General features: G+C 71.1%; 57 protein-coding genes and 1 riboswitch (1 of these 58 only partly in view). Of the genes, 20 read left to right on the top strand and 37 right to left on the bottom strand.

Annotated elements, in window-relative coordinates; translation table 11 throughout:
* A protein-coding gene (locus ACIBX3_RS45885) for a hemolysin III family protein (protein ID WP_397126965.1) crosses the window boundary here: on the bottom strand, window positions 1-252 show its start. Its footprint begins 396 nt before the window's first position; 252 of the gene's 648 nt are visible here — the first part of the coding sequence; it begins with the start codon at window positions 250-252; its stop codon lies off the left edge, out of view.
* Window positions 253-272: 20 nt separating this feature from the next.
* Window positions 273-1862, bottom strand: coding sequence for a penicillin-binding transpeptidase domain-containing protein (locus ACIBX3_RS45880; RefSeq protein ID WP_397126963.1), 1590 nt, complete (start codon window positions 1860-1862; stop codon window positions 273-275).
* 25 nt (window positions 1863-1887) lie between these two features.
* Here ACIBX3_RS45880 and ACIBX3_RS45875 point away from each other — a divergent pair, with 25 nt between their 5' ends.
* Window positions 1888-2733: a spermidine synthase gene (locus tag ACIBX3_RS45875; RefSeq protein ID WP_397126962.1), complete on the top strand. Its 846-nt coding sequence runs from the start codon at window positions 1888-1890 to the stop codon at window positions 2731-2733.
* Here the strand turns inward: ACIBX3_RS45875 and ACIBX3_RS45870 are convergent.
* Window positions 2730-3407, bottom strand: coding sequence for a response regulator (locus ACIBX3_RS45870; RefSeq protein WP_397126961.1), 678 nt, complete (start codon window positions 3405-3407; stop codon window positions 2730-2732). The genes ACIBX3_RS45875 and ACIBX3_RS45870 overlap by 4 nt on opposite strands.
* Entirely contained in the window at window positions 3400-5127 is a 1728-nt protein-coding gene (locus ACIBX3_RS45865; RefSeq protein ID WP_397126959.1) for a histidine kinase, read from the bottom strand. The genes ACIBX3_RS45870 and ACIBX3_RS45865 overlap by 8 nt, the downstream gene beginning before the upstream one ends.
* Before the next feature lie 161 nt (window positions 5128-5288).
* On the opposite strand from ACIBX3_RS45865, the gene ACIBX3_RS45860 reads away from it, so the two are divergent.
* Both ACIBX3_RS45860 and ACIBX3_RS45855 read left to right on the top strand, forming a co-directional pair.
* Window positions 5289-6638 (top strand): serine hydrolase, encoded by a 1350-nt coding sequence (locus tag ACIBX3_RS45860; protein WP_397126958.1) that lies wholly within the window; start codon window positions 5289-5291, stop codon window positions 6636-6638.
* A gap of 205 nt (window positions 6639-6843) precedes the next feature.
* Complete coding sequence (locus ACIBX3_RS45855; RefSeq protein WP_397126957.1) at window positions 6844-8166, top strand: ATP-binding protein; 1323 nt, start codon at window positions 6844-6846, stop codon at window positions 8164-8166.
* Between the two features lie 32 nt (window positions 8167-8198).
* Here the strand turns inward: ACIBX3_RS45855 and ACIBX3_RS45850 are convergent, their stop codons facing one another.
* From ACIBX3_RS45850 to ACIBX3_RS45810, 9 genes are all read right to left on the bottom strand, one after another.
* A complete protein-coding gene (locus ACIBX3_RS45850; RefSeq protein ID WP_397126956.1) occupies window positions 8199-8528 on the bottom strand; it encodes a nuclear transport factor 2 family protein in 330 nt (109 codons plus the stop codon).
* Window positions 8525-9622, bottom strand: a complete 1098-nt coding sequence (locus tag ACIBX3_RS45845; RefSeq protein WP_397126955.1) for a low temperature requirement protein A — start codon at window positions 9620-9622, stop codon at window positions 8525-8527. The genes ACIBX3_RS45850 and ACIBX3_RS45845 overlap by 4 nt, the downstream gene beginning before the upstream one ends.
* A 53-nt stretch (window positions 9623-9675) precedes the next feature.
* Entirely contained in the window at window positions 9676-10254 is a 579-nt protein-coding gene (locus tag ACIBX3_RS45840; RefSeq protein ID WP_397126954.1) for a hypothetical protein, read from the bottom strand.
* A 101-nt stretch (window positions 10255-10355) separates the two neighbouring features.
* A complete protein-coding gene (locus ACIBX3_RS45835; protein WP_397126953.1) occupies window positions 10356-10631 on the bottom strand; it encodes a 4a-hydroxytetrahydrobiopterin dehydratase in 276 nt (91 codons plus the stop codon).
* 9 nt (window positions 10632-10640) lie between these two features.
* Window positions 10641-11495: a carbohydrate ABC transporter permease gene (locus ACIBX3_RS45830; protein ID WP_397126952.1), complete on the bottom strand. Its 855-nt coding sequence runs from the start codon at window positions 11493-11495 to the stop codon at window positions 10641-10643.
* A 2-nt stretch (window positions 11496-11497) separates the two neighbouring features.
* Window positions 11498-12412 carry a carbohydrate ABC transporter permease gene (locus ACIBX3_RS45825; RefSeq protein ID WP_397126951.1) on the bottom strand — a complete coding sequence of 305 codons (915 nt, stop codon included), beginning with the start codon at window positions 12410-12412 and terminating at the stop codon, window positions 11498-11500.
* Window positions 12413-12415: 3 nt separating this feature from the next.
* Complete coding sequence (gene ngcE / locus ACIBX3_RS45820) at window positions 12416-13855, bottom strand: N-acetylglucosamine/diacetylchitobiose ABC transporter substrate-binding protein (RefSeq protein WP_397126950.1); 1440 nt, start codon at window positions 13853-13855, stop codon at window positions 12416-12418.
* A gap of 361 nt (window positions 13856-14216) precedes the next feature.
* Window positions 14217-15431, bottom strand: a complete 1215-nt coding sequence (locus tag ACIBX3_RS45815) for an aminotransferase class III-fold pyridoxal phosphate-dependent enzyme (RefSeq protein WP_397126949.1) — start codon at window positions 15429-15431, stop codon at window positions 14217-14219.
* Window positions 15431-16345 (bottom strand): carbohydrate kinase family protein, encoded by a 915-nt coding sequence (locus ACIBX3_RS45810; RefSeq protein ID WP_397126948.1) that lies wholly within the window; start codon window positions 16343-16345, stop codon window positions 15431-15433. The genes ACIBX3_RS45815 and ACIBX3_RS45810 overlap by 1 nt, the downstream gene beginning before the upstream one ends.
* 46 nt (window positions 16346-16391) lie before the next feature.
* Between ACIBX3_RS45810 and ACIBX3_RS45805 the strand changes: the two genes are divergently transcribed.
* Both ACIBX3_RS45805 and ACIBX3_RS45800 read left to right on the top strand, forming a co-directional pair.
* A complete protein-coding gene (locus ACIBX3_RS45805; RefSeq protein ID WP_397126947.1) occupies window positions 16392-16976 on the top strand; it encodes a TetR/AcrR family transcriptional regulator in 585 nt (194 codons plus the stop codon).
* A gap of 40 nt (window positions 16977-17016) precedes the next feature.
* Window positions 17017-17652, top strand: a complete 636-nt coding sequence (locus tag ACIBX3_RS45800) for a class II aldolase/adducin family protein (RefSeq protein WP_397126946.1) — start codon at window positions 17017-17019, stop codon at window positions 17650-17652.
* On the opposite strand, the gene ACIBX3_RS45795 is transcribed toward ACIBX3_RS45800, so the two are convergent.
* Window positions 17621-19201 (bottom strand): DUF885 domain-containing protein, encoded by a 1581-nt coding sequence (locus tag ACIBX3_RS45795; protein WP_397126945.1) that lies wholly within the window; start codon window positions 19199-19201, stop codon window positions 17621-17623. The two genes, ACIBX3_RS45800 and ACIBX3_RS45795, sit on opposite strands and share 32 nt — an antisense overlap.
* Window positions 19202-19223: 22 nt before the next feature.
* Between ACIBX3_RS45795 and ACIBX3_RS45790 the strand changes: the two genes are divergently transcribed.
* A complete protein-coding gene (locus ACIBX3_RS45790; RefSeq protein WP_397126944.1) occupies window positions 19224-20432 on the top strand; it encodes a DUF4032 domain-containing protein in 1209 nt (402 codons plus the stop codon).
* On the opposite strand, the gene ACIBX3_RS45785 is transcribed toward ACIBX3_RS45790, so the two are convergent.
* Window positions 20426-21031, bottom strand: coding sequence for an NAD(P)-dependent oxidoreductase (locus ACIBX3_RS45785; RefSeq protein WP_397126943.1), 606 nt, complete (start codon window positions 21029-21031; stop codon window positions 20426-20428). The genes ACIBX3_RS45790 and ACIBX3_RS45785 overlap by 7 nt on opposite strands.
* 54 nt (window positions 21032-21085) lie before the next feature.
* Here ACIBX3_RS45785 and ACIBX3_RS45780 point away from each other — a divergent pair, with 54 nt between their 5' ends.
* From ACIBX3_RS45780 to ACIBX3_RS45760, 5 genes are all read left to right on the top strand, one after another.
* Complete coding sequence (locus ACIBX3_RS45780) at window positions 21086-21436, top strand: winged helix-turn-helix transcriptional regulator (RefSeq protein ID WP_397126942.1); 351 nt, start codon at window positions 21086-21088, stop codon at window positions 21434-21436.
* A 137-nt stretch (window positions 21437-21573) separates the two neighbouring features.
* Window positions 21574-21948 carry a roadblock/LC7 domain-containing protein gene (locus tag ACIBX3_RS45775; protein ID WP_397126941.1) on the top strand — a complete coding sequence of 125 codons (375 nt, stop codon included), beginning with the start codon at window positions 21574-21576 and terminating at the stop codon, window positions 21946-21948.
* A gap of 4 nt (window positions 21949-21952) precedes the next feature.
* Window positions 21953-22762, top strand: a complete 810-nt coding sequence (locus tag ACIBX3_RS45770; RefSeq protein ID WP_397126940.1) for a hypothetical protein — start codon at window positions 21953-21955, stop codon at window positions 22760-22762.
* 29 nt (window positions 22763-22791) lie between these two features.
* The gene (locus tag ACIBX3_RS45765) at window positions 22792-23166 is read left to right on the top strand and encodes a roadblock/LC7 domain-containing protein (protein ID WP_397126939.1); all 375 of its coding nucleotides are present in this window, start codon (window positions 22792-22794) and stop codon (window positions 23164-23166) included.
* 26 nt (window positions 23167-23192) lie between these two features.
* Window positions 23193-23564, top strand: a complete 372-nt coding sequence (locus tag ACIBX3_RS45760) for a hypothetical protein (protein WP_397126938.1) — start codon at window positions 23193-23195, stop codon at window positions 23562-23564.
* A gap of 35 nt (window positions 23565-23599) precedes the next feature.
* Here ACIBX3_RS45760 and ACIBX3_RS45755 read toward each other — a convergent pair whose 3' ends face one another.
* From ACIBX3_RS45755 to ACIBX3_RS45745, 3 genes are all read right to left on the bottom strand, one after another.
* Window positions 23600-24445, bottom strand: a complete 846-nt coding sequence (locus ACIBX3_RS45755; protein WP_397126937.1) for an alpha/beta fold hydrolase — start codon at window positions 24443-24445, stop codon at window positions 23600-23602.
* Window positions 24446-24482: 37 nt separating this feature from the next.
* Window positions 24483-25271, bottom strand: a complete 789-nt coding sequence (locus ACIBX3_RS45750; protein WP_397126936.1) for a hypothetical protein — start codon at window positions 25269-25271, stop codon at window positions 24483-24485.
* A 185-nt stretch (window positions 25272-25456) separates the two neighbouring features.
* Window positions 25457-25591: riboswitch (cyclic di-AMP (ydaO/yuaA leader) on the bottom strand.
* 125 nt (window positions 25592-25716) lie between these two features.
* Entirely contained in the window at window positions 25717-25920 is a 204-nt protein-coding gene (locus ACIBX3_RS45745) for a DUF5302 domain-containing protein (RefSeq protein WP_397126935.1), read from the bottom strand.
* Window positions 25921-26119: 199 nt separating this feature from the next.
* Between ACIBX3_RS45745 and ACIBX3_RS45740 the strand changes: the two genes are divergently transcribed.
* The gene (locus ACIBX3_RS45740; protein WP_397126934.1) at window positions 26120-27085 is read left to right on the top strand and encodes a rod shape-determining protein; all 966 of its coding nucleotides are present in this window, start codon (window positions 26120-26122) and stop codon (window positions 27083-27085) included.
* A 79-nt stretch (window positions 27086-27164) separates the two neighbouring features.
* Window positions 27165-27599, top strand: coding sequence for a hypothetical protein (locus ACIBX3_RS45735; protein WP_397126933.1), 435 nt, complete (start codon window positions 27165-27167; stop codon window positions 27597-27599).
* 29 nt (window positions 27600-27628) lie between these two features.
* Here ACIBX3_RS45735 and ACIBX3_RS45730 read toward each other — a convergent pair whose 3' ends face one another.
* From ACIBX3_RS45730 to ACIBX3_RS45715, 4 genes are read right to left on the bottom strand one after another with little or no spacing between them, the layout of a single operon-like run.
* The gene (locus tag ACIBX3_RS45730; RefSeq protein ID WP_397126931.1) at window positions 27629-28846 is read right to left on the bottom strand and encodes an ABC transporter permease; all 1218 of its coding nucleotides are present in this window, start codon (window positions 28844-28846) and stop codon (window positions 27629-27631) included.
* A complete protein-coding gene (locus ACIBX3_RS45725) occupies window positions 28846-29556 on the bottom strand; it encodes an ABC transporter ATP-binding protein (RefSeq protein WP_397126930.1) in 711 nt (236 codons plus the stop codon). The genes ACIBX3_RS45730 and ACIBX3_RS45725 overlap by 1 nt, the downstream gene beginning before the upstream one ends.
* A complete protein-coding gene (locus ACIBX3_RS45720; RefSeq protein WP_397126929.1) occupies window positions 29553-30698 on the bottom strand; it encodes an efflux RND transporter periplasmic adaptor subunit in 1146 nt (381 codons plus the stop codon). Before ACIBX3_RS45720 ends, ACIBX3_RS45725 begins: the two co-directional genes overlap by 4 nt.
* A gap of 8 nt (window positions 30699-30706) precedes the next feature.
* A complete protein-coding gene (locus ACIBX3_RS45715; RefSeq protein ID WP_397126928.1) occupies window positions 30707-31225 on the bottom strand; it encodes a hypothetical protein in 519 nt (172 codons plus the stop codon).
* A gap of 152 nt (window positions 31226-31377) precedes the next feature.
* Between ACIBX3_RS45715 and ACIBX3_RS45710 the strand changes: the two genes are divergently transcribed.
* Both ACIBX3_RS45710 and ACIBX3_RS45705 read left to right on the top strand, forming a co-directional pair.
* A complete protein-coding gene (locus tag ACIBX3_RS45710) occupies window positions 31378-32034 on the top strand; it encodes a response regulator transcription factor (protein ID WP_397127106.1) in 657 nt (218 codons plus the stop codon).
* A complete protein-coding gene (locus ACIBX3_RS45705; protein ID WP_397126927.1) occupies window positions 32031-33245 on the top strand; it encodes a sensor histidine kinase in 1215 nt (404 codons plus the stop codon). The genes ACIBX3_RS45710 and ACIBX3_RS45705 overlap by 4 nt, the downstream gene beginning before the upstream one ends.
* A 23-nt stretch (window positions 33246-33268) precedes the next feature.
* Here ACIBX3_RS45705 and ACIBX3_RS45700 read toward each other — a convergent pair whose 3' ends face one another.
* Genes ACIBX3_RS45700 through ACIBX3_RS45690 form a run of 3 tightly spaced genes read right to left on the bottom strand, consistent with a single transcriptional unit; the run spans window position 33269 to window position 34571 of the window.
* Window positions 33269-33760: a hypothetical protein gene (locus tag ACIBX3_RS45700; protein ID WP_397126926.1), complete on the bottom strand. Its 492-nt coding sequence runs from the start codon at window positions 33758-33760 to the stop codon at window positions 33269-33271.
* On the bottom strand, window positions 33757-34065 hold the full coding sequence (locus ACIBX3_RS45695) for a hypothetical protein (RefSeq protein WP_397126925.1): 309 nt from the start codon (window positions 34063-34065) through the stop codon (window positions 33757-33759). Before ACIBX3_RS45695 ends, ACIBX3_RS45700 begins: the two co-directional genes overlap by 4 nt.
* A complete protein-coding gene (locus ACIBX3_RS45690) occupies window positions 34056-34571 on the bottom strand; it encodes an MFS transporter (protein ID WP_397126924.1) in 516 nt (171 codons plus the stop codon). The genes ACIBX3_RS45695 and ACIBX3_RS45690 overlap by 10 nt, the downstream gene beginning before the upstream one ends.
* 243 nt (window positions 34572-34814) lie before the next feature.
* Between ACIBX3_RS45690 and ACIBX3_RS45685 the strand changes: the two genes are divergently transcribed.
* Both ACIBX3_RS45685 and ACIBX3_RS45680 read left to right on the top strand, forming a co-directional pair.
* Window positions 34815-36443, top strand: a complete 1629-nt coding sequence (locus ACIBX3_RS45685) for a protein kinase (protein ID WP_397126923.1) — start codon at window positions 34815-34817, stop codon at window positions 36441-36443.
* Window positions 36443-37969 (top strand): protein kinase, encoded by a 1527-nt coding sequence (locus ACIBX3_RS45680; RefSeq protein ID WP_397126922.1) that lies wholly within the window; start codon window positions 36443-36445, stop codon window positions 37967-37969. Before ACIBX3_RS45685 ends, ACIBX3_RS45680 begins: the two co-directional genes overlap by 1 nt.
* Before the next feature lie 25 nt (window positions 37970-37994).
* Here ACIBX3_RS45680 and ACIBX3_RS45675 read toward each other — a convergent pair whose 3' ends face one another.
* The 11 genes from ACIBX3_RS45675 to ACIBX3_RS45625 all read right to left on the bottom strand — a co-directional run bounded on the left by ACIBX3_RS45675 (window position 37995) and on the right by ACIBX3_RS45625 (window position 50087).
* Window positions 37995-38507: a hypothetical protein gene (locus tag ACIBX3_RS45675; RefSeq protein ID WP_397126921.1), complete on the bottom strand. Its 513-nt coding sequence runs from the start codon at window positions 38505-38507 to the stop codon at window positions 37995-37997.
* 90 nt (window positions 38508-38597) lie between these two features.
* The gene (locus ACIBX3_RS45670) at window positions 38598-39368 is read right to left on the bottom strand and encodes an SDR family NAD(P)-dependent oxidoreductase (RefSeq protein WP_397126920.1); all 771 of its coding nucleotides are present in this window, start codon (window positions 39366-39368) and stop codon (window positions 38598-38600) included.
* Window positions 39365-40315, bottom strand: a complete 951-nt coding sequence (locus ACIBX3_RS45665; protein ID WP_397126919.1) for a hypothetical protein — start codon at window positions 40313-40315, stop codon at window positions 39365-39367. Before ACIBX3_RS45665 ends, ACIBX3_RS45670 begins: the two co-directional genes overlap by 4 nt.
* Window positions 40312-42735 (bottom strand): AAA family ATPase, encoded by a 2424-nt coding sequence (locus tag ACIBX3_RS45660; protein ID WP_397126917.1) that lies wholly within the window; start codon window positions 42733-42735, stop codon window positions 40312-40314. Before ACIBX3_RS45660 ends, ACIBX3_RS45665 begins: the two co-directional genes overlap by 4 nt.
* Window positions 42735-43874, bottom strand: coding sequence for an exonuclease SbcCD subunit D (locus ACIBX3_RS45655; RefSeq protein ID WP_397126916.1), 1140 nt, complete (start codon window positions 43872-43874; stop codon window positions 42735-42737). Before ACIBX3_RS45655 ends, ACIBX3_RS45660 begins: the two co-directional genes overlap by 1 nt.
* Window positions 43875-43888: 14 nt before the next feature.
* Window positions 43889-45643: an ATP-binding protein gene (locus ACIBX3_RS45650; RefSeq protein ID WP_397126915.1), complete on the bottom strand. Its 1755-nt coding sequence runs from the start codon at window positions 45641-45643 to the stop codon at window positions 43889-43891.
* A 77-nt stretch (window positions 45644-45720) separates the two neighbouring features.
* Complete coding sequence (locus tag ACIBX3_RS45645) at window positions 45721-46683, bottom strand: hypothetical protein (protein ID WP_397126914.1); 963 nt, start codon at window positions 46681-46683, stop codon at window positions 45721-45723.
* Between the two features lie 5 nt (window positions 46684-46688).
* Window positions 46689-47819: an ROK family transcriptional regulator gene (locus ACIBX3_RS45640; protein ID WP_397126913.1), complete on the bottom strand. Its 1131-nt coding sequence runs from the start codon at window positions 47817-47819 to the stop codon at window positions 46689-46691.
* Between the two features lie 74 nt (window positions 47820-47893).
* Window positions 47894-48733: an SDR family oxidoreductase gene (locus ACIBX3_RS45635; protein WP_397126912.1), complete on the bottom strand. Its 840-nt coding sequence runs from the start codon at window positions 48731-48733 to the stop codon at window positions 47894-47896.
* A gap of 30 nt (window positions 48734-48763) precedes the next feature.
* Window positions 48764-49426, bottom strand: coding sequence for a response regulator (locus ACIBX3_RS45630; protein ID WP_397126911.1), 663 nt, complete (start codon window positions 49424-49426; stop codon window positions 48764-48766).
* Between the two features lie 22 nt (window positions 49427-49448).
* Complete coding sequence (locus tag ACIBX3_RS45625) at window positions 49449-50087, bottom strand: sensor histidine kinase (protein ID WP_397127105.1); 639 nt, start codon at window positions 50085-50087, stop codon at window positions 49449-49451.
* Between the two features lie 12 nt (window positions 50088-50099).
* Here ACIBX3_RS45625 and ACIBX3_RS45620 point away from each other — a divergent pair, with 12 nt between their 5' ends.
* The 3 genes from ACIBX3_RS45620 (at window position 50100) to ACIBX3_RS45610 (ending at window position 53486) form a co-directional block, all read left to right on the top strand.
* Entirely contained in the window at window positions 50100-50669 is a 570-nt protein-coding gene (locus ACIBX3_RS45620; RefSeq protein ID WP_397126910.1) for an ABC transporter permease, read from the top strand.
* A gap of 37 nt (window positions 50670-50706) precedes the next feature.
* On the top strand, window positions 50707-52299 hold the full coding sequence (locus ACIBX3_RS45615; protein WP_397126909.1) for an SMI1/KNR4 family protein: 1593 nt from the start codon (window positions 50707-50709) through the stop codon (window positions 52297-52299).
* Between the two features lie 65 nt (window positions 52300-52364).
* Entirely contained in the window at window positions 52365-53486 is a 1122-nt protein-coding gene (locus ACIBX3_RS45610) for a phosphotransferase family protein (RefSeq protein ID WP_397126908.1), read from the top strand.
* A 143-nt stretch (window positions 53487-53629) separates the two neighbouring features.
* On the opposite strand, the gene ACIBX3_RS45605 is transcribed toward ACIBX3_RS45610, so the two are convergent.
* Window positions 53630-55117, bottom strand: coding sequence for an AAA family ATPase (locus ACIBX3_RS45605; protein WP_397126907.1), 1488 nt, complete (start codon window positions 55115-55117; stop codon window positions 53630-53632).
* Window positions 55118-55290 lie beyond the last annotated feature (173 nt).

The following is a 55290-nucleotide window of genomic DNA, read 5'->3' as shown; positions in this document are numbered from 1 at the left end:
GATGATCAAGTAGATGTTGGCGTGATCGCACCGGCGCAGGAGCTCCGCCAGCCGCGGGCCGAGCGTGCCGCGGTGATAGGTGGCCGAAATGCCGAACAACAGAGCCGACGTGATCGCGTAAACGGTGGAGGCCAGCCGGGCCTGCAACGTCGGGCCGAGTGCCACGAGCACGAACCCCGCGATCAACGCCACGGGCAGTGCTCCAGTGTGCAGCCAGCCTCGCAGCCTGGGCTTGACGGTAATGGTCGTCATAAAACCTACGGTACCGTAGGTTACAGCCCATTGAGGAAGCGGGCGGCGATCGGAACGGCGGTCCCCCGCCCCGATCCCCCATGCCGCACGAACACGCAAAAGGCCAGGTCGTCGCGGTATCCGATGAACCACGCGTGCGGCTGCCCCCCGTCCCTCACCTCCGCCGTGCCGGTCGTGGCCGCCACTCCCTCCGGCAGCCCCTCGTCGCTCACCTCCGCCGTGCCGGTCTTGCCCGCCACTCCCTCCGGCAGCCCCGCCTCCGCGGCCGTGCCGTGGTCGACCACGGCAGTCATCATGTCCCTGAGCGCCGCCACGATCCCCTCGTCCATCGGCACGTCCTTGGGGGGCTCCCCCTCGACGCGGCGTACCTGCTTCTCCGAGAGCAGCCTCGGCGAGCGCCAGGTGCCGCTCTGCACGGCGGCGGCGATGGCGGCCATGCACAGCGGGCTGGTGACGACCTCGCCCTGACCGATCGCGTCGGCCCCGAACATGTTCATGTCGTCGGTCTCCGGCACGGTGCCGCAGTTGCCGCCGATGCCCGTCATGATCGGCCGGCCGAACCCCCACTCCGCCGCCGTCTCCGCCAGGTCCTTCGAGCTCAGCCTGGTGGTGGTCTGCTCGACGAACGTCGTGTTGCAGGAATGGGCGAACGCGTCGGTGAAGGTGATGAGGCCGCGATCCACCTCGCCGTCGTTGTCGAAGGGCCGGAAGCCCGGGATGGTGTACGTGCCGGGGCATCCGACCTCGGCGGACGGCTCGAGGCCGCTCTTGAGCAACGCCGCCGCCGTGATCGTCTTGAAGACCGAGCCCGGCGGGAAGACGTCCCGCACGGCGCTGTAGTTCTCCTCCAGGCGGTCGGCCAGCCCCAGGATCTCACCGGTGCTCGGCCGGATCACGACGATCGTGGAGTCCTCGACGCCGTCCAGCGCCCGGGCCGCCGCCGCCTGGACCGGGCGTGACAGCGTGATGCGCTCGACGTTCGCCTCGGGCTGCTTGGTCAGCAGCGGCCGGTCCGGCTGCCCCGGCACCTTCAGCACCAGCTCCCAGCCGTGGTTGGCCTCCGCGAACTCGGGCTTGAGCGGGTCGAGGTACGCCTCCGCGTAGCTGTCGTTGGGGATCTTTGCGCCCTCGGTGGTCACGAACTCCGCCGCCGTGATGTCCACCTCACCGAGCTCCAGCCGGCCGCCGTCCTTGAGCAGCGGATGCAGCGTCTCGGGCGCCCACAACACCTTCCAGGCCCGGTCCCGTACGGCCAGCCGCAACGTGCTGTCGAACGGCCACGCCCCGAACTCGGCGAGCTGCCGGACCCCCGCGAACGGCACCTCGGCGGCCCCGTCACCCAGGCTCTTCATCGGCCCCGGGGTCAGCTGGATGGATCGGACGTGCAACTCCTCCGACAGCGCGCGATGCCGGGCGACGAAGTCGGCGGGCGGCTGGTACGCCAGCCGCTCCATGGTCGTGATGTTCCCCTTGCGCCAGGCCTCGAAGTACGCGGCCGCGGTCTGCGACGCGCTCCCCTTGACCCGGTTCGACGCCAGCACCGCGAACGCCGACGCCCCGACTACCGCGACTACCGCGATAGCGAGCACGATCAGCCTTCGTCGTCGCATACGGTTTCTCCCAGGAGGGATCAGCGTGACACGTGGACAGCGGGAACCGATGCCTGGCCTGTACTCGGTGACGTTCGGCGAGGTCGAACTTCTCCGGGACCTGGACAGGCAGGACGGCTGGGTGCTGTCCAAGGATGGCGTACCTCAGTCTTATGTGGATCTGAAAGACCCCACATTTCTGGAATTCGAGTACGTCCGTCTCATGGCGGACGTTATCGACCTTCTGGACGAGGGCCCGCTCAGTTGCGTGCACGTGGGCGGCGGCGCCTGCACCATCCCCCGCTACGTCGCCGCCACCCGCCCCGGCTCCAGGCACATAGTGATCGAGCCCGACGGCCTGCTGGTCAACCTGGTACGCGAGCAACTGGACCTGCGCTCGGTGCCCCGGCTGAAGGTCATCGTCGAGGGCGGTCGCGAGGGCACGGCCAAGGTATGGGACGCCACCGCGGACCTGATCGTGCTGGACGCGTTCACCGGGGCCACGATGCCGGTGGAGCTGGCGACGGCCGAGTACATGGGCGACATCGCCAGAGTGCTGCGCCCGGACGGCACCTTGTTGATCAACATGGCGGACGGCAAGGGCCTGGCCTTCGCCAAGCGCCTGCTGGCCACGGCCACCGGCGCGTTCCGGCATGTCGCGCTGCTGGCCGAGCCGGGGGTCATGCGGGGGCGCCGCTTCGGGAACCTGATCGTGGCGGCGTCGCGGACGGACCTGCCGGTGGACCTGCTCACCCGGCGGGCGGCCGGCGGGTTGACGCAGGCGAGATGCGTGCACGGGGAGGCGCTGAAGAACTTCATCGCGGGAGCGCCGCCGATCAAGGACGGCGACCCGGTATTAGCCCCGGTCCCCCCGCCCGCCGTCTTCGGCTAGGACGGGTCCGGGCCCAGGTAGGCGAGGACCGCCGCCACCCGCCGGTGTACGTCGCCGCTGTTCTCCAGGCCCAGTTTGGAGAAGATCGAGTTGACGTTCTTCTCCACCGAGGAGATCGACAGGTGCAGGGCACGGGCGATGGCCGAGTTCGAGCGGCCGTGCGCCATCTCCCGCAGCACGTCACGCTCTCGCGCGGTCAGTTCCTCCCGCTGCCCCCGTACATCCCGCCGGGCCAGCAGCCCCTCCACCACCTTGGGGTCGATGACCGACCCGCCCGTGGCGACGGCCCGGATCGCGCCCAGCAACTCGTCCAGATCCCCCACCCGGTCCTTCAGCAGGTACGCGAACCCCTCCGTCCCGTGCTTGAACAACTCGAACGCGTACAGCGCGTCCGAGAACTGCGACAACACCACGACCCCGATCCCGGGATGCGCGGCCCGGATGCGGTGGGCCGCGTCGATGCCCTCGAAGCCGGCCCGCCACTCCCCTCCCGGCATGCGGATGTCGGTGATCACGACGTCGGGGCCGAGCCGGCGTGCGGCGTCCATGAGCTCGTCGGCGGTGCCCACCGCGCCGGCGACCGTCACCTCGCCCGACATCTCGAGGAGCCGCCGGGTGCCCTCGCGTACGAGGTAGTGGTCGTCGGCCACCACCGTGCGGATCCGCTCAGCCATCGACCGGCACCCATGCGTTCATCCGAGTCCCCTTTCCCGGCTCGCTGTCAAGGTCCAGGCCGCCGCCGAGGGCGTCCAGCCGGTCGGCCAGGGTCGCGAGGCCCCGGCGGGCGGCGGTGCGCGGGTCGAAGCCCTTGCCGTCGTCGGCGACCGCGGCGCGCAGGCGGCCGTCCGCGTGCGACAGGCGTACGTCGATGGTCGTGGCGCCCGCGTGCTTGAGCGCGTTGGCCACGGCCTCACTCACCGTGAAGTACATCGCGCCCTCGATCTCGTCGGCGAAGCGCCGCGAACGCAGTTCGGGGGCCGACGTGACGGTCGTGCGCACGGGGAGCCTGGAGCAGCGTCCCTCGACAGCCTCGACCAGCCCGCCCTGGCTGAGGACGGCCGGGTGGATGCCGGCCGCCAGCTCGCGCAGATCGGCGAGCGTCTGGCGGGCCTGCTCACGCAGGTCGGCGAGCATGCCGGGACCGCCGCCCATGGCGCGGGCCAGCTCCAGCCCCGCGATGAGCGCGACGAGTTGTTGCTGCACGCCGTCGTGGATGTTGCGTTCGATGCGCCGGCGCTCGGCCTCCTGGGCGTTGACCAGGCGGGTGACCAGGCCTGCGCTCTGGATGGCCAGGCCGGCGGGCACGGCCAGCGCCTCCAGGAGCCGCCGGTCCTCTCGGGTCAGCCGGCCCGCCTGCCGTGGCCCGCACTCGATGCGGCCGAGCCCGCCGCGTACCGGCACCGTCAGCGCGGCCGGGCCCTCCTCGCTGCCGGCCACCACCCGGGTCCCGTCCGCGAGCGTCACGGCCGCCCACCTGGTCTCCAGCCCGGTACGCACCGCCGCGGCCAGCCGCCCGAGCTGCTCCACCGGCTCGGGCGTGTCGCCGAGCGCCGCGCCGAGGCCGGTCAGCACCTCGTCGACCGTCGGCCGCATGTCGAACACCAGGAGCAGGCGCGAACCGCGGACGCCGATCCTGAGGTCGAGCAGCCGGTGCCGGACGATCGCCACGCCGATGGCGGCGGGCAGCGCCCCGAGGGTGGTCAGGATCCCGAGCACGCCGGCCGCCCCGGCGCCGAACACCCCGAGCAGCACGAACCCGGCCAGGCTGGCGGCCGTGCCGCCGACCATCCAGGCATACTGTCCGCGCTCTTCCGGCCGGCTGCGCCGCCAGCGCGTCACGAGCCCGCAGAACACGACCACCGCCATGATCCACGTCGTGAACTGCCCCGCCGCGCCGGCAAATGCCCCGACGAGCCCGGCGCCCGACGTCGGCACACTCCGTGTGTCGTACGGCGTGGCGTCGTACAGCGTCGTCCCGATGGCGTGCACGCCGATCGCGACACCGGAGATCCACGCGATGGGCCGCCAGCGGCGCGACGGCAGCCGCCCGTCCGGGAACAACAAAGGGATGAAGATCCAGGTCATGCCGTAGAACACGGCGTACGCGGAGGTGAGCGCGGTCACCAGCAGATCAGGCCGCGCACCGCGGGCGGACAACCCCACGCCGAACGCGCCGAGCCCGAGGCCCAGAGCGCTGATCAGGAGCAGCCGGCCGAAAGGGACGTCCGGCCGCCTGGCGGCCATCAGCCAGCCGAGCCCGGCCAGGAGCACGCCGAAGACGATGAACACCCACTCCGTCACCGGGGCGGGCAGGCCGCTCGCCATGAGAGTGCCGGCCACGACGCCTCCGGCCGCGATCACCGCCGGCACCGCGGCCTTCAGCCTGGAACTCATAGGCCTCCATCGTCGAGGCGGGCCAGGACGACGTCTATGAGGTTAGCCGCATATTTCCGGCGGCCATCCGCACCGCCGGAACGGCGGCCCGCTTGGTGGTCCCCCGCGCCCGAGCTCCGATTGCCTGGGGAAGGCACACCCATCGTCAAAGGAGCCCTGCCATGAACACCCCGTCGAAGCCTGCCCGCCTCCTGGCCGCGGCCGCGGTGGCGGCGACGTTGACGGCCTGCGTGGGCCAGCCGCTTCCCGCCCAGGCCACGTCCACCCCGGCCACCGCCACCGTCACCGCCGCCCCCGTGATCCCCGGCACGCCGGCGGGCCGGCAACTGCGCTGGCTGCTCGACGCGGCCACCCGCCCGCCGATCGCCGAGAGCGAGCTGGCCGGGCACTTCTCCGCCGCCTTCCTCAAGAACATCCCGGCCGCCCAGCTCAACCAGGTCCTCGCGGTCTACAAGGGCATGCGGCTGGAGCAGGTCGTGGAGTCCAGGGACACGGCGCTGCTCGCCCGGGTCGTGGCGGGCGGCGCCCCGTACGAGGTCGTCCTCGCGGTGGACGGCGCGGGGCTGATCGACGGCCTGCAGTTCCGCGTGCCCGCTCCCAAGAGCTGGGCCGAGCTGGACGAGCGGCTGAAGAAGGTCGCGCCGCAGACCGGCTTCCTGGCGGCCGAGCTGACCAAGGGCGGCGCCTGCCGTCCCGTGCACGCCGTCGCCCGCGACACGGCGCGGCCGCTCGGTTCGATGGTCAAGTTGTACGTGCTGGGCGCGGTGGCCGAGCGTATCCGGAGCGGCGCCTTCGGCTGGGACACCCAGCTCACGATCACACCCGAGCTCAAGAGCCTGCCGAGCGGCGAGCTTCAGAACCGGCCTGACCACAGCAAGGTGTCCGTGCTGGAGGCCGCCCGGCTGATGATCTCCATCAGCGACAACACCGCCACGGACCTGCTGATCCACAAGGTGGGCCGCAAGGCGGTCGAGCGGACCATGCGGGCGTGGGGCGCTCCTGACAAGCGCAACGTGCCCCTGCTCACGACGCGGGAGCTGTTCGTGCTCAAGGGCGCCGACCATCCGCGCCACGCCAAGCGCTATCTGTCGCTGGGGACGGCGGAGCGGCGGGCGTACCTGGACAAGGTGGTCGCCAAGGTGCCGCTGTCCGCTGTCAAGCCGTGGAACGCGCCGCGCGAGCTGGACACCATCGAGTATTTCGGCTCTCCCGCCGACATCTGCCAGGCCTACTCCCGGCTGGCCCGGATCGGGGATCGGCGGGTCGGCGAGGTGTTGTCGATCACCGACGCCGGGCTGGGGCTGAACCGGAGCCAGTGGCCGGCGGTGTGGTTCAAGGGCGGCTCGGAGACAGGCCTGTCCGACCTGAGCTTCCTGGCCCGTACGTCGGAGGGCAAGGCGTATGTCGTGACCGTGATGGCGGTCGATCCGGGTGCGCCGTTGGGCGGGCAGGTCGTCATGGAACAGCTCGCCCTGGTGCGGGGCGCGTTCGCGCTGGCCAAGGATTCCTGAATCCCGGCATCTTTTAGGAGCACAGTTATTAGGATTGTGCTCCTAAGGAGGAGTCCCAATGGCTATTCCCAAGCCCGCCAGTATGTTCGATCGCACCTGGGAGTGGGCAGCGCTCACCAGGTTCGTCTCTGACGAGACGCCGGGGGCGAGCCTCGGGATCGTATCCGGTCGACGGCGCCAAGGAAAGACATTCCTTCTCGAGGCCGTGTGCAAAGCCACCAGCGGCTTCTACTTCGCGGCCATCGAGGCGGTCCCACGCCAGGAGTCACTCCGGCAACTCGGTGAAGCGCTGGGGCGGCATATCGGATCGCCCGGATCAATCCGCTTCGCGAACTGGGACGAAGCCATAGACGCGTTGCTCGCACTGGGCAAGGACCGTCCGCTACCCGTTGTCCTCGACGAGTTCCCTTATCTGGCACAGGCGGCGCCAGAGCTGCCGTCGGTGATTCAGAGAGCGATGTCCCCGCTCCGCGAGGAACGCACCGAGTCCAGATCACGGATCATGCTCTGCGGCTCGTCCATCTCGTTCATGGGAGGCCTCCTCACCGGAACGGCTCCGCTGCGCGGCCGGGCGTCTATGGAGCTCATCGTGCCGACCTTCAACTTCCGCGCTGCCAGGGAGTTCTGGGAGTTGGACGATCTGCGGCTCGCCGCACTCGTCTACCTGATCCTGGGCGGCACTCCCGCCTACAAATCCGAATTCCTGCGCGGCGTCGCACCGGCCAGCCTGGAGGACTTCGACGATTGGGTGATCGACCATGTGCTCCACCCGGCGAGCCCTCTCTTCAGGGAGGTCAGGTTCCTGCTGGCAGAGGATCCGACGCTCAGGGACACCGGCCTCTATCACACAGTGCTCGCCGCGGTCGCCGAGGGAAACTGCACCCGAGGGTCCATAGCCAGCAGGATCGAGCGCAAGGCGACTGACATCTCTCACCATCTGACCGTCCTCGCCGACGCGGGCCTCCTCACAGTCGAACCGGATGCGTTCCGGCAGAACCGCTCCACCTACCGGATCATCGAGCCACTGGTCCGCTTTTACCACTCGATCATCAGACCGAGGTTCGCCCAGCTCGAACAAGCACGGCCGGACCGGACCGAGCGCATCTGGAAGGTCGCTCAGCCGCGCTTCCGCAGCGCCGTGGCGGGGCCGGTCTTCGAGCACATGTGCCGGTCCTGGACACGAAACATGGCGGCCGAGGAAACCGTGGGCGGCATGGCCGAACAGGTGCTGTCCGGCGTCGTCCATGAACCTTCCTCCCGGACCAGCCACGAGGTCGACCTTGTCGCGATGGAGGACGACGGGAGCCTCCTGGCCATCGGCGAGGTCAAATGGGGCGACACGCTCGGGATGGCGCACCTCGAACGGATGGAGAAGATCGCTACCATCCTGACGGCCCGTGGGCAGGAGCCCAAGGTCATCGTGCTCTTCAGCGCCACCGGTTTCATGCCCGCCCTCGAGGACGCCGCCGCCAAGAGCGGTGGCCGGGTTCAGTTGGTGGGCCTCGAACGGCTCTATGAGGGTGAGTGATCCACTCGGCCGGGTGCCGGCGGCGTCCGCGATCAGGTGATCGGGAGGGCGGCGGCCGTCTGGCGCCAGATCTTGCCGTCCCTGACGACGAGGGTGCCGTACGTGGTGACGCGGTTGCCGCCGATCGTCATCCGGGCGTTGTAGAAGATCACGTCCTCGGTCACCTGGAGCGAGACGATCTCGTCCACCTGGGGCTTCGCCGAGAGATATCCGGTGAAGAGGTCCCTGATCTCGGCGGCGCCCCGCGCGACGCGGTCGAAGCGGATCACCGTGGCGTCGTCGTGGTATTGGGCCAGCAGGGCCTCCAGGTCGCCGTCGGCGATGGCGGCCAGCTGGCGGTCGAACACGTCCTGGGTGGTCATGCGGCACCTTCCGGTCGCGGGCGGAGCAGGTCGTACGCCACCTGAGCGGCCGCGTACACGAGGATGAGAGGCAGCGCCGCCGCGGTGGGCAGCGCGGACGTGGCGAGGGTGAGGGCGGCGGCGCCCAGGCGGATGGCGCCGGCGCGGCGGTCGAGCGAGCACAGGTGCTGCAGGCCGAGCACGGCGAGCACCAGGGCGGCGGGCACTCCGATGGACCAGCTCGTGCCGGCCGGGTGGGCGATCGCGTGCTCGATCCCGATCCCGAACGCCACCAGCCCGAGCGACAGCGGCAGGTGGGAGTAGACCCAGACCTGCCCGGCCACGGCGGTGCGGAGGACGACGGACTCGTCGATGTGGCCGAAGTACAGCCACCAGAAGCCCATCGCGATGGCCACCCCGGCCAGGGCGATGGCCAGCGTGCCCGGCGTGACGTCGTGGCCCTTGAGCCCGGTGACGACCGCGGCCACGACCTCGCCGAGCACGATCACCACGAACAGGCCGAAGCGCTCCGGCAGGTGCTCGCTCTGCGGCGGCAGCTTGCCCTGGTGCCGCCGCGCCAGCAGGGGCGTGGCCAGGTCGATCACCATCGCGACGGCCCAGAACGCGTATCGCAGAGGCGGGTCGACGGCGAGCGAGGCCAGCCAGAGGAGCGCGGCCGCGGTGAAGCCGGCGGCGTAGCGGACGGCCAGCGGCCGGGCCTCGGGGACATGGCGGCCGACGCGGACGTAGGCCAGGACGAGGAGCACCCTGGCCACGGCATACGCGATCGCGAAAAGCCCGGACCGCTCGGCGAAATCGCTCACGCTCGCAGCCATGGTCGCGACCGCCAGGATCTGGGGCAGCGCGAGAAGCCGGTGGCTGACGTCGTCGGTGTCGAACCTGTTGGCGTAGAAGACGTATCCGGCCCACGCCCACCAGATCGGCACGAACAACCCGACGAAGAGCAGGATGTCGCCTCCGGCGAGCACGGCGGCCAGCTCCGCGACCGCCACGACGAAGACGAGGTCGTAGAGTAGCTCCAGCCAGGTGGCGCGGCGGTGCGCGTCCTCGAAGAGCCTTAATCGGGGTGGCTGCCACTGACGGCTGCTGCTCACGGGTTCTCGTACCTCCACTATGTAATTGTGTAATTATGCCCTCCCGGCCGGGTTCAGCGTAGCGTGAGGCAGGCGACACGATCTCCCGCCTGGCCGACCTGCGGGCCGCTGGTGACAGTGCCCTTGGAGTGGATCACGAGCGAGCCGGGCAGACGGGCGGGGTCCAGCGTCCAGCCGTGGCGGGCGGCCGCGCGGCCCGCGCCCTCGCCGTCGGTGGCGAAGTCGAGCCAGATCTCACTGGTCGGATTGATCTTGCCCTGTTCGTGCTGGTAGTGCGGGCCCGAGTCCTCGGGCTTCCTGCCGCACGGCCTGGTGTGGATGTGGGCACCGTAGCGGCGGTTGGGGAGGAGGCCCTCGGCGACGAGGGACGTGCGGGTCATGCCCGCGCCGGACTCGATGGTGACGCTGGCCTGGGATCCCGCGGGGGCCAGTTTGCGGTTGTAGGCGATGGAGCCGATGTCGCCCCGGGCGAACTGGCCGGAGGCGGACAGTGTGATCCGGCCCTCCGGCGACGCGGAGCGCGGGGCGGGGGCCTGCTGGAGCGGGGCGGGCGGGCCCGCGCAGGCGGCGGCGCCCGAGACGGCGGTGCCGGAGACGGCGAGCATGACGAGAAGGTACACGGGCACGCGCATGAGAACTCCCCATAGTCCGAGCCCGGCTGCAGGCGGGCGGCGAGAGAGCCCCACTCTAACGAGTGATCGGACGGATACGCAGAGTATTCGGGGGATGTCGGTCAAGCGCCGTGCTTCGCGGCGATGTCGTCGATGATGGCGGCCAGCCGGAAGTCGAGGTCGGTGAGACCGCCCTTGTCGTGCGTGGTGAGCGCCAGGTGCAGCGAGCGCCAGCGAATGTCGATGTCCGGGTGGTGGTTGAGCTCCTCGGCCTCGACCGCGATCTCGTCCACGATGCGGATGGCGGTGGGGAAGTCGGGCGCGGTGACCGTGCGGCGGATCTCGTCGCCCTCGCGCCGCCATTCGGGCAGGTCCTTGAGCTTGTTCTCGACGTCCATGGGCCCACGTTACTTGAGCGCGCCCGAGCTGAGCCCGGACTGGATCTGCCGCTGGAAGATGATGTAAACGATCATTACGGGGAGGATGGTCATGCTCAGGGCGGCGAACAGCCCAGGCCAGTCCGCCTCGTATCCCGCCAGCGTGGAGATCTTGGCGATGCCCTGGGTGATGACCCATTTGTCCGGGTCGCCGGCCAGGAGGACGAGGGGCAGCAGATACTGGTTCCACTGGCCGAGCACGTTGAAGATGGTGATGCTGATCAGGCCGGGCTTGGCCATGGGGACCATGATCTGGAAGAACGTGCGGGTGTGCGAGGCGCCGTCTATCAGCGCCGCCTCCGCGACGGCGTCCGGAAGCGTACGGAAGAACGCCGCCAGGAAGAACACCGTGAACGGCAGCGAATAGGCGATGTAGACGAGGACGAGGCCGACGTGCGAGTTCAGCAGGCCGAACTGCTTGACGACGAAGAAGAGCGGCCCGAGGGCGAGGAAGACGGGAAACGCCAGACCGGCCACGAAGTAGTAATAGAGCAGCTTGTTGCCGACGAATTGGTAGCGGGCCAGCACGTACGCCGCCATCGACCCGAACACCATCGTCCCCGCTGTGCCGAAGAACACGACGACGACCGTGTTGAACATGTACTGCCCGATGTGCGCCTTGTCCCAGGCCCGGCCCCACGCGTCGAACCGCACCGCGCCCGGCAGCTGCAGCGGGTCGCCGAAGATCTCGGTGTTGGTCTTGAACGACGCCAGGAACGTCCACAACAACGGCAGGACGATCAGCAGCGCCCAGATCGCCAGCGCCACGTGGGAGAGCCCGCTGAGCACCCCGAACCGCGGCCTGCCCGTGTCACGTGCGGCCATGTCTACAGCTCAACTCTCTCTCGCCTGGTCGTACGCAGGGTCAGCACGGCGAACGTCACGGTCAGGAAGAACAGCGCCACGCCCATCGCGGAGGCGTAGCCGACCTTGTTGTAGGCGAAGGCCGTCTTGTAGACGGTGACCGGGAGGATGGTCGTGGCGCCGTCGGGCTCGCCCTTGTCGCCCGCCAGCACCTGGATCAGGGCGAACCCGTCGAAGGCCGCGATGCCGAGGTAGATCCACCCGACCTGGACGGTGTCGCGCAGCAGCGGCAGCGTGATCGAGAAGAACAGCCGCACGCGCCCGGCGCCGTCAAGGGCCGCCGCCTCGAAATAGTCCTTGGGGATGGCCGCCATTCCGGCGGAGAAGAGCACGACGTAGAACCCGACCGCCTGCCAGACCATCACCGCCATGATCGACCAGAGCGCCAGCCCCGGCTCGGTGAGCCAGCCCACGGGCTCGGCTCCGAACCGGGAGAGCACGCCGTTGAGCACGCCGTCCGCGTCGGGCCGGTAGACCGCCTGGAACAGCACTCCGACCACGGCCACGGCGAGGACCTGGGGGAAGAAGAACACCACCCGGTAGAACGTCGACCCCCAGACGCCCCGCATGCCCGAGCCGCGCGTGCCCCCGCCCAGATTCAGCAGGAAGGACAGGAACAGCGCGATCACGATGGTCACGATCGGCAGCACGAGCAGGAGGAGCCCGTGATTGCGCAGGGCCCGCCAGAAGGTCTCGTCCGCGAACAACCGGCCGAAATTGTCCAGCCCCACGTAACGCACGACCGAGGAATAGCCGTTCCAGCTCGTCAGTGAGAGCTGGAACGCCTGGATGTAGGGGCTGATGACGAAAACCGAATACAAGGCGACGGGGACGACGAGAAACCCGGCGACGAACCCGTACCTGCGCAACCTGACCATTGACTACTGGCTCCGCGTCTGCTTGGTGACGGAGTCGTCCTTCTTGATGGCGTCGGCCTTCTTCTGCATGTTGGCGCAGAACTTCTCGGGCGTGATCCGCCCGGCCATGACCACGTTGATCTGCTCGGTGCCGTAGTCGAAGAGCTCTTTGTACCAGCCCTCGAAACGGGCGTCGGTGATGATGTTCTGGCCGGCCGCGTCCTGCGCCTTGGCCGCGCTCTTCAGGCCGGCGGGCAGGTCCACGCCCTCGGCGGCGCCGTTCACCACTGTGATGTTCTTGGTCTTCTCGGTGAAGCCGCGCGCGCCTTCCGTGGAGAGCATGAGGCGCAGGTATTCGAGCCCGCCCTGCGGGTTCTTCCCCTTGGCGGCGACGACGAAGTTCTCGCCGACGCCGACCTGGATGGCGCCGTACGGCATCTTGTCGGCCGCGGTGACGTCGGGGATGGGGGCGATGGCGTATTCGAAGTCCAGCGGCTTGTCCTTCTCCATCTCGTTCTCGATCCAGGACCCGACGGGGTAGAACAGCACCTTGTTCTGCAGGTGCTTGATCTGGGTCTGCGTGTGGTCGAGGCCGAAGAACGCCTTGTCGCCGTACTTGGCCTGGACGTCCACCCACGCCGCGACCGCCTGCTTCATGGCGTCGGAGTTCCAGGCGTTGTCGACCAGGTTGTCGATGTCGATGATGGTCTGGTTGCCGCCGATCTTGGCGGCGGTGTAGAGCACGTTCCAGAGCTGGTAGTACGGGCCCTTCTGGCCGGGGTACGCGAACAGCAGGACGCCGTCCTTCTTCGCCGTCTCCCCCAGGGCCGTGAACTCGGCCCACGTCTTCGGGACCGCCCATCCCCTGGACTCGAACAGCTTCGCGTTGTACCAGAGCGCGCGGTGGGACACGGTGTAGTTCAGCACCAGGTCCTTGCCATCGATCTTGGCGTTGTCGAACACGGCCGGCGTGAGCGTGTCGCGAACCTTCTTGCCGGGCTCGTCCGCCGACGGCGCGTCGAACAGCGGGGTCAGGTCCGCCAGGTGGCCCTCGGCCGCCAGCGCGACGAGGTCCATCGCCTCGGGGCCCGAGTTGTTGAGCACGTCGGGGGCGTCGCCGCCGACGAAGCGGGGGCGGAGCTGGGTGCCGATCTGCTGGGTGGCGGTGTGCTTGATCGTCACACCCGGGAACGCCTTCTTGTACAGCTCCTCGTGCAGGTCCTTGGCGTACGCGTCGCCGTATCCGCCGCTGAAGATGACCACTTCGAGCGGCTTCTTGGCGTCGACGCCGAACGGGTTCTTCGAATCGGCGGAGAGGGTGACGGAAGGGGCAGGCGTGGGCTCGCCGCCCGTTCCCGCGGTGGCGCAGGCACTCAGCAGGCCCGCGCCGGGGCCGGCGACGAAAGCGGTCAGGCCGATGCGGCGAAGCAGCTGGCGCCGCGTGATCTCGCCCGGGTGGGTCATGGGGGCTCCTGAATTAGGAAAGTTTCCTAAATGTTTGCCCGAAGATATGGATACCCCCCGACCTGCGTCAAGAGGTCTCCATCGAGACGTGACCTGGCCGTGACCGCTTACAGAGAATGCCGACAATTCAGTGGACGCGCTTGTGAAGGGGCAAGGACGTCCAGGTGGGAGGGCGGTACGGCACCGGCGAGTGGGGCGACGGGCATCGGCGGGCGTGGCCGGCGGATGTCCTCAGCGCGCCGCGCCGGCGAGAAGGCGTGCGGCGGGTGGCCGGGTGGTGCCGCCCCGCCCGGGCGCGCGGTGCCGCGCGGGCAGCGGGGCGGGGCGGGGGCGGACTGTGGGGCGGGGCGGGGATAGCTGGTCAGGCGAAGTGGGTGCGGGTTTCGGCGAAGGCCTGGTCCGTGCCCTCCAGCGCCTTGGCGACGTCCTCCTCGGTGTGAGCCGCCGACATGAACCAGTTGTGCCAAGGGTGCAGGTACACCCCGTGGCGCAGGCAGGCGTCGCTCCAGTACATGGCCACGGACAGGTCGGCGTCCCCGTCGAAGCTGAGCCACGGGATCGTCACCGGTCCCGTCTGGTTCACCACGAAGCCGTGGGCCTTGGCCTGCTCGTACAGCCCTTCGCGCAGCCGCGTGCCGGCCCTTTCCATGGCGAGGATGCCGTCCGTGTCGCGCAGCGTCTCGATCGTGGCCTTCGCCGCGGCCATCGCGACCGCCGAGAACCAGAACGAGCCCGTCGAGTACAGCGTCTGGGCCGGCCCTCGAAGCGCGTCGGTGCCGGTCACGGCGGCGATCGGATAGCCGTTGGCCATGGCCTTGGACCAGGCCGTCAGGTCCGGGCGGACCCCGTACGGCTCCCAGGACCCCCGAAGATCGATCCGGAAGCCGGCCCGCACGTCGTCGATCACCAGCGCCGCCCCGAGACGGTCGGCCAGGGCCCGGGCGCCGCGGGCGAAGGCGGGCTCGACCAGCTCCTGGTCCTCGAACGCGTCATGCTTGAACGGCGTCACGATGATCGCCGCCACGTCCCCCTCCACGGTGGCCGCCGCCGCCTCCAGCGACTCCAGGGAGTTGTACGCGAACTCGACCAGGTCGGCCCGCTCGTTCGGCGTCGTTCCGGCGAGGGACGGCGTGCACCAGGGGTCGGCCCCGTGGTAGGCCCCGTGCGCCATCAGCACCTTCGTGCGCCCGGTCGCGGCCCTGGCGACCATGAGCGCCTGCGTGGTGGCGTCGGTGCCGTTCTTGGAGAACATCGCCCAGTCGGCACTGGGGACGGTGTCCACGATCAACTCGGCCAGCTCGACCATGATCGGTCCCGGGCCGTTGAGGCAGTCGCCGAGCGCGGCCTGGCGGGCGGCGGCCTCCTCCACGCGCGGGTGCTTGTGTCCCAGCACGACGGGGCCCCAGCTGCACATGAAGTCGATGTACTCGCGGCCGTTCACGTCCCACTGCCGGCAGCCTTCGCCGCGTTCGAAGAACTGCGGGTAGCCGGGGGCGAAGAGGGCGGCGTTGAGGTGCCCGTACATGCCGCCGGGGATCACCTTCGCGGCCCGCAGGCGGAGTTCGGAGTCGTTCATCAGAGCATCCCCAGGGTGGAGTCGAGGTCGGTGAGGCCGGCGTCGGAGCCGAGGCCGGTGGCGACGCGGGCGGCCGCGGCGGTGCCCCAGCGGGCGGAGGTCAGGACGTCCTGACCGTGGAGGAGGCCGGTCAGGAACCCGGCGCAGTACGCGTCGCCGCAGCCGGTGGTGTCCACGACGTCGGTCTTGAGAGCGGGTACGGGTGAGGATCCCTCCGGCGTGACGACGAGGCTGCCTTCCTCGCCCAGCGTCACGAGGACGCCGCGCGGGCCGTCGGCCAGGAGGGTCGCGGCCGCGGTCTCGGCGTCGGCGGCGCCGGTCATGAGCAGGGCCTGGGACTCGTTCGGCAGGACGTAGTCCACGTGCGGGAGGAAGGCCCGGGCCATTCCCAGTAAGTCGGGCATCTCGGAGAGGAGGTCCATGGTCACAAGAGTCCCGGCCGCCCGTACCTCGTCCAGGAGGGCGAAGAAGGCCGGGTCGCCGAGCCCGAAGGTGACGTCCATGCCGCCCAGGTGGATCGCCCGCGCGCCGCGCAGCACGCCGGCGTCCAGGTCGGCGTAAGTGACGGAGAGGTTCGCGCCGGGGACGTGGAAGCTGGGCCGCCCGCCGTCGGGCCTGATGGGCAGGATCGAGGCGGCGGTCTGCTCCCCCGGCCTGCGCGCCAGGCGCGAGGTGTCCACCCCTCGCTTGGCCAGCACCATCAGCAGGAAGTCGCCGAGCTCATCGTCACCGATGGCGCCCATCGTGACCACGTCATTGCCCAGCTTGACCAGGTCCACCGCCGTCCCCGCGGCGGCGCCGGCGGCGGTGAGGCGGACCTGGTCGACCAGCACGGTGTCCTGGCCCTCGGGGATGTGATCGATGGGCCTGGCGAGAATGTCGACGATATGGACGCCGACGGTGACAACGGTCATAGTTTATATAGACAGACGTCCGAATAAAAAGTCAATGGAGGATTCGATGCCGAAGATCGTCGATCACGACGAGCGCAGGCGCGAGGTGCTGTCGGCGGCCCGCCGGGTGATCGTGAGGGACGGCATCGACGCCGCGACGACCCGGGCCATCGCCAAGGAGGCCGGCTACTCCAACGGGGTGCTCGCCCACTACTTCACCGACAAGGACGAGATCCTGCTGTCCGCGCTGCGCCAGTCCCATCAGCGCATCCGGGACCGGCTGACCCGCAAGGTGGAAGGCGTGCCGGGGCTGGCGGCCCTGCGCGAGCTGCTGCTGGACAACCTGCCGCTGGACGCCGAGCGCACCCAGGAGACGCGGCTCGAGGTCAGCTTCTGGAGCCGGAGCCTGGCCTCGGAGCGGCTGGCCGAAGTGCAGCGGGCGGAGGCGGCCGAGCTGCGCTCCGCCGTACGCGACCTGCTGGGCCAGGCCCGCGCGGCCGGCGAGCTGCGTACCGACGACAGCCTCGACGACCTGACCGAGCACCTGCTCGCCCTGGTCGACGGCCTCAGCCTGCACCTGCTGCTCTACCCCGGCCGGCTGACCCGCGTCGACCTGGAACGGCTCATGTTGCAGGCCTTGGACCGGCTCTGACCGTTGCTGTAATTCGGACGACCGACTACATTGGCGGCGTATGAGCCTCCGCGAGCAGCTGTGCGAGTACGGCCGGCGGGCCGTCGAGCTCGGCCTGGTCATCGGCACCTCGGGCAACCTGAGCGTACGCCAGGGCGACCTGGTGGCGGTCACCCCGTCGGGGGCGGCGCTCGACAAGCTCACCCCGGAGATGTGCCCGATCGTGGACGTCGACGGTTACCTGGTCGAAGGGGAGCTGCAGCCGTCCAGCGAAACCCCCATGCACCTGGCCGTCTATGAGACCACCGGCGCGCAGGCCGTCGTGCACACGCACTCGGTGTTCGGGACCGTCGTGGCCACCACGATGACCGAGCTGCCGCCGGTGCACTACAACGCGCTGCTGCTCGGCGGCGTGGTCAAGGTCGCCGAGTACGCCACGTACGGCACCCCGGAGCTGGCCGCCAACGTGCGCGCGGCGCTTGAGGGCAAGCAGGCCGCCCTGATGGCCAACCACGGCGGGGTGACCATCGGGGCGACCCTGGAGCAGGCGTTCGAGGCCACGCGGCTGCTGGAGTGGCTCTGCGAGGTGTACGTGCGCGGGCTCGGCGTCGGCAAGCCCGCCATCCTGACGGAGGAGCAGCTCGCCGCCGTGGTCGAGCGCTCGCTCAACCCGCCGCGGTTCCCTCGCAGACCCTAGCCGCCAGCCCCAGAGGCAGGCCGCCGGAGCCCGCGATCCGGTCGTGGAACCCCTTCAGCGGCCCTTGGAACGACCCGCGGATGCGGTCGATCTCGATGGCGCCGGTGAGGTAGGACGGCGCCTGCGTGGGCCAGGCGCAGTAGCGGTTGACCTCGCCCTGCGCGGTGCCGGGCGACAACGACGCCTTCGTGGCCATGAAGGTCTCGGCCTCCTCGATGGACATGTCCTCGCAGTGCAGGGCCGTGTCCACGATGATCCTGGCGGCGCGGAAGATCCGGCAGTCCAGGTGGGCCAGCTCGGTGGCCGGGGTGTCGAAGTAACCCTGCTCGTGCAGGAGCTTCTCGACGTACAGGGCCCAGCCCTCGGTGAAGTACGCCGTGCGGAAGACCTTCCTGACCGTGCGGGGGTTGCCCGCCATGTACGACAGGTGCCAGTGGTGCCCCGGGTACGCCTCGTGGACGGCGATCGACGGCATCTGGGCCCGCGAGTTCGTCCGGAGCCGCTGGCGCACCTGCTCCGGCGTGAAGTCGTCCGGCGTGTACGGCACGAAGAAGACGCCGGTCCGCGAGCTGCTCAGCGGCGGCGGCGACAGGTAGTGGGCGACGGACAGGACCGGCCGGGTGTACTCGGCGGACGGCAGCACATGGCACTCCTCGCCGTCGGCGAACGTCACCAGGTCACGTTCCTTGACGAAGTCCCTGGCCCGCTGGGTCTCCGCGTCGTACTCGGCCCGCATGTCCGCCAAGGTCGGCGGATGGTCGTCCATGAGGGACTCCATCGCCGCCCGCCAGTCCTGGGAGCCGTTGACCCGGGTCGCGACCTCGCGCATCCTGGCGTCCAGCTCGGCCCAGGCCGCCTGGCCCTTCTCGTGCAGCTCGGCGGCGCCGTACCCGAGGAGCTCGCGCTCGCGCAACAGCGTGGAGTAGAGCTTCTCCCCCATCCGCCAGGTGCCGCCGCACTGGAAGCCCTCCAGGAACGTGACGAGCTCGTCGAACGCCTGGGCGGCCGGCTCGGCGGCGGCGGCCAGCTTCGCGCGCAGGTCGGGATCCTCCACCATGCCGGGGATCGTGCGGGTCAGGAAGTTGCGGCCGGTGCGGGCCTGGCCGAGCCCGCGCTGGACGAGCAGCGGCGCGGCCAGGTCGGGGTCCAGGTTCGCCCGGCAGGCCGCCAGCACGCCGGGCACCTCGGCCAGCCGGGAGACGGCGGCCGACACCAGCTCGGGCTCCGGCTTGAGCCGCCGCTGGAACGGTGTGTACATCGAGCCGAAGATCGCCGAGAGGTAGACGGCCGGGTCGCGGCGCCAGTCGGGCCAGGACGCCAGGGCCAGCGAGCCCCTCAGCTGGGAGCGGACAAGATCTCTGTCGATCGCGTCGTCCAGCGACGGGGCCTCGGCCGCCGAGAGGCGTTCGAGCCAGCGGGCCTCGTCCCGCTCGCGGGCGGCCCAGGCGGAGGCGCTGAAATCGCCGAGTGTGTGGTCGTAGCCGTCGGCCCCCAGGAAGCTGGCGACGACGGGACGGTCGGAAAAGTACCACCTGAGAAACTCGTCCACCGATGCACCATATCCTGAGCAAATGCCCCTGCAGATCACTGGCGCGCTCGGCGACCCCGACCTTATTCGCCTCCCCTGGGACGTCCCTCTAGCAGACTGGCCGCAGCACCATCTGGTCGATCTCCCGCGCGGCATCTCGCGGCACGTGGTGCGCTTCGCCCGGCTCTCCGGCAAGGTGTACGCGATCAAGGAGATCAGCGAGCGCTACGCCAAGCGCGAATACGGGCTGCTGTGGGACCTGGCCCGGCTGGACGCGCCGTCGGTGGAGCCCGTGGCGTACGTCACCGGCCGCGACGAGGGCCTGGACGCGGCGCTGATCACCCGTCACCTGCAGTTCTCGCTGCCCTACCGTGCGGTCATGTCGGGCACGCTGCGCCCCGACACGCTGACCCGCCTGCTGGACGCGCTCGCCGTGCTGCTGGTGCGGCTGCACCTGAACGGCTTCTACTGGGGCGACTGCTCGCTGTCCAACACGTTGTTCCGCAGGGACGCGGGGGCGTTCGCGGCCTACCTGGTGGACGCCGAGACCGGCGAGATGCATCCGATGATCAGCGAGGGCCAGCGGGCGGCCGACATCGACGCGGCCCACACCAACATCTTCGGCGAGATGCTGGACCTGGAGGCCGGCGGGCTGCTGCACCCGTCCATCGACCCCATGGACACCGCCGAGGACGTCGTCGCCCGCTACCACCGCCTGTGGGACGAGATCAACCAGAGTGAGATCATCGAAGAGGTCGACTGGCACCGCGTGGAGCAGCGCATCAGACGGCTCAACCTGCTGGGCTTCGACGTGGCCGAGATGATGGTGCGTCGCAAGGTCGGCACGGGCCGGCTCATCGTGCGGCCCAAGGTCGTGGACGCCGGGCACCACCAGCGGCGGCTGCTCCGGCTGACCGGGCTCGACGTCGAGGAGAACCAGGCGCGGCGGCTGCTCAACGACCTCGACGGGTTCCGGGTGGCCAAGGGGCTGCGGCACGAGGACGAGGCCATCGTGGCGCACCGGTGGCTGGCGGAGGTCTTCCAGCCGACGGTCGAGGCCATTCCCGTGGCGCTGCGCGGGAAACTGGAGCCCGCGCAGCTGTTCCACGAGATCCTCGACCACCGCTGGTACCTGTCGGAGCAGGCCGGCGCCGACGTCGGGCTTGAGGCGGCCGTGAAGTCGTACGTGGACAACGTGCTCGTCCACAAGCCCGACGAGAAGGCGCTGCTGCCGGACGAGCCGGCTCAGTAGGCGACCGTGATGCGCTGCCGCGGATGCGTGGTCTTCTCCAGCTCGTCCGCGACGGCGACCGCGTAGTCCTCGGCGGAGATGAAGCTGCGGCCCTCGGAGTCGACGAGCAGGTCCTCGTGGCCGATGCGATAGATCCCGGTGCGGTCGCCGGGCGCGATCTCGGCGGCCGGTGAGATGTAGGTCCAGTCCAGGTCCTCGACCGGCCGGAAGAGGCCGAGCACCGAGCGCTGGGCCAGCGCCTCACCTTTGTAGATGTCCGGGAACTCGGGCGTGTCGACCAGGTCGAGGTCCGGGGCGACCTTGAGGCTGCCGGCGCCGCCGACGGCGATCACACGGCGCACCCCTGCCGCGCGTACGCCCTCGATCAGCGCGCGATAGGCGTCGAGGAACGGGCCCTCCGGCTCGGTGCCGTCGCGGGGCGGGCTGATGGCGGAGACGACGGCGTCGTGGCCCTTGGCCAGGGTGGCGGCGTCGTGGACGTCGCCCTTGACGGGGGCGCCCGAGCGGCTGACGCCGGTCACCTCGTGCCCGCGATCGGCCAGTTCTGCGGCGATGCGCTGGCCGATCATGCCGGTCGCGCCAAAGAGAAGAATCTTCATGCGCCCAACAGTATCCATTGGATACTGGTTACTTCATCGTGCTATAGGTGCCTTATGGATACCGGTGATGTCTTCGACCCGAACTGTCCGACCAGGGTGGTTCTGGACCGGATTGGCGACAAGTGGTCGGTGCTGGTCCTGCTCAGCCTCATCGGCGGGCCGATGCGGTTCACCCGGCTGCGAGCGCGGATGGGCGGGGTCACGCCCAAGGTGCTGACGCAGACCTTGCGCGCCATGGAGCTGGACGGGCTCGTGACGCGGGAGGTGTTCGCCGAGGTGCCGCCACGGGTCGAGTACGCGCTGACGGACCTCGGGCGCTCGCTGCACGAGCCGGTCTCGGTGGTGACCAGGTGGGCGGAGCAGAACGTGGCCGAAATCCTTCGCTACCGCGAGAAAGCCTCATAAATCGCATAGTCATGCGCATCGGTGTTGTTTTTCTACGCCATAGCCGTACAAAACCTTAACTCCAGCATCCGCTCACGCTTCGGTCCGATCCCGCACTCCTACGCTGTCTCTGTCCCACTGACGGCGAGGGAGGTCACATGCTCGGAATCGACGCCTGTCTGGCGGAGGTCATGTCCATACCTGGGGCGCAGGACGCCATGCTGATGGACCACATCAGCGGCATGGCGGTGGCCTTCCGCCCCGCCTCCGGCGTGAACGCCGACCGGTCGGCCGCCGCGCTGGCCGAGGCGCTGCGCGCCACCGCCGACGGCCTGGCCCGCTCGCGCCCGGACGAGGTCGTGCGCATCGACGACATGCTCGTCACGACCGACAAGGCCCACCATCTGCTCCGGCTGCTGGAGACGGCCTTCAAGGGGCCGATGGTCATCTACGTGCGCCTCGACCTGGAACGATCCAATTTGGCCTTGGCCAGGCACCGCCTGCGGTCCATCTCCGCCTGCCTCACGACGTGAACCGATGACCAGGCTGGACACCCTCTTGGCCGGGCTCGCCCGGGATCGCTCGACAGGCGCGCTCCGGGTCGGCAGGAGCGGCACGATCTTCCTGTCCGACGGGCGCGTGACTTACATGGAGTGCGCCCAGACCCCGACCGTCGAGCGCCTGCTCGTGGCCAGGGGCCGGATGACGGAGGCGGCGCTGCGTGCGCTTCAGGCCGACGGCGGCTGCGTCCGCCTGCTGGAGGATGGGCCGGTCACGCCGGGCGAACTGCAGTATGCGGTGCTCGGCGTCGTGCTCGACGCGGCGTTCTTCCTGCTGCCGGCGAGCGGGACGAGGCCCAAGTTCCGGCCCGGCGATGAGCACTGGCTGGGCGGGCAGTGGTTCTTCGACGTGCCGGGGCTGGTGCGCGAATGCGCCCGGCGGCGGGCCCAACTGGCACAGGCCTGGCCCTCGGCGGAGGCGGACACGCTCCCGGTGCGGCCGGCCGCACGTCTGCCCGGGCATGCGGTGGCCCTCGACGGCGTCCAGTGGGAGGTGATCGTCCGAGCCGATCACCAGGCGACGCCACTCCAGCTCGCCAAGCGGATCGGACGGTCGGGCTACTCGGTCCTGCTGGCGGTCAGGAGACTGGCGGCCGCCGGGCTGCTCGCCCTGCCCGCATCCGCTCCGGAGGGCGGCGCTCTACCCAGGCGGACCCGCGACGAGCGCGAGCGGCCGCCGCACGATCCACAGGCCGCCCCGCTGCCGCTGGGACCGCACACGACCGCGGATCCGGCCGACCTGACATTGCTGATGCGGCTGAAGACGGCGCTCGAGGAGCTGTCGTGAGGTTCCCCTCACTCAGGAGGAGACCACGGGTGGAGCTACGACAAGAGGTTCTGGAGGAAATGGCGCTCCTTCGCGAGCGCACGCCGGACGTGAGCGGCAGCGTCGCCTGCACGGTGGACGGCCTGCGGATCGCCTGCGACCTCCCGGCGGACGTAGGCGAGCAGGCGGCGGCGCTCTCGGCGGCGCTGATGGCCATGAGCAGGCGGATGCTGGCCATGACCGGCCAGGGCGCACTGGAGGAGACGCTGATCTCCGGCACCGCCGGCTTCGTGGCCTTCTACGCCGCCGGCCCCACCATCGTCCTCACAGTCCTGGCCGGGCCCGGCTCGAACGTCGGGCTCCTCCGGCTGGAGGGCAGGAAGACGGCGGCCGCGGTGGCCGCCGTCGCAGCACGCAAGCACTAACCATCCCCGACAGAAAGGGAGGAAGCATGGCGGGCATGGACGTCTCTCTCAAGGAGATGATGTCGATCGACGGCGCTATCGGAGCCGCGATCGTCGACCACGGCAGCGGCATGGCGCTGGGCGTTCTCGGCGGATCAAAGGATCTGGACCTGCAGGTCGCCGCCGCGGGGAACACCGAGGTGGTCAAGGCCAAGTTGCGCACGATGGACTCGCTGGGTCTCAAGGACGGCATCGAGGACATCCTGATCACGCTGGGCGGCCAGTACCACATCATCCGGCCGATCAGCGGGCGCGGCGGCAAGGGGCTGTTCCTCTATCTGGCGCTCGACCGCTCGCGCGCCAACCTGGCGATGGCCAGGCACCAGCTCCGCGGCATCGAGGAGAAGCTGGAGGTCTGACCGCCGGCGGAGGCGGCCGGGGGCCGCCTCCGTCTTCACGCGCTCGTGAGCTTGGTGATCTCGGTGACGATGTCGGACCAGACGGGGCGCGGCAGATCGTGGCCCATGCCGGGATAGGTGACGAGCCGGGCGCCGGGGACGGCCGCCGCTGTGGCATGGCCGCCCGCGACGGGGACGAGCAGGTCCGCCTCACCGTGCAGGACCAGCGTGGGCACGGCGACCCCGGCGAGCCGCTCCGTACGGTCGCCGGAGGCCATGATGGCGGCGAGCTGCCTGGACGTGCCCGCCGGGTCGAAGCACCGGTCGTACGCCAGGCCGGCCATCGTGGTGATCCGCTCGCGGTCCAGCTCGTAGCCGGGCGAGCCGATGACGGACCAGGTGCGCACCGCCTGGGCCTGCACACTCTCGCGGTCCGGAGGCGGGGCGGCCATCAGCACCGAGACCGCCGCCTCCGCCGGCGGGGCGACGTCGGGGCCGGGCGTCGACATGATCGAGGTCATGCTGAGCACACGTCCGGGGTGCCGGATGGCCAGCGTCTGGGCGATCATCCCGCCCATCGACGCGCCGGCCACGTGGGCGGCGGGCCAGCCGAGGGCGTCCATGAGGGCGGCCGCGTCGTCGGCCATGTCGTCGAGCAGGTACGGCGCGGGCGCCCCCGGTCCGGGGACGCCCGCGTCGTGGAAGTGCGTGGACAGGCCCGCGTCGCGGTTGTCGAACCGTACGACGTGGTGTCCCTGCTCGACGAGGAGCTCGCAGAACTCCTCGTCCCAGTGGATGAGCTGCGCGCCGAGCCCCATGATGAGGAGCAGGGGTCGTCCTGTGGGCGGGCCGAAGCTCTCGTAGGCGATGTCGATGCCGTTGGCGGTTACGCGGGTGGTCACGGAGACCAGAATGACATTCTGGTCTCCGATCGTAAAGTCAGCGTCTGATGAGCCTGCGGAAGCGCTCGCCGCCGAGCACCGCGCCGCCGCCGGCCATGGCCAGGACGCCCACGAGGAGGACGCTGCCCACGGCGCTGGACTCCTCGACCTCACCCTCCGGGGCGGCCTGTACGGGAGCCGCCTTCTGAGGCGGGGCCGCGACGGCCTTGCCGGGAGCCGCGGGCTGCTCCTCAGGCGTCTCTTCGGGCGTCTCTTCGGGCTTCTCCTCTGCCATGACCTGCGGGGGCTTGGCGGGATTGGTGTCCCTCTTGGCCCAGGCACGGGTGGAGAAGGCGACGGGGTGGTTCTTCTTGCCGACGCCGTCGCCCCACTTGGTGATGACGTAGTCGACCTCGATGTGACCCTGGCCGCCGACGCCGTCCACGCCGAGCGTGTCGGGGTTGAACCTGCCGCCGGTCAGCTCGGCGAAGGTCTTGGCGTCCAGGTCGAGCATGACGCCACGGCTGGAGGGCTCGCCGGGGCCGCGGTCGCCCACGAAGAAGGGCAGCTTCTTGCCCTCGTAGACCACGTAGCCCTCGGTCAGCAGCGGCCAGCTCGGGCTCGCGGCCATGCCCTTCTGCATGCGCTTGCCACTGGCCGGCAGGCCCGTGTCACCGGCGCGGCCGGAGGCGTCGTCCCAGAAGTAGGACGCCGTGGTAGAGCCCTTGAGGAGGATCTTCTCGTCGTTGTCGGAGTCGGCGTGGGCCGCCACGCAGGCAATGGTCAGCGCACCTACGGCGGATGCGGTGAACAGAGCGAAGGAACGCAGGCCAAAACGAGCAGACATAGAGCAGTGAGGTCCTTTGCGAGGGGACAGGGACACGCGCTCACGGAAAACTGGCGCAGCCGGGCAGAACGCCTGACATGGTGACTGCGCGGGGCGCGGAAAGAGCCTGAGGGAAAGGGCCGATCAGGAGGCGGCCGGCACTACTGCCCTGTCTGGGGGTACGACGCGGTGGTACATCATTGGGGGTGTCCTCTCCATCACGCCTACCGGGTTAGCTGACGGGTTCGGGCTTGGAGATGCCCTACCGGCGCGTGGCCGGATTCACCCCAACAAGGTGGGTCCCCGGTTCCCGATCGATCGGGATTCGGCTATGTAATTGGCCCACACTTTAACCAGGCTTTCCGGACATACGCAAACGATTCATCACGAATCGGACAGAAGATCTACCTAAGTGGGCAAAGAAAAGAGGGGGTACGGCAGGCCGTACCCCCTCCAACTACCAGCATCAGCCGCCGCTCTTGCGCCTGAACGATCTTTTACTCGCAGCCGGACCGTGCGCCCCCCCGTGGATCTTGGATGGGTCGCCGCCCCTGCCACCCTCGCCCGCGCCCGCATGCTGGTTGCGCTTGCGCTCCAGCGCCTCGCGGAACTTGCGCTTCATCTCGTCCTCGGGAGTTTCGCTGACTTCCGGCTCCGGTGTTTCCGCCATGAGGACCTCCATGGTGTTGGGGACACTGACAGCTTCGCATGACGCCGCGTACGACGCGAAACCGGCCTGGCCGAGACTCCCGGGGGTAAAGGGGAACCGTTACGTTCCTGGTGTTGCCTTGGGGCAGATCCGGAAACAGAAGCGGCATGATGGTCCACCCCCCGGTACGGCGATGATCCTCCTCGGTCACGACCTTGCGATGGATCTCGGAGCGGCCGGCACACGGATCTACGTCAAGCGCAAGGGAATCGTGCTCGACGAGCCGTCGGCCGTCGCGCGCGACGCCGTGACAGGCCGGGTCCTCGGGTATGGCGCGGAGGCGGTCCGCGACGGCTTCGGCGAGACGTGCTGGCCGATCAGCGGCGGCCTGCCGGCCGACGGCGAACTCACCCGGCGCCTGGTCCGGCATTTCCTGCGCAAGGTGCACCGGAACCCGTTCGCCAGGCCGCGCGTGGTCATGGCGCTGCCGGAGGACGCCACGCCGATCGACCGGGCGGCGCTGCGCGACATGGCGTTCGAGGCGGAGGCGCGGGGCATCCTGCTGGTCCCGCACGGGCTGGCCGCGGCGCTGGGCGCGGGTGTGCCGGTCAGGGACTGCGCCGGGCGGATGGTCATCGACATCGGGCGCGACGCGGCCAGGATCGCGGTGCTCTCGCGCGGGGCCGTGGTGGCGTCCGGCGCGGTTCCCTGCGGCGGCCACACCATGAGCCTGTCGATCGCCCGCCTCGTCGAACACGAGCACGGGCTGCTGATCGACGAGCGCGAGGCGGAGGCCGCCAAGCGGCGCGCGGGCACCGAGTGGAAGCCGCTGCAGCGGCAGGTGGTGGTGCGCGGCCGCGACGTGGAGTCCGGCCGGGAGCGGGCGGCGACGCTGCCGGTGCAGCTGATCTACGAGGCGACCCGGCAGCCGGTCGAGACGATCGTGCGGGCGGCGGTCGGGATCGTGGAGCGCTGCCCCGCGGAGCTGGCCGCCGACCTCGGGGAGCAGGGCGCGGTGCTGGTGGGGGGCGGCGCGCTGCTGCGCGGGCTGTGCCGGCGGCTGCGGGCGGCGCTGTGCATGCCGGTACAGCGGGCGGAGCGGCCCCTGGTGTCCGTGGCGCTCGGCCTGGGGCACTGCGTGGACGACCTGGGGCTGATCGCCAAGCTCAGAGCCGCCGCCAGATGAGCACCGGAAACGGTGTAGCATATGCGGTTTTTGCGCGATTTGCCCCGTAGCTACGGATCGCCTTAGGTATGGTCCCCTCGTGCGTATCCGCCGTTACGCTGCTTCCGCGATGCTCGCCTGCCTCGCGGCCTGTGCGGCGGCGTCCGAGTTACCCACGCTCGACGCGGCCACCAGTCGGCTCACCACGGACGCCGACCTCCTGATCGGCGCCTCCGGGTTGCGGATGCCGGCCACCGAACGGGTGAAGGACGACTCCTGCGTGCCGGGCGAGGTGCGGGGGTTCCTGCGGATCGAGAGCGAGCTCGTGGACGCGTCCGTGGGACTGCTGGAGAAGCTCCAGGCCATGGGGTACGACAAGGTCGTCGACGACCTGGACCTGCGGGACGACACCCAGGACGTGGCCGTGCTGCGGCACCCGGAGACGCGGCTGACATTCGAGCTGACCGTGGTGCACGGCGAGAAGCCCGGCGTCCGGATCGTCGGAAAGACGACCTGTTACGCGGACGGTGAATAGGGCGCGCGCCCAGGCACGCGCGCCCGTGGTCATGGGGTGGACAGAGCCTCCGTCGGGGAGAGGCGGGAGGCGCGGATGGCGGGGTAGAGCCCGGCCGTGGCGCCGATGACCAGCGTCGCCGCCAGACCGCCGGCCGTCGCCCAGGCCGGCACCACGGACGGCCAGCCGCTGTACAACGCGTACCCCATGGTGACGGCGGTGCCCAGGAGGACGCCGCCGCCTCCGCCCATCGCGGACAGGAGCAGCGACTCCGCCAGGAACTGGGTGCGGATCTGGCCGCGGGTCGCCCCCAGCGAACGGCGCAGGCCGATCTCCGCTCGGCGTTCCAGGACCGAGATGACCATCGTGTTGGCCACGCCGACGCCGCCCACGAGCAGGGCCACCGCGCCCACTCCCAGCAGGAGGTTGGCGAACGCCTGGCTGGTGGCCTGCTTGGCGGCCAGGGCGTCGGACGGGCGGGACACGTCCACCTCGTTCGGCGCCTCCGGGTTGGCGGTGCCGGCCAGGACCTGGCGTACCGCCTCCAGCTTGGCCTCCTCCGAGCGGGTGTAGAGCGTGGTCGGGTGCCCGTCGAAGCCGAGCCGTTCCTCGGCCGCCGGCCAGCCGATCATGACGCCGCTGTCCAGATCCGTGGCCAGGGCGACCGGGTTCAGTACGCCGACGACGGTGAACCGGACACCGCCCACGATGACCTGCGTGTCCGGGCCGGCCGAGCCGATGCCGAGCCGCTGGGCGGCCGACGAGCCGAGCACGGCGGCCGGGTAGCGTTCGGTGGCCGAGTTGAGCCAGGTCCCGCTGCGGAGCGTGGCGCCGACCGTGGCGGGCAGGTCGAGGCGGGCGGCGTACGTGGTGATGCCGCCGGTCTGGGCCTCGGGGATCTGCTCGGACCGGTAGACCTTGGCCTCGGGGACCTTCCCGATCGACGAGGCCGTCTCGACCGGGCCGATGCGCTCGATCATCGCCTCGGCGTCCTTCGGCATCTGCGCCGCCTCGCCCGTCAGCGTGGTGCCCGACGAGACGGTGAGCAGATTGGTGCCGAGGGCGGAGAGCGTACGGTCGAGCTCGGCGCCCGAGGAGGACGAGAGCCCGACCACGGCGACCATGGCCGCGATGCCGATGGCGATGCCGAGCGCGGACAGGAACGCCCGCAGCGGGCGGGTACGCAGGCCGACCGCGCCCACCCGCATCACGTCGCCGGGCCGCATCCTGGCCGGGGCCGGCTTGGGCCGCACCTCCATGACGGCCATCACGCCACCCCGGACTCGGCCAGGGAGCCGCTGGGGACGGCGGAGTCCGAGATGATCTGGCCGTCGCGCATGCCGACCTGCCGCGGCAGGCCGGCGGCGATCTCCCGGTCGTGCGTGATGATCACGATGGTGGTGCCGGACGCGTTCAGCTCGTGCAGCAACTCCATCACCCCCGTGCCGGACACCGAGTCCAGGGCCCCGGTCGGCTCGTCGGCCAGCAGCAGCGGCGGCTCGCCCGCCACGGCCCTGGCGATGGCCACGCGCTGCCGCTCGCCGCCGGACAACTCGTGCGGCTCGTGGTCCATGCGATGCCCGAGCCCCACCCGTTCGAGCGCGGCGGCCGCGCGGCGGCGCCGCTCCGACCTGGCCAGGCCGGTGTAGATGAGGCCGTCCGCCACGTTGTCCAGCGCGGGGACCTTCGCGGCGAGGTGGAAGTGCTGGAAGACGAAGCCGATCGTGGTGGCGCGCAGCGCCGAGAGCTGGCCGTCGGACAGCTCCGACACGTCGTACCCGTCGATGCGGATGGTGCCCGAGGACGGCCGGTCGAGGGTGCCGACGACGTTGAGCATCGTCGACTTGCCCGATCCCGACGGGCCGGCGATGGCGACGAGCTCGCCGTGGCCGATGCGCAGCGACACCGACCTCAGCGCCGCCACCCCGCCGGGGTAGGTTCTGGACACGTCCGTCAGCTGGATCATGGGGTACGTCATTTCGGCATCCCCACGGTCATGCCCTCGGTGAGCCCGTCGCCCTTGACCTCGACCCGGCCGCCGGCGAACAGCCCCGTCTCGACCGCGACGTAGCGGGACTTGCCGCCCTCGACGACCTCCAGGCCGAACCCGCCCTCCTGCAGCGCCACGAGCGCCGCGACCGGCACGGTCAGCACGTTCTTGCGCTGGGAGGCCGTGAACGTCACGTCCACCGAGGCCTTGTCCAGCCCCTTGGCGGCCTTCGCGTCGCCGAGCGAGACCAGCGCCTCGATGCGCGTCTCGGGGTCGGCGTCCTGGCCGTCGCCCGGCTCGATGACCGTGGCGACCTCGGTGACCTTGCCCTTCACGCTCTTGCCGCCGGGCAGCGTGACCTCGACCTTGGCGCCCTTCTTGGCCATCCGCTGGTCCTCGGCCTCCAGCTTGGCCGTGACGACCTCGGACGTGCCCGTGTACGTGAGGATCTTCTGGCCGGGCTGGGCCGGCTGGCCCTCCTCGGCCTCCAGGCTCTCCACGCGTACCTTGCCGGGGGCGAAGACGACGCGGCCGAGCTCGACCACGCCGGTCTCGTCCAGGCCGCGGTCGTCCTGCCATTCCATGACGGCCTCGTAGGTGTCGTAGGTGTACTCGTCGTCGACCGTGAAACCGTCGTAGCCGAGCTTGCGCAGGTTGCGCTCCAGGTTCTCGACGTCCTTGCCCTCCACCCCGATCTTGAGGTCGCGGTAGGCGGGCGTGTCGCCGTACATGAGCATCACCGGCTTGTTGTCCAGGCGATACAGCGACTTGCCGCGGGTGATCTGCTGTCCGCTGCCGGGCAGCCAGGTGATCGTGCCGGGCTTCCTGCTCACCGCCGTGGTCACCGGGCCGTAGCCGAGCTCGCCGTCGGCGTCCACGGTGTCGTTCAATGTCTGCCGGGTCACCGGGGCCGTGGCCGGGGGCAGGACGGCGGCCGACTGGGTCGGGCCCGTCCCGCCCTCCAGCACGCCCGTGCCGTTCACCGCCACGAAGGCGCCGCCCGCGGCGAGCGCCGCGATCAGGAGCCCGCCGACCACCTTGCCCCGGCCACGACGGCGGCGCGGCCCTGCCGGCCCGCCTTGCGGCGCGTCACGCTCCGCCTCACCGTCCAGGGTGGACCTGTTCGTCATTTGGCCCATCAAGACCCTCCCATGCCGGCCTCAGCGGCCTCCTTCTGGCACTTCTCCTGGGCGGACTTGAAGTCGGGGTCGTTGGCGACCTCGCCGGTGAGGCGCATCATGCCGCCCTCGGGGTCGGGGTAGGCCTCGACGCCGTTGTCCCGCATGCACTGCGCGAGCTTGCGGATGGCCTCCTCCCGCTTGGGGTCCGGCCCGCCCGCCTTCTGGCCGCTGGGGGCGAACTGCTTGCAGGCCTCCTGGGCTTTCTCGACCGTCTCCCTGGGCATGCTCTTGTCGAACTTCATCATGATGCCCTTGCCCGGCTCGGGATCGTCCACCTGCACGCCGTTCTCGCGCATGCACTGGGCGAACTTGAGGTTGCGCTCGTGCGGATCCTCGCTGGGCTTGGCGCCGGCCGAGGGCTGGTTGCCGGTGCCGTTGCCGGTCACCGACGCCACGTCGGAGCCGTTGTCGCCGGCGCCGCAGCCGGCCAGCAGCAGGGTGGCCGCGGCCAGGGCGGTGAGGACTCGTCCTCGCATGAATGGTCTCCTCCGTCGAAATGGACCTCGTTCGAGGGGAGATGCAATAGGGCCGGCTGTTTCCTCAGCGTTTCCATGCGCGGCTTACTTCGACCGAATATCGCTTACGCCACACTCGGCTCTGTAGGCGGATGAAAGGGCCCAGGTACGCCATGCGGGTGCTGGTGGTTGAGGACGAGCGCATGCTCGCCGACGCGATTGCCGAGTGGCTGCGTGAGGAGACCCACGCGGTCGATCTGGCCCACGACGGCGAGGCGGCGCTGGAGCGGATCGCGGTCAACGACTACGACGTGGTCGTGCTGGACCGCGATCTGCCGCGCGTGCACGGCGACGAGGTGTGCAAGGAGCTGGTGGCCTCGGAGTCCGACGCGCGGGTGCTGATGCTGACGGCCGCCGCCCAGCTCGACGACCGCGTCACGGGGCTGTCCATGGGGGCCGACGACTACCTGGCCAAGCCGTTCGCCTTCCCCGAGCTGGCCGCCCGCGTCCTGGCGCTGGGGCGGCGCTCGCGGCCGGCCGTGCCGCCGGTGCTGCGCCGGGCCGGGATCACACTGGACCCGGCGCGCAGGGAGGTGTTCAGGAACGGGCGGTTCGTGCCGCTGTCGAAGAAGGAGTTCGCGGTGCTCGCGGAGCTGATGCGGGCCGGTGGCAGCGTGGTCTCGGCCGAGCAGCTGCTGGAGAAGGCGTGGGACGAGCACGCCGACCCGTTCACGGGAGCGGTCCGGCTCACCATACTCAAGCTGCGCCGCAAGCTCGCCGACCCGCCGGTCGTGGAGACCGTGCCGGGAGTGGGGTACCGGATCGCATGATCTTCCCGAGGCGGCTGCGGCCGGAGCCCACGCTGCGGCTGCGGCTCACCCTCGTGTACGGCGCCGTCTTCATGATCGCCGGGCTGACCCTGCTCGGCGTGACGTACCTGCTGTTCAACCAGCAGCTGACGCAGTCGTTCGAGAGCCGGTTCGCATCGGAACCCGGCAAGACCAGGCAGCTGTTCTTCGTCAAGGACGGCGTCGCGCTCAGGGGCGAGGCAGCACTCGCATGGCTGCGGCAGCAGGAGGTGGAGCTGCGCAGCGCGGCCGTCACCTCGCTGCTCACCCAGGGCGCGATCGCGCTCGTCGTGGTCGGCGGCGGGGCGATCGGGCTCGGCTGGGTGGTCGCCGGCCGCATGCTGGCGCCGCTGCACCGGGTCACCGACACGGCCCGCAAGATCGCCGCCGCGCCCATGGCCGAGCGGGGCCTGCACGAGCGGATCGCGCTGGAGGGGCCGAAGGACGAGGTCAAGACACTCGCCGACACGTTCGACACCATGGTGGAGCGGCTCGATCACTCCTTCGACGGGCAGCGCAGGTTCGTGGCGAACGCCTCCCACGAGCTGCGCACGCCCTTGACACTGAACCGGGCGCTGGTCGAGCTGGCCATGCACCGCCGTACGGCCTCGCCCGACGTGAAGCAGCTGGGCGAGAGCCTGCTGGAGATCAACACCCGCCACGAGCGGCTCATCTCCGGGCTGCTGCTGCTGGCCAGGTCGGAGCAGGAGATCGCGGACCGGTCACCGGTGGACCTGGCCGACGTGGTGACGCACGTCGTCGAGCAGACCGCAGGGGACGCCCGCGAGGCGAAGATCACCGTGTACGAGGTGACGGCGCAGGCGCCCACGACCGGGGACGCGCTGCTGCTCGAACGGCTGGTCCACAACCTGGTCGAGAACGGCATCCGGCACAACGTGGATGACGGGACCGGGTGGGTGCGGGTGGTGAGCCGGACCGTGTCGGAGGAGAAGGTCGAGGTGGAGGTCAGCAACACGGGGCCGAGCGTGCCGCCGTACGACATCCCGCTGCTGTTCAAGCCCTTCCACCGGCACGGCGCCGAGCGCGTCGTCACCGCGCGCAGCGCCGGGCTGGGGCTGTCGATCGTACGGTCGGTGGCGTTGGCGCACGGCGGCGACGTCAGGGCGCGCCCACGCGAAGGCGGCGGCCTGGTGGTGACCGCCTCCCTCCCCCAGGCGCGCTACGGAGCATGAAACTGTCGTACGGACCACTTCCGTCAGCTGACGCAGTTCTGCGTGTCGAGTCCGATGGCCAGCCCCTCGAGCTTGCCCTTGTCGGGAAAGAAGGCGTAGTAGGCCTTGGCGTTGCCGGGGACGGAGACATAGGGGATGCCGCCCAGCGGGGTCTTCAGCCGGGGGTAGGCCTTCTTGACCTGCTTCATCGTGGAGCCGATGCCGATGCCCCGAGGCGTCTTGACGCCCTTCGGCGCGAAGATCACAGCCACGCCGAACTGCTTGGAGATGTACAGGCCCACGCTGTTCTTCCCGGTGGGGTGCGCCTTGAGGTCCCAGCCCGAGCACGAGCCCTCTCCGGCGGCCATCTTGAGCACGATCTCCCCGGTGGCCCTGGCCTTCTTGGCGCTCATGCCGAGCTTGACCTTGCCGTAGCCGTACGGCCCCAAGGCAGGCTTGGCGGTCTGGGCGAGCGCGGGCGTGCCGGTGATCAGCAGCGCCCCGCCGGCCAGCACCGCGACGAGCAACTTTCTCATGATGTCTCCCCGTGCCGTCGTGAACCGTACTCCACGTTGGACGGCGGTTCGCCGGGAGAAGTTCGCCTGGATGCGGTGGCCTGCCGCCCTTCGCCGCGGATCCGCCACACCGACGGAGCCGGGAGCGTGACAGCCGTGATCAGCACGGTCGCCGCGGCGACGGCCACGAGGACGGGCGCTGTGCCGAACGCGGCCGCCGCGGGACCGGCCAGCGCCATGCCGATCGCGGACCACGCGGGGGCGCCGCCGAGCTGCCGGTCGGCGATGTATGGGCCCAGCACCAGCATCGGGGCGATCACCAGCACGTTGACGAGCGCGACGTGGACCGTCCAGAGCCCCAGCCAGGGACGCCGCCGAACCTCCGCGAACCCGCCGCCGATGCTCGCCAGCAGCCCGCCCCGACCAGCGTCACCAGCACCCCGGCGGCGCCCAGCGCCAGCATCGACGCCGCGCTCCTGGAGATCGAGATCAGCGAGTTGGCCGCCTGCAGGCGCTCCCCGCCGGCCACCGTGGCGACCAGCCCCACTGCGGCCGGGTTGAACAGGGCCGATCCCGTGCCGGCGACGAGTTGCAGGATCATCAGCATCCAGATGTGCGCGGTGCCCGTGAGAAGCAGCGCCGCCGAGGCACCGTGCGCCCCGAACCGGATCAGGTCCGCGACCAGCATGACGGCACGGCGCGGGAACCGATCACCGATCGCGCCGCCCACCAGCGTGAACAGGATGACGGGCAGCCGGGTGCTCAGCACCACGATCCCCAGGTCGGCCGGCGATCCGGTGAGGTCGTCGCGTGGCCCATCCGCGTCGAGCACAGTGCACCTCGTTCCAGCCGGTCCCGTGGCATCGGCACCCGGCCGATGGCCGCCGGGTAGAGCCGTGGCCACCTTGTCAGGCCGCACCGACAAATCCCGGTCGGCGCCGTATCGGCCGTGGCCGGCCGGCGCGGGGCGGTGGTGGAGATTTTTGGGCGGCTCCCCGACTTCACTACAAATCCGAATATGAGTCGCTATCGTACGTAAAGATCCACCGCACCCGTCTCAGGAGTCACTTCTCTCATGGCGCATGTCGAACCGCTGCGGGAGGACGATCCGACGGCGGTAGGGGTATACCGCTTGCTCGGCCGGCTGGGCGCGGGCGGGCAGGGGACCGTCTACCTCGGGCAGGCTCCCGACGGCAGGCTGGTGGCCGTCAAGGTGCTTCGGGAAGGCACGGGGTTCGACGACCGGTTCGCCAAGGAGATCGAGGCCGCGCGGCGGGTGGAGCCGTTCTGCATCGCGCAGGTCCTGGACGCGTCGCTGGGGCGGCAGTCGTACATCGTGACCGAGTACGTCGAGGGCCCGTCCCTGCAGCAGGCCGGGCGGCATGCCGGCGCCGACCTGCAGCGGCTGGCCGTGGCCACCGCCACCGCGCTGGTCGCCATCCACGAGGCGGGCATCGTGCACCGGGACTTCAAGCCGGCGAACGTGCTCCTCGGGCCCGGCGGGCCCCGGGTGATCGACTTCGGCATCGCGCGGGCCGCGGACGCCTCCGCCACCGTCTCCAGCGGCATCGTCGGCACGCCGGCGTACATGGCGCCCGAGCAGCTGGCCGGGCAGGCGGTGGGGCCGGCGGCGGACGTGTTCGCGTGGGCGTCGGTCATGACGTACGCGGCCACCGGGACGCCGCCGTTCGGACAGGACACGTTGCCCGCCATCATCAACCGGATCCTGCACAACGAGCCGCAGCTGGGAGATCTGCCGCATGCGTTGCGGTCGATCGTGTACGACTGCCTGGCCAAGGATCCGCGCACGCGGCCGGCCATGAAGGATGTGCTGCTGCGGCTGCTCGGAGGGCAAGGCTCGTCGCCGGTTCAGGGGCCGCCGCCTGGCCATGACCGGGTGGCCGGCTTCCCCGGGGCGGTGCCGGGCTCAGGGCCCATGGCGGTGCCGGGCTCAGGGCCGATGCCTGGCGCCGGGCACATGCCTGGCGTGGGGCCTGGGCCGGGGGCTGTGGGTGGGAGACGCAGGCGGGCCGGCGTTCCGGTGGCCGTTGCGGTGTCGGGAGTCGTGGTGGCGGCTCTCGTCGGCAGTGTCCTCTGGCTCGGCCCGTGGGCGGCCGGACGGGTGGGGTCGAAGGGGTACGCCATCGGCTCCGCCGGGCCTTCCGCCGGGGCCGCGGAGCAACCGACGGCGGAAACGTCACCGTCCACGTCACCGTCCCGCAAGAAGAAGCGCACGAGCCGGCCCACCCCCGAACCCACGCGGAAGCCCACCCGTACGAAAACCTCCCGGCCCGCACCTTCGCCCACCTCCACGCCCAAGCCCACGACGGCACGGCCGACGCCGTCCCCCACCCGGACCACCAAGAAGCCGGCGAAGAGCGCCAGGGTCAGCATCCTCGAGATCGAGATGTTCGGCGGGCCCGGCCAGTCCAGCACGCGGGGTTGCTACATGCCGCCGGTGCACTTCCAGACCAATGTGGAGTCGTCCCGGTCCGAGGTGTGGGTCTCCTATGTCTGGGACGTGGACGGCAAGGCCGTCTCACGCAACAGGTCATGGGTGTCGGAGGGGCAGTACACGGCGTTCGCGACCTCCTATCACTACGACCTGAAGCCGGGAAGCCACCGGATCACCCTGCGGGTCACCTCGCCGTCCGTGACGAGCAAGTCCATCTCGATCAACGTGTGCGACATCGAGAACTACTGATGCCGGACTCCATCGGCCCGTACCAGGTCATCAGGCAGCTCGGTGAGGGCGGGCAGGGGACCGTCTACCTGGCCGCCGCGCCCGACGGCACGCACGTCGCGGTCAAGGTGCTGCGCGAAGGCGTGGGCGGGGACGGCCGGTTCGCCAAGGAGATCGCCGCAGCGCGGCGGGTGGAGCCGTTCTGCATCGCGCAGGTGCTGGACGCGTCGCTGGGCGGGCGGCCGTACATCGTGACCGAGTACGTCGAGGGCCCGTCCCTGCGGGAGGCGGGCCGGCACGCCGGGGCCGACCTGCAGCGGCTCGCCGTGGCCACCGCCACCGCGCTGGTCGCCATCCACCGGGCCGGCGTCGTCCACCGGGACTTCAAGCCCGCGAACGTCCTGCTCGGGCGGGACGGGCCGCGCGTCATCGACTTCGGCATCGCGCGGGCCGTGGACGACGGGGTGACGCGTAGCAGCAGCATCGTGGGCACGCCCGCGTACATGGCGCCTGAGCAGTTCGCGGGGGCCGTCGTGGGACCTGCCGCGGACGTGTTCGCCTGGGGGTCGGTCATGACGTACGCGGCCACGGGCGCCCCGCCGTTCGGCAACGACTCGCTGCCGGCGGTGCTCAGGCGGATCCAGGGCGAGGAGCCGCGGCTGGACGGCGTGCCGGAACCGCTGCGGTCGATCGTGTACGCCTGCCTGGCCAAGGACCCGCACGCGCGCCCGGCCATGCAAGACGTTCTTTTCCAGCTCATCGGCGGCAAGCCGATGCACCGGGCACCGGCACGGCCGAGCCCGGCGGGCGGCTCCGTGCCCGCCGCTTTCCCGGGTGGCCCGTCGCAGGCCGCCTTCGCCGGTGGCGGTGACCGGACCGGGCCGACGCATGCGGGTTCCAGCCGGAGACGCGCTCACGCGTTCGTGGCCGCCGGGACGGCCCTGGCCGTGACGGGTGCGCTGGTCGCGGCCTGGGTCTGGCTACCGCTGTTCCGCGGCCGGCCCAGCACCGCCGCCATCGCCACGACGTCCGCAGCCGCCTCCGCCACCACCAGCACGCCCCGTCTCGGGACGAAGGAGTCCGCCAAAGACCTGCGCCCGAGCTCCAGCCCGCGCCGCACGAAGTCCCCGAAGCCCAGCGCCACCGCGTCCACCTCCCGCCCTCCGTCGGCGGAACCGCGGCCCACCACCTCCAAGCCGACCGCGACCGCAGACGGAGGCGGAGGTGGAGGCGGCGGCGGCGTGAAGTCCGTGGCCTTCAGGTACGAGGGCATCAGGATAGGCGACTGCTGGCGCACCGACACGAACATCTGGGCCACTGTCTCGGCCACCGGCACCTACAGCTACCGATGGCTCGTCAACGGCCAGAACCAGGGCAGAATGCAGGGCACGCCGTCATCGAAGCCCCTGCTCCCGTCCATCACGTGGAAGGGAAAGGGCACGTACGACGTCGTCTTCGAGGTGGTCACTCCCAGGAGCTTCAGGAAGAGCACCACGGTGAAGATCTGCTCCAACAGTGAGAGCTGGGGCGAGGAATGGCCGGACTAGGCGGACCAGTCGGTCTCGGCCGGGATCAGGCCGGGAAGTCCTTCGGGTCGATCGCGCTGGTCCGCGCCTTGCCCCCTCTGACGGTGTGGAGGGTCAGGGTCCAGATCGAGTAGGAAGTGGCGGTCGTCCTGTACCTCAGCCGGTCGTCGAACCGCTGGTAGACGGCGCTCTTGGTGAACCTGCCCTTGGAGGTGCTGAACCGGTAGCCGGTGGTGAAGTAGATCCGGTAGGTGCCGTCCCTGACGTCCTTGACGCTCGCGGTGGACTTGGCCCGGACGTAGAGGCTGATCGCCTTGGTCTTGCCCTTGACCAGGGTGACGACGCCGTCCTTCGAGGTGCCGTTCTTGATCTTGAGAACACCCCGGCCGCCGCTGTAGCGGTCGTACAGGATCTTGCCATTGCTCGGGCGCGCGAAAGCGACGGCCTGCTCAGCCGTCTGCGACGCCGCAGAGACAGTGGCGACGGCCGGGGAAGCGGTCAGCAGGCTGCCGGTCAGTGCGACGGCCGCGACGGCACTGGTACGCACGAGGCTCTTCACCGTGGAATCTCCTTGGGGAACGAGACGCATGATCAGGCCAAAGATAGACGAACCGGACTGATCACGTACCTGTTATGTCACAGGATGAGACTAAAGTGCGTGGCCGCCGGCGACCTGGATGACCTGTCCGGTGATCCAGCGCGCCTGGTGGGAGGCGAGGAAGACCACGGCGTCGGCGATATCGGCGGGCTCCCCCACCCGCCCCATCGGCACGATCGACGTCGCGTGGGCGACGAGATCCTCCGTCATCCAGCCGGTCTGTACGGGGCCCGGCGCGATGGCATTCACCCGGATGCCCCGCGGCGCCAGATCCAGAGCGGTGGCCCGGGTCAGGGCCTCCAGGGCAGCCTTCGACGTGCCGTACCCGATCTGGCCGGGGAACGCGCGGGCCGAGTCGGTCGAGACGTTCACGACGCACAGCGGGGTGCCGCCCGAGCGGGCGACCTCGGCGGTGAGCAGCGCGGGGGCGATGGCGTTGACCCGATAGTGCCGCTCCAGCGAGCCGGGCGTCAGTGTGTCGACCGTGTCCGGGGACTCGCAGTGGGCGGCGTTGTTGACCAGCACGTTGATCGGCCCCAGCCGCTCGGTGACGGCATGCACGAGGCGGCGGGGACCGTCCGGCTCGGACAGGTCCGCGCTGATCGCGACGGAGCCGAGCTCTTCGGCCAGCTTCCCGGCGGCGTTGGAGACCGGGGTGAGGTGCTCCCATTCGACGCCGTCGGGCGGCGGGGGATCCTGCGCGAGGTGGTGGATCGCCACGCGTGCCCCCTCGGCGGCGAACGCGCGGGAGATGGCGGCGCCGATGCCGCCCGCACCTCCGGTGACCAGCACGTTCTTCCCCGACAGCCGGGTGTCGATCACGACTCGCCCCCGGCGGCGGTGCGGAGCGCGCGATAGAGGAGGCGGGCGTCGCCCAGGTGGTGGCGCAGGAGCTTTTCCAGGCCGCCGATCGGGACGAGGTTCTGCGGGGCGCGCGGGTCCTTGTAGTCCACTCCGGCCAGCGGCGGCAGGGCCAGGGTCACCGAATCGGCCAGCCGTACGACCTGGGCCGGGTCCAGCTCGGCGCCGGCCTCGCAGCGCGCCACGCCCGCCCACGGGGCCGACGACTGGACCGGGAGCCGGACGTACCAGGCGTGCCGTCGCCAGCTCGTGCCCATGAGGAACACCGGCGTGCGCTGCCCGGGCGTGAGTGCGGCGACCACGGCGGCCTGCGGCGGCGGCAGGTACGCGGTGTGGTGGGTCTTGATGTAGCCGACCGTGTGCGGCAGGTGGGAGCGCCCCCGCAGCGGCCCGTCCACGAGCAGCAGGTCGTCGCTCCTGGTCCGGTGCCGCACCGCCAGGTCCACCTCCAGCTGGGTGACCTGCCGCTGCAGCGCCAGGGACAGCTCCTCGAAGCTGGCGTCGGCGGCCTTGCCGGGGTTGTAGGTGGCGTGCGAGGTCTTGACCTCGGGCGCGTGCGGGGAGGCCGAGATCAGCGTCCGGTTGACCTCGATCTCGGCCAGGTCGGCGCCGTCCGGGCCGCAGCGGACGATCCCGGCCGCGTACGAGGCGGCGATCCCGGGGACGGGCATGGGCGCGTCGGGGTCGTGCACCCAGACACGGGCGTCGATCCTGCGCACGCCGTCGGCGACCAGCAGCGTCTCCGGGGCGGAGGCGTCGGGGGCGGGCGTGACGGGCTTCCAGTCGGCGGCCGGCCGCTCGATGTCGAGCACCAGCTCGGCGCTGGTCGCCCCCAGCTCGGAGATCGCCTCGACGGCGAGGGCGGCGGCATAGCCGGGATCCCACGGGTCAACGGTGAATCCCGTCACGAGATGCCGGCCTTCCGCACATGCGAGCCCTTGGCATCGCGTCTGACCTCGAAGCGTACCGGGACCCGCTCGGCCAGCGCGGGAACGTGGGTGACGACGCCGATCATGCGGTCCTGTCCGGCGGCGAGGCGTTCGAGCGTGGTGGCGACGGTGTCGAGCGTGGCGGGGTCCAGGGTGCCGAAGCCCTCGTCGAGGAAGATCGAGTCGAGCCCTCTGGCGACGGCGCCGGACAGGGCCAGCGCCAGGGCGAGCGCGGCCTGGAAGGTCTCGCCGCCGGACAGCGTGCGGGCGCTGCGCCGCATGCCGGCCTCGCCGTAGTCGATGACCTCGATGTCGCCGGTCTTGTCGCTGAGCGCCAGCTCGTACTGGCCCTCGGACAGCTCGCGCAGCGTGTCGGAGGCGGAGGCGACCAGCACGGCGAGGGCCTCGGCGCACAGCCAGCGCTCGAAGGCGTTGGCGCGCAGGCGGAGCGCGAGCTCGTGGGCGACCTTGGCCTCGTGCTCCTTCATCGCGACCTGGTTCTCCAGGTCGGCGGCGCGTCTGCGTTCCTCCTTGAGGCGGTCGAGCGCGCCCTCGGCGCGGGCGACGGTCCCGGCGACTGCGGCGCCGAGCTGGTCGGGCGAGGCGTCGCGGGGGGCGGTCACACCGTGCCCGGCCAGACGCTCGGCCAGCCCGCGGCGGTCGGCCGCGAGGCGGGCGGCGGCCTGGGAGAGCTGCTCCTCGCGCTCGGCCAGCGCGGCGCGGGCGGCCTGCGCGGCCCGGTCGCGCCAGCCGAGCAGCTCGCTCCAGGCACGGTGCAGGTCGTCGCGTACGAGGGGCGGCGGCGGGTCGTCCTGGGCGCCGGAGACGAGCAGGCGGTCGCGGGCGGCCTCCAGCGTGCGCCAGGCGGACTCGGCCTGCCGCTCGACCTGCTCGGCCTCACCCCGTGCCCGGTCCAGCTTGGCGCGGGCGGCGCGGACCGCGTTGCGTGCCTGGGCGGCCAGCTGATCGGCCTTGGCGATGGCGGCCAGCCGGGCTTCGAGCTCGGCCCGGTCACCGGGAGCGGGCAGCGCGGCCAGCTCGGACTCCAGCCCGGCCGCCTGCCTGGCCAGCATCGACGCCGACGTCTCGGCCTTGGCGCAGGCGGATCTGGCGCGCTGGGCCCGCTCGCGGGCGCCCGCGAGGACGCGGTCGGCGGTGCGCATGTCGGCGGGCGGCTCGTGGCGGGGCAGCTCGGTGATCGGGTGGCGGCAGACCGGGCACGACTCGCCCACGGCCAGCCGGTTGACCAGGTGCGCGGCGGCGTGGGCGTCGCGCAGGCGCTCCCGCCCGCGCTCCGCCGCGTCGAGCGCCTGCTCGGCCGTGGCCAGCTCGGCGGCCAGGCCCTCAAGCGACTTGGCCGCCGTGGCGGCCTCGGCGCGGACGCGGGCGGCGTCGGCGGCCATCCGTTCGCGGGCGTCGAGCGCGGCCAGGGCGGCCCGGGGCGCGCCGCGGTCGCCGAGCGCGGCCAGCGCCTCGTACGCCTCGTGGTCGTCGGCCTCCAGCGCGGCGACCTCGTCCGTCAGTGTCTGAACCGACTCGGCGGCGGCGCGGCGGGCCGAGGCCAGGGTCGGGACGGCGGCGGGCATGCGCAGCTGCGCCAGCACCGACTGGCGTTCGGCGACCAGGGCCCGCTCCTGCTCGGCGCGGCGGATGTCGGCCTCGCGGGCGCGCAGGAGGTCCAGGTCGGCGCCGATGGTCTCGGCCAGCCGCCGCAGCGCGGCCAGCCGCTCGGCCAGCTCCCGTTCGGCCTCCTCCGTCGCGCCGGAGAGCTTGGCGAGCTGGTCGCGGGCGAAGGAGGCGGACTGCTTGGCGGTCTCCTCCTCGCGGGCGGCGCGCTGCCTGATCCGCTCGTACACGTCGGCGTCGAGCAGTTGCACCAGCAGGTCCTGCCGCTCGCGGGGCGCGGCGTGCAGGAACTCGGCGAAGCGGCCCTGCGGCAGCACCACGCACTGGGTGAAGAACCGGTATTCGAGACCGGTCACCTGCTGGGCCTCGGGGGTGACGTTCTCGCCCTCGGCCAGTGGCTTGACGACCGCGTCGAACGCCCCCGCGAGCGGGCCCGCCGGGTCCAGCTCGTCGAGCCTGGCCTCCTTGGTCCGCACCGCGCCCTTGGCGTCGCGCACCATCGCGCGGACCACGCCGTAGCGCCGCCCGTCGCTCTCGAACACCATCGCCACCTTGCCGGCGCTGACGGAGGGCGCCAGGGCGTGGGCGACGGCGCCTTCCCTGCCCCAGCGCGGCACCGTGCCGTACAGGGCGAAGCAGATCGCGTCGATGATCGTGCTCTTGCCCGCGCCGGTCGGGCCCACGAGCGCGAAGTACTCGGTGTCGGAGAAGTCCACGGTCACCGGCTCGCGGAAGCTGCCGAAGTGGTCCAGATGCAGCAGCAGGGGACGCATCAGCCGGTCACCTCGTCGTAGAGCCGGTCGAACAGGGTGGCCACCTGGTCGTCGTGGCGTCCGGTGGCGGCGAGGTAGTCGCGGAACAGCTCGCGCGGGCTGCGGTCGGCAGAGCTGGCCCGCCGCGTGGCGGGCACCGGCCGGAACTTCTCGTCCAGCATGACGTCGACGGCGCCGGACAGCAGCTCGCGCACGTCGTCGGCCAGGCCGACGCGGGGTTTCTCCTCGACGATCACCTTGAGCCAGTCGTCGCCGGGCTCGATGGACTCCAACTGCTCCAGCGTGCCGCGTACGGTGCGCAGCCGGCGGGCCGAGGAGAACGTCAGCTCCCGCACCACGGCGGGCCGTCCAGGGGAGACCTCGACGAGCAGCGCGCCCGGCGTGTTGCCCTCCTCGCCGAAGTCGACGGCGAGGGGCGAGCCGCTGTACCAGATAGGGCAGGGGCCGGGGATCTGCTGGCGGCGGTGCAGGTGGCCGAGCGCGGCGTACTGGGTGGCGGGCGGGAAGGCGGTCGGCTCGAAGTAGTAGGAGAAGATCGACTGGGCCTCCCGCTCGCCGCCGCCGAACGCCCCGCCGGGCAGGGTGCCGTGGGTGGTGATGAGGTTGACGGTGTCGCCGTGGAAGCCGGCGGTCAGGGCGCTGATCAGCTCGCCGATGCGGGAGGCGTAGTCGCGGTTGTGGTCGGCGGCGGTGCCGCTGAGGACCTCGGCGGCGCGCACGACGTACCGGTGCGACAGGAACGGCAGCACGCCCAGGCGTACCGGCTCGCCCGACCGCGCGGTGAAGGCCAGCGTGCCGCCCGCGTCGGGGCGGCGGAAGGCGCCGATCACGTGCAGGCCGAGCTTGCCCAGCACCGGCCGGTAGACCTCCAGCAACTGCGGGTTGTCGTGGTTGCCGGCCAGCACGATCACGTCCCGGCCGTCGCCGCGCAGCGCCATGAGCGCGTTGAGCACCAGCGACTGGGCCTCGGGCGTGGGCGCGGAGGTGTCGAAGAGATCGCCGGCCACGATGACGGCGTCCACGTCGTGGGTGCGGGCGGCGGCGATCAGCTCGCGCAGCACGTCCCGGTGCTCGTCGAGGCGGGGGCGGCCCTTGAGCACCTTGCCCACGTGCCAGTCCGCGGTGTGCAGGATCTTCACGAAACCACCTGTGGTCAGAAGGGCGGGATGTCGTCTTCGATGCCGGGCAGGCCCTTGAACGGGTCTTGAGAGACCTTGGCCGGCGTGGCCGCCTCGGCGGGCCGGGTGGCCCACGCCGGGAAGGGGAAGGCCACGGCCAGCGGGACCGGGATCTCGGGCTGGGCCACGAACATGGTGCCCGGCTTGGCGATCGTGGCGCGTTCCCTGACGGCGGGAGGCAGCCAGCCGTACTCCGACCGAGCGGCCTCGGCGGGGTCCAGGCGGCCGGCGACGCGTACGGCGCTGTTGGAGACGATGCGGCGCTCCACTTCCGAGGCGGTCTGCTGGGCGCCGATGAGGATGACGCCGAGCGAGCGGCCCCGCTCGGCGACGTCCAGCAGGATCTCCTTGATCGGGGAGTCGCCCTCGCGCGGGGCGTACTTGTTGAGCTCGTCCAGCACCACGAACAGCAGCGGCCGGGCCGTGCCCGAGGACTCCTTGCGGTGGAACTCGCCGCGCAGCACCACGCCCACCACGAACCGCTGCGCCCGCTCCGGCAGGTTGTGCAGGTCCACGATCGAGACCTGCGCGTCGGAGGTCCGCACCGAGTGGGCGCGGTAGAAGGGCAGGTCGCCCCGGACGATCGGGGACAGCGGGCGGACGGCGCTGCGGAGGCGGCGCAGGAAGGCGTTGACGGTGCCGAGCGGGGTCTGCGCGCCGGTCCATTCCTTGCGGCTGTCCTCCTCCTGGAGCTGGTCGGAGAGCATCTCGACGAGGTCGGAGAACGTCCGGCAGGTGGTGCCCTGCACCCTGATCGCGCCGCCGTCGCCCACCGGCTCGGCCCACGCCTTCAGCCGGGCGGCGACCTGGCCGACCAGCAGCGAGTATCCGGCCCGCTCGTCGTCGGCGTCGGCGAAGACGAACCGCAGCAGCTCCTCCTCGCAGAACTCGACCAGCGTCCAGTAGAACGAGCTCACCCCCTGGGTGCGGGCGGAGACGTGGGGCACGCCGTTGGGGTCGTTCGGCCGGGGCGGGGCGAAGACGTGGACGCTGTCGAACGCCCGCGCGGGCAGCCCGAGCCGGGCGTAGACGCCGCGGGCCTTCTCGTCCAGCCGGACGTTGTCGTGGTCGAGGAAGAGCAGGTCCTCGCCCTTGACGGAGAAGATCAACGCCTTGGTGTTGGCCGACTCAGCGTCCAGAACCCCCGAGTTGAAGATCGAGTAGAGGAGGAAGGTGGCGAAGGAGGTCTTGGTGGCCACGCCGGACACGCCGGAGATCGACACGTGGGCGCCGCGGGTGCCGTCGAGGAAGTCGAAGTTGACGTAGAGCGGCTGGCCGTCGCGGCCCATGCCCATCGGGATGCGCCGGTCCATGACGTCGAAGTAGAGCGCCTGGTCGCGGTCGCCCGCGCCGGCGAGATAGACCTTGGCGCCGGGCAACGGCGGCACGAAGACCTCCGGCTCGATCCTGGTCACCCGCACCTCGGCCACCTCGACCACGGCCGCGGGCAGCGCGCCGTCGGCGATCAGGAACACGTCCGAGTCGTACGCGGCACCCTCGTGCCTGGCCTCCACGGTCGTCACCACGCCGGCCATCAGCACGGGGCCGTATCCGGGCACCTCCCGCCTGGTCACCACCACGTCGTCGAGCTGGAGGACCTTGCCCTGCTCCAGGCCGACCCAGAACGACATCGGCGACGCCGCCTGCGTGCCGAGAACCCGTCCCACCGCCTCACCCGACGCGGGAGTCGCGGCCGTCGCCTCGCGGCTCGCCGCTCCGTTGACCGTCACTGATCCCTCCGCCCCCATGAATGCCTTCTATGGAGCGTAGTGGGGTGCGGCGACAAAGAGTCCGGCTCGTTCGGTTCTCATTCGACGGGAACGCGCAGGACGCGCAGCTCGTGCGCGCCGTCCTGGCGGGTCATCTCGTAGTAGAGCCACCAGTGCCCGTCGAGGATCAGCGCGTCGAGGTAGCGTACGGAGCCGCTGCCGTACGGGGAGGTCACCCACGGCCCGTACTCTGACAGCCGCCGCCAGCCGAACAGGTCGGAGGAGACGGCGATGCCGCAACGTTCCTCGTAGTTCTCCGCGTGCGTGGCCGAGCCGTCGTAGAAGCCCACGTATCCCCCGCCGGGGACGGGCACGACGCTGTTCAGCCTGGCCTGGTAACGGTCCCACCCCTTGCCGACCGGGAGGACGGCGCCGCGCCAGGTGAACGACTCGCCGTCGAGGCTGGTGGCCAGCCCGGTGGGGTGCGTGGTGGCGCCGACGTTGTAGATGTCGCCGGTGGCATGGGCGTCGGGGTCGGGGCTCTCCAGCGGCTCGGCGTAGCTGGCGAACAGGTACGTCACCGGCCCCGCACACAGCACGTACGGATCCTTCACGCCCTCCGTGCCGGTCGAGGCCGCGGTGAGGACCGGCCGGGCCCTGGTGACGTCGAACGCGGACGGGTGCTCGGCGGTCAGCGCGTCGATGCGCCACCGGTTGTCGGCCGGGTCCACGTACGACAGGTAGAGCCGGAACCCGCCGCCGTCGGCCGGCATCAGGCAGAAGCGCTCCATCGAGGGCGTGCTCAGCTCGTCCTTGTGCACCGACCACACGTCGGAGAAGTCCACGCCGTCATCGCTGACCGCGACCGCGCACTGCCAGCCTCGCTCCGACGCGGCGCCCCTGGGCCGGCGCCGCCGGTAGGTCAGCCAGAACCGCTCACCATCGTGCAGCACGCCGGCGGCACCCGCCCAGTAGCCCTCCTGGTCCTTCTCGGGTTCGAGCACCACCGAGCCCGCCAGCGGATCGAACGCGGCCAGCGGAGCGTGAACACGATTAACCACAATCCCTACCTTTCATACAAGAAACTATCCAAGGCGACGGCGGCCCCGCCCACCACCCCGGCGTCGCCGCCGAGCGTTGGTCGTTCCACCCGTACCACGTCTCTGAGCACGGGGAACGCCTTGGCGCGCAGTGCGGCGCGCACTCGGTCGAACACCGGCTCCGGCGCCTGCCTGAAGATCCCGCCCAGCAGGATCAGCTCCGGGTTTAGCAGGTTGACCGCGCTGGCCAGCCCGGTGGTCAGGTGGTCCACCAGGTCGTCCAGTGCGCCGTCCGGCAGCTCCGCGAGCGGGTTGTCCGAGCGGCGGCCGAGCTGCTCGGTGACGTACGGCTCCGAGACCACGGTCTCCAGGCAGCCGGTCGCCCCGCACGCGCACCGGCGGCCCTTCTCAAGCACGCGCAGGTGGCCCAGCTCGGTGACCCCGTGGGCGCCAGGCCGGAACGGGAGGCCGCCGATCACCAGGCCGGCGCCGACGCCCGTGCGGACGTACACGTAGAGGAGGGGGTCCGCGCCGTCCGTGTCCCCGTAGCGGCTCTCGGCCAGCGCCATGGAGCGTACGTTGTGGTCGACGACGGCCGGGACGTCCAGCGCGGATTCCAGCAGGTCGGCGAAGGGCACGTCCCGCCAGCCCAGGTTGACCGACAGGATGTTGCGGCGGTGGGCGGGATCCACCGGCCCGGGGGCGGCGACGCCGACGCCGAGCAGGCGGTCCGCGGGCACATCCGCCATGAGCCCGGACGCGGCCTCGGCGATCCGCGCCACGACCCGCTCGGGGCGTTCGCCGGTGAGGTCGAAGGCGAACGATGTGCTCGACCGGACCTGGGCCCTGAGGTCGCACAACCCCATGCGCACCGTGCCGGCGCCGACCTGGACGCCGATCACGTGGTGGGCGTCCGCGCGGATCCGGATGCCGGTCGACGGGCGGCCGACCCGCCGGCCGCCGCCCTCCACGCCGCCCTCGGCGACCAGGCCCTCGTCGAGGAGCTGGCCCACGACCTTCGTCATCGTGGTGGCCGACAGACCGAGCCGCCGCGCCAGGTCGGCGCGCGGCTGCGGGCCGTCGTCCCGCAGACTCCGCAGCACGAGGCGGCGGTGATGCCGTCGTACGTCCTGAACGGGCGAATATCTCTGGTCCACGAGCGCCCCCTAATTAACTACCGTTGAGGAAATAACTCCGTGAAACGGCACTGGTCGGACAAAGCACGCCCCGCTCACCGCATCCTGGCGAGCAGCTCCTCGAAGGTGGTCGCCGGGCGCCCGGTGAGGGCGGGGACGGCGTCGCTCACGCCCTCCAGCTCTCCGGCGGCGATCGCGAGGTAGGTCGACACCCACGCATCGACCTGCCACTCCGGCGCGCCGTAGACCTGGCGGGAGGCGTACGCCTCCTCGACGGTCTCGGGATGGTAGGCGAACGTCCGCCCGGTCGCCTCGCTCAGCGTGGCGGCGACCTCGTCCAGCGTCAGCGCCCGCGGGCCGGTGAGATCGTAGGTCGCGCCCTCGTGCGCGGCCGGGTCGAGCAGCACCTCCGTGGCCGCGTCGGCGATGTCGTCCTGGGCCACGGCCGCCACCCTGCCCTGACCGGCCGGGCCGCGGATCACGCCGTCGTCTCCGGCCATGCTGGGCAGGAAGTCGGCGTACAGGTTGTCACGCAGGAAGGTGAAGGGCAGGCCGCTGTCGCGGATGTGCTGCTCGGTAGCCCAATGATCGCGTGCCAGCGTGAACGTGGCCGACGGTGACGCCCCGTAGAAGGAGATGTAGACCAGGTGTGTGACGGCGGCGTCGCGGGCGGCGTCGACGAAGGCGCGGTGCCGGTCGAGCCGGTCGGCGCTCTCGGACGCCGACACGAACAGCACGGTCGTCGCCCCGTCGAGCGCCCGCCGCGTCGCCTCGGGGTCACCGTAGTCGGCGCTCACCACGGTCGCGCGGTCGAGCGGCGGGACGCGGCCGGCGTCTCGGGAGACGAGCCGCTGTTCGACGCCGGCTGCCGCCAGCCGCGCGGCGATCCGGCCGCCGAGCCGGCCCGTGGCGCCGGTGGTCACGATGAAGGCCATGACTGACAGCCTAAGGGTGAGCCTCGCCCGTCACGGATCGCCCTCGCCCGCTCGGACGAGGCCGGTCTCGTACGCGACGACGACGGCTTGGGCACGATCGCGCAGGCCGAGCTTGGCGAAGATCCGGGCGACGTGGGTCTTCACCGTGGTCTCGCCGAGGCTCAGCACACCGGCCAGCTCGGCGTTGGACAGGCCGCGCCCCATCAGCGTCAGCACCTCGGCCTCGCGCGGCGTCAGGCTGGCGAGGCCGGCGTGCGCGGCCGTGACGGGACCGCCGGAGCGGTCGGCGGCGGCGAAGCGCTCCACCAGCCGCCGGGTGATCGACGGCGCGAGCAGGGCGTCCCCGGTGCCGACCAGCCGCACGGAGGCGGCCAGGTGCTCGGGCGTGACGTCCTTCAGCAGGAAGCCGCTGGCGCCCAGAGCCAGCGCGGCGTAGACGTAGCGGTCGAGGTCGAAGGTGGTCAGCATGAGGACCCGGCAGTGCGGGTCCTGCGCCAGGACCCGACGGGCCGCTTCCAGGCCGTCCATGGCGGGCATGCGGATGTCCATGAGCACGACGTCGGGGCGCAGCCGGCGCGCCGCCGCCACCGCCTCGGCTCCGTCGGCGGCCTCGCCGACCACGTCGATGCCGCGTGTGGTGAGGATCAGCCGGAAGCCGCTGCGGATCAGGGCCTGGTCGTCGGCGATCAGCACGCGGGGGACGACGGCTCCGTGGTCATGGGCGCTCCAGCGGGATGCGGGCACGCCCCCGGTAGCCGCCGCCGAGGCGGCGGCGGGCGTCCAGGTCCCCGCCGTAGAGCGCGACTCGTTCCCGCAGCCCCAGCAGTCCGCGCCCCGCCCCGCCATCACGTCCGGCGCCCTCCACACTGTCGCGCCCGGCCCCCGGCTCGCCGGCGGCCGAGGGCGCGCGCAGGCCGCCGGCGCCGGTCAGCACACTCGGGCCGGTGTTCAGCACCTCCACCCGCAGATTGTGCTCGGCGTAGCGGATCATCACCTCGGCCTTCGCCCCGGACGCCGCGTGCTTGAGCGCGTTGGTCAGCGCCTCCTGCACGATCCGGTACGCGGTCGCGTCCACGCCCGGCGGCAGCGGCCGCGGCTCCCCCGAGACGCGTACCTCGGCGGGCAGTCCGGCGAAGGCGAATCGGTCGATCAACGTGCTGAGCCGAGCCAGCCCCGGTGACGGATCGGCGGGCGCGTCGTCGTCACCGTCGGGAGACGGTGCGAGCAGGCCCAGCAGGTGCCGCAGCTCGGTCATCGCGGAGCGGCCCGCGCCCTCCACGGCTTGGAGCGCCGCCTCGGCCTCGCCCGGCATGGAGGCCAGCACCTCGCGTGCGGCACTGGCCTGGACCACCATGAGGCTCACGTTGTGGCTGACGATGTCGTGCAGCTCCCTGGCGATTCTCGCCCGCTCGGCGTCGACCGCGGCCCTGGCTGCGTGGACGCGTACAACGCCGCGGTCAAGGCGGCCGACCCGGGCCTGTATCCGGCCCCGAAGTCGCAGGTCGACACCAACAGCGTGGCGATCATCAGCGCGACGTCGATCTTCACCCTGCTGCTCGGCGCGGTGGCGACGCTGGGCGTGTTCAACACCGTGGTGCTCAACACCCGGGAACGCCGCCGCGATCTGGGCGTGCTCAAGTCGATCGGGATGACCCCGCGCCAGGTGACCATGATGGTGGTGACCTCCATGGCGGCCCTGGGCGCGGCCGGGGGCCTGCTGGGCGTCCCCTTCGGGGTGGCCGCGCACCGGCTGGTCGTCGATGCCATGTGCGCCGCCGCGGGCCTCACGACGCCGGACTTCATGCTCGACGTGTGGCGGGCCGGAGGGCTGGCCGCGCTCGTGCCGGCCGGGGTGGCGATCGCGATGCTCGGCGCGTTCCTCCCTGCCCGCTCGGCGGCCAGGCTGACGATCGCCGAGACGCTTCGTACCGAGTGATCGTGATTTGTCGGGCCGCTGCCCTAGGGTGCCGCACATGATCGGCTTACGTGGGCGTCGGCCTCTGCTGCTCGGGCTCGTCGCCGTCCTCATGGTGGGCGGCCTGACCGGAAGCACGGCCGGCGGGGTCGAATCCATGATGTGCCGCTTCGTCAACGACTGGATGTCCTGTGGTGATCCCGAGCACAACGCGCGGATGAGAGCCTCGATGCTCACGCCCGCCCAGGCCCGCTCCATCGGCTGCCGGCCGGTCTTCATCGAGGGCGTCGACGTGCAAGAGGAGGACTCCTCCCAGGAGATGCGGTCGTACCCAGAGCCCACCTACCCGGGACGCACTCCCGACCCGGCCATCGCCGCCCGCGTCAACCAGGCATGGGCCCGGATCGAGCAGTGGCTCGGCGCCCACGCCTCTGCCAGCCTGCGCAAGCTGCGGTTCGGGGCCGAGCCGCAGCTCCTCGCCCAATGGGAGTCCATCGAGGGCCGGCGGCTGCCCGACGACCTGTACGCGTCCTACCTGCGCCACGACGGCGCCGACGGCAACCTGGGCGACGGGTTCCAGCTGCCCGGCTCGTACGGGCTGCTCGGTCTCGCCGACCTCGACTACATCAGCTCGGGCAACTGCCGGCGCCTGGTGCTCGGCGGGGACCTGGCGGCGGCCGACCCGGAAAAGGGCCAGTGGCACGGCACCCTGCTGCCGATCGGCGACACCGGGCGCGGGCAGGAGCTCTTCGTCGAGCCGCGGACGGGCCGCGTGGGCGAGGCCGCGTACGACGAGCCGCTCCGGTACGACGGCCCGATGGGCTGGCCGTCCCACGTCGCGATGCTGGAGGCGCTGGCCGGTGCGCTGGAGACGGGCGGCGCGCTGGGTGAGGCGTACCCGACGGTCACCTCCGGCTGCGAGCTTCGCTGGGCGGAGGAGCCCGCGCCCCTGCCCGGCGGATGCGCCGGCGGGCCCAGGCCCACACCGGCCCCCACTCCCGAGCCGACACCCGAGCGGCCGACCGCCGAGGAGATCCGCGCCACCGGCTGCCGCCCCGCCCGCCGCGACCCCGTGCTCCGCAGTCCGCGCTGGACGGTTACGGCCGAGGTCAACGCCACCTGGCGGCGGATCGAACGCTGGCTCGCCCGCCGGGCGCCCAAGACGTACGAACTGCTCCGCCCGCCCGCACGCCCCGCGACGATCGCCAAGATGGAGGCCGCCATGGGGGCCACCTTCCCCGACGACCTGCGGGCCTCGCTGCTGCGGCACGACGGCGTCGGCTCCTGGGGGTTCGGTCCCGCACCGTTCTACGCGCTCATGTCGGCCAAAGCCATCTACCAGGACTGGAAGATGCTGTGCGGTATCGTGCTCGACGAGCCGGAGCTGGGCGGCTTTTGGTGGCACGGGCGGCTGATCCCGTTCGCCGACGCCCACGACGGCGGCAACCTCTTCATCGACCCCGGCACGGGCAAGACCGGCGAGTATTTCCACGAGGACGGGCTGCGCCCCGACGGCGACGCCACCTGGCCCTCTTATCTCGCCCTGCTCAAGGCCACGGCACGGGCGCTGGAGACGGGCAAGCCGATCCGCGGCTGGCGCCCCCGGGTCACCAAGGGAGAGCTGGACTGGGAGCAGGCCGGCAGATCATGAGCGCGGTCCGCGGCCGGATCGTGTCGCCGTTCCGGACTGTGGACTGCAGATCGTAAGCTGCGCGGGTGACCACGGTGGAGATCGGGCGGCCGGCCGAGGTGGAAGCCCTCTTATCCCGTCACCGCCCTTCAGCCGTCACGGTCGTCGGCTGGGAGCCCGTGCCGCCCTGGGCCGTCGTGCGGGCGCGGCTCGACGGCGCCGAGCGGGTGATCGCCAAGTGGACGCGCCCACACGTGGACCAGAGCCGTACCACCGCGTGGCGGGTCCGCACCGAGCTGGCCGCGCTGCGCTTCCTCTCCGACGACCTCGGCCTCGACCTGGCGCCGCGCGCCCTCGCCGCCGACCTGACGAGCGAGTTCATCGTGCTGACGGACCTGGCCCCGCGTACGCCGCTGGACCGGCTGCTGCGCGCGGACGGCGCCGAAGCCCATGCCGATCGCCTGGCCGCCTTCGCCCGCGCCCACGGTGAGCTCCACGCCGCCACCGCAGGCCGGGCCGGGATTTACCACGCGCGCAGGGCCGCTCTCGGCCCGATCGCCCCGGCCGAGGACCGCATCGGGCGCTTCGCCGCGCACCAGGCCGAGGGACGCGGGCAGGCCGCCGTGCTGGGCGCGCCGATCGCGGGCCCGGCCGAGCGCGAGCTGGCCGCCGTCATGGACGAGCTGGGCGAGCCCGGGCCGTTCCTGGCGCTGTGCAACGGCGATCCGGAGGCCAACAACGTGCTCGTGCACGCCTCGGGCTACCCGGACGCCCGGCTGATCGACTTCGAGTTCGCGGCTTACAGCCACGCCCTCCTCGACGCCGCCTGCCTGCACGTCCCCGGACCCGGCTGGCTCTCGGTCCGCGACGACGCCCCCGCCGCCGCGTATCGCCGCGCCCTGGCCCGCGGCGTGCCCGAGGCCGAGGACGACCGGCGTTACGGCTTCGGCCTGGCCGCGGCCTGCTTCTACTACGCGGTCGTCCGGCTGAAACGCCTTCCCGCGCTCGACGCCCGCGCCCCCGGTGAGGACAGCCGACCGCAACTCGTCGCGATCCTGGAGGCCGCCGCCCGTACCGCGGACGCCCATCGTGTCCTTCCGCACCTGGCCGGTTGGGCGCGCCGGGCGGCCGCCCGGGTTCGCCGCCGCTGGCCCGACGCGGACGTGGACCTCGACGCCCTGCCGCCGTACACTCCCCGCCGCCGATGACCTTGTACCAATGGTGGACATTCGTGCCCGCGTCCCGCCCGGCCATCACCCCCATGCCCTCCCCACCGCCGCGCACGGCACCTGGCCGGTCGCCGGTACGCCGTCGCGACGGTCATGCCCAAGCTGTTGCGGCCAGCGCTCCGTCACACACGCAGAACGGTGACACGGCGGCCGGACGGCGTGGCCGCCTGCTCGAAACCGCCTCGTTCCTTCCACGGCGGGGCCTCCGGACGCCGGTCGAAGACCACGAGCACGCCGGTGGGGAGGCTGAGCCGGTCCAGATAGCGGTCGAGCTGGGCGAGGCCGTCACCGAGAGGGTCGGCCTCGCCTGGGCGCCAGACCTTGAGCTCCATCGCCTCCCGCTGCATCAGCCGCTCGCCTTCCGGACCGGTGTAGGGCCAGCGGATCAGCACGTCCAGGCGCTTGGTGCCCGCGGCGTACTCCCGGTCCAGATGGCCTCCGCCGTTCACCAGGCGGTGCAGGAAGGCCATGAGGATGATCTGGCAGGCGGCCTCGTGGTAACCCTCCTGCCGGATCAGCACCTCTCCGTGCTCGCGCCAGAACACGACGAACTCCTTCAGCAGCCGCCCCAGGTCGAAACGGCCGTCCGGCAGCACGAAGCTGCGCGGATCGGCCCGCACGAACCGCTCCGTGCGATCACCCAGCACCCGCAGCAGGACCTCTCGATAGATCGGGTTGGCGATCTCCAGATCCCTGGTCCCACGGATGAGGCCCAGATCGTGGACGTAGGAGACGTCATCGTCAAAGGCGGCGTCCATGCCCGGCGACGTTCCGGCCACGATCGGTCCGATCACCCGTTCCACCCGTGGTTCGTGGAGTCGTGCCACGAGGGCGTCCAGGTGGGTGGCGCGCGCCCGGATCAACCGTTCCTTGGCGTCCTCCACCTGCGCGGCGGTGATGGCGCCGGTCGTCCCCATCTCAAAGATGATCTCGTGGGCGAGGGCGTTGACCAGCCACGGTTGTCCCTGCGTCAGCTCGAAGACCCGATCCACCGCGTCCTTGGCGAACTCCTGGCCGGTCGCCTGCGTGTGCTGGTCGTACAGCTCGGCGATCTGATCGGCGGTGAAGTCGCCCAGGCGCAGCGACTTGGCGATGATGTTGAACGGGCTGGCCGGGTTGGACCGGGCGGGATCGCCGCCCGAGGCGACCTTGTAGTCACGCAGGTTGCGCAATCCGCACAGCACCACCGACGTGGGGAACGGATGGCCTTCATGCCGCGCGTTGTGGCCGTCGCGGAGCTGGCTGAGGATGCTGATCATGCTGTTGCCCTGCAGCGCGTCGATCTCGTCGAAGAACAGCACCAGCCGGCGCGGGCAGCGGCGGCACCACTCGCTCAGCGCCGCACCGAACCGGGTGCCCGGGGGTGACTGCGGCCAGGGATCCGGCGGCAGCAGCTCGTCCGGCCATCCCGACCGTGCGGCGGCCTCGCGGAGGGACTTCAGCAGAATCGACTCCGCGGCGGCGTAGTCGTCGCCGGCCGCCTTGGCGCGCTCGCAGGAGAACAGCAGGGCGGCGATATCGCCCTCGGCAGTGAGCTCGGACGCCAAGGTGCGCAGCGCGGTCGTCTTCCCGGTCTGCCGGGGCGCGTGCAGCACGAAGTAACGATCCATGTCGATGAGTACCCGTGCCTGGGGGAGCCGCGCCGTGGGAGGCAGCATGTAGTGGTGCTGTGGACCGCAGGGGCCAAGGCCACGTAGTTAAGTGGCGGGGTCGGCTGTCAATTCGGGCGTTCGGTCAGTTGGTGGCGTATTTGGCGTCAGGGAGTAGTGCCCGGGGGATGTGC

The organism is Nonomuraea sp. NPDC049480, from assembly GCF_044465905.1.
Lineage (GTDB): Bacteria > Actinomycetota > Actinomycetes > Streptosporangiales > Streptosporangiaceae > Nonomuraea.
This window is presented reverse-complemented; position numbering and strand designations above follow the sequence as displayed.

Bases quoted from the DNA above. Each gene is read 5' to 3' on its own strand.
- ACIBX3_RS45880 (WP_397126963.1), bottom strand. From the start codon at position 1,862: ATGCGACGACGAAGGCTGATCGTGCTCGCTATCGCGGTAGTCGCGGTA.
- ACIBX3_RS45870 (WP_397126961.1), bottom strand. From the start codon at position 3,407: ATGGCTGAGCGGATCCGCACGGTGGTGGCCGACGACCACTACCTCGTA.
- ACIBX3_RS45865 (WP_397126959.1), bottom strand. From the start codon at position 5,127: ATGAGTTCCAGGCTGAAGGCCGCGGTGCCGGCGGTGATCGCGGCCGGA.
- ACIBX3_RS45860 (WP_397126958.1), top strand. From the start codon at position 5,289: ATGAACACCCCGTCGAAGCCTGCCCGCCTCCTGGCCGCGGCCGCGGTG.
- ACIBX3_RS45850 (WP_397126956.1), bottom strand. From the start codon at position 8,528: ATGACCACCCAGGACGTGTTCGACCGCCAGCTGGCCGCCATCGCCGAC.
- ACIBX3_RS45840 (WP_397126954.1), bottom strand. From the start codon at position 10,254: ATGCGCGTGCCCGTGTACCTTCTCGTCATGCTCGCCGTCTCCGGCACC.
- ACIBX3_RS45835 (WP_397126953.1), bottom strand. From the start codon at position 10,631: ATGGACGTCGAGAACAAGCTCAAGGACCTGCCCGAATGGCGGCGCGAG.
- ACIBX3_RS45830 (WP_397126952.1), bottom strand. From the start codon at position 11,495: ATGGCCGCACGTGACACGGGCAGGCCGCGGTTCGGGGTGCTCAGCGGG.
- ACIBX3_RS45825 (WP_397126951.1), bottom strand. From the start codon at position 12,412: ATGGTCAGGTTGCGCAGGTACGGGTTCGTCGCCGGGTTTCTCGTCGTC.
- ngcE (WP_397126950.1), bottom strand. From the start codon at position 13,855: ATGACCCACCCGGGCGAGATCACGCGGCGCCAGCTGCTTCGCCGCATC.
- ACIBX3_RS45815 (WP_397126949.1), bottom strand. From the start codon at position 15,431: ATGAACGACTCCGAACTCCGCCTGCGGGCCGCGAAGGTGATCCCCGGC.
- ACIBX3_RS45810 (WP_397126948.1), bottom strand. From the start codon at position 16,345: ATGACCGTTGTCACCGTCGGCGTCCATATCGTCGACATTCTCGCCAGG.
- ACIBX3_RS45805 (WP_397126947.1), top strand. From the start codon at position 16,392: ATGCCGAAGATCGTCGATCACGACGAGCGCAGGCGCGAGGTGCTGTCG.
- ACIBX3_RS45800 (WP_397126946.1), top strand. From the start codon at position 17,017: ATGAGCCTCCGCGAGCAGCTGTGCGAGTACGGCCGGCGGGCCGTCGAG.
- ACIBX3_RS45790 (WP_397126944.1), top strand. From the start codon at position 19,224: ATGCCCCTGCAGATCACTGGCGCGCTCGGCGACCCCGACCTTATTCGC.
- ACIBX3_RS45785 (WP_397126943.1), bottom strand. From the start codon at position 21,031: ATGAAGATTCTTCTCTTTGGCGCGACCGGCATGATCGGCCAGCGCATC.
- ACIBX3_RS45780 (WP_397126942.1), top strand. From the start codon at position 21,086: ATGGATACCGGTGATGTCTTCGACCCGAACTGTCCGACCAGGGTGGTT.
- ACIBX3_RS45775 (WP_397126941.1), top strand. From the start codon at position 21,574: ATGCTCGGAATCGACGCCTGTCTGGCGGAGGTCATGTCCATACCTGGG.
- ACIBX3_RS45770 (WP_397126940.1), top strand. From the start codon at position 21,953: ATGACCAGGCTGGACACCCTCTTGGCCGGGCTCGCCCGGGATCGCTCG.
- ACIBX3_RS45760 (WP_397126938.1), top strand. From the start codon at position 23,193: ATGGCGGGCATGGACGTCTCTCTCAAGGAGATGATGTCGATCGACGGC.
- ACIBX3_RS45750 (WP_397126936.1), bottom strand. From the start codon at position 25,271: ATGTCTGCTCGTTTTGGCCTGCGTTCCTTCGCTCTGTTCACCGCATCC.
- ACIBX3_RS45745 (WP_397126935.1), bottom strand. From the start codon at position 25,920: ATGGCGGAAACACCGGAGCCGGAAGTCAGCGAAACTCCCGAGGACGAG.
- ACIBX3_RS45740 (WP_397126934.1), top strand. From the start codon at position 26,120: ATGGATCTCGGAGCGGCCGGCACACGGATCTACGTCAAGCGCAAGGGA.
- ACIBX3_RS45730 (WP_397126931.1), bottom strand. From the start codon at position 28,846: ATGGCCGTCATGGAGGTGCGGCCCAAGCCGGCCCCGGCCAGGATGCGG.
- ACIBX3_RS45725 (WP_397126930.1), bottom strand. From the start codon at position 29,556: ATGACGTACCCCATGATCCAGCTGACGGACGTGTCCAGAACCTACCCC.
- ACIBX3_RS45720 (WP_397126929.1), bottom strand. From the start codon at position 30,698: ATGACGAACAGGTCCACCCTGGACGGTGAGGCGGAGCGTGACGCGCCG.
- ACIBX3_RS45715 (WP_397126928.1), bottom strand. From the start codon at position 31,225: ATGCGAGGACGAGTCCTCACCGCCCTGGCCGCGGCCACCCTGCTGCTG.
- ACIBX3_RS45710 (WP_397127106.1), top strand. From the start codon at position 31,378: ATGCGGGTGCTGGTGGTTGAGGACGAGCGCATGCTCGCCGACGCGATT.
- ACIBX3_RS45705 (WP_397126927.1), top strand. From the start codon at position 32,031: ATGATCTTCCCGAGGCGGCTGCGGCCGGAGCCCACGCTGCGGCTGCGG.
- ACIBX3_RS45700 (WP_397126926.1), bottom strand. From the start codon at position 33,760: ATGAGAAAGTTGCTCGTCGCGGTGCTGGCCGGCGGGGCGCTGCTGATC.
- ACIBX3_RS45685 (WP_397126923.1), top strand. From the start codon at position 34,815: ATGGCGCATGTCGAACCGCTGCGGGAGGACGATCCGACGGCGGTAGGG.
- ACIBX3_RS45680 (WP_397126922.1), top strand. From the start codon at position 36,443: ATGCCGGACTCCATCGGCCCGTACCAGGTCATCAGGCAGCTCGGTGAG.
- ACIBX3_RS45660 (WP_397126917.1), bottom strand. From the start codon at position 42,735: ATGCGTCCCCTGCTGCTGCATCTGGACCACTTCGGCAGCTTCCGCGAG.
- ACIBX3_RS45635 (WP_397126912.1), bottom strand. From the start codon at position 48,733: ATGGCCTTCATCGTGACCACCGGCGCCACGGGCCGGCTCGGCGGCCGG.
- ACIBX3_RS45625 (WP_397127105.1), bottom strand. From the start codon at position 50,087: ATGGTGGTCCAGGCCAGTGCCGCACGCGAGGTGCTGGCCTCCATGCCG.
- ACIBX3_RS45615 (WP_397126909.1), top strand. From the start codon at position 50,707: ATGATCGGCTTACGTGGGCGTCGGCCTCTGCTGCTCGGGCTCGTCGCC.
- ACIBX3_RS45605 (WP_397126907.1), bottom strand. From the start codon at position 55,117: ATGGATCGTTACTTCGTGCTGCACGCGCCCCGGCAGACCGGGAAGACG.